Origin of the sequence: Phenylobacterium sp. VNQ135, assembly GCF_049445735.1 — a bacterium.
GTDB lineage: Bacteria > Pseudomonadota > Alphaproteobacteria > Caulobacterales > Caulobacteraceae > Phenylobacterium.
Genome location: NZ_JBMSDS010000004.1, coordinates 57672 through 111825, shown reverse-complemented (window position 1 = coordinate 111825; position 54154 = coordinate 57672). Strand labels below are relative to the sequence as shown.

The 54154-nt window shown below is 69.0% G+C and carries 56 protein-coding genes and 1 riboswitch (1 of these 57 running past the window's edge); of the genes, 17 read left to right on the top strand and 39 right to left on the bottom strand.

The window, feature by feature from the left end; genetic code table 11:
• Window positions 1-219: 219 nt before the first annotated feature.
• Together ACO2Q0_RS15275 and ACO2Q0_RS15270 are read right to left on the bottom strand one after the other, a co-directional pair.
• The gene (locus ACO2Q0_RS15275; RefSeq protein WP_423352378.1) at window positions 220-2229 is read right to left on the bottom strand and encodes an ATP-binding protein; all 2010 of its coding nucleotides are present in this window, start codon (window positions 2227-2229) and stop codon (window positions 220-222) included.
• 58 nt (window positions 2230-2287) lie between these two features.
• Entirely contained in the window at window positions 2288-3049 is a 762-nt protein-coding gene (locus ACO2Q0_RS15270; protein WP_423352377.1) for a TorF family putative porin, read from the bottom strand.
• Window positions 3050-3305: 256 nt separating this feature from the next.
• Here ACO2Q0_RS15270 and ACO2Q0_RS15265 point away from each other — a divergent pair, with 256 nt between their 5' ends.
• The 3 genes from ACO2Q0_RS15265 (at window position 3306) to ACO2Q0_RS15255 (ending at window position 5459) form a co-directional block, all read left to right on the top strand.
• Window positions 3306-4124: a hypothetical protein gene (locus ACO2Q0_RS15265; RefSeq protein ID WP_423352376.1), complete on the top strand. Its 819-nt coding sequence runs from the start codon at window positions 3306-3308 to the stop codon at window positions 4122-4124.
• Between the two features lie 289 nt (window positions 4125-4413).
• Window positions 4414-5031, top strand: coding sequence for a 30S ribosomal protein S4 (gene rpsD / locus ACO2Q0_RS15260; RefSeq protein WP_423352375.1), 618 nt, complete (start codon window positions 4414-4416; stop codon window positions 5029-5031).
• Between the two features lie 71 nt (window positions 5032-5102).
• Window positions 5103-5459, top strand: a complete 357-nt coding sequence (locus ACO2Q0_RS15255; protein WP_423352374.1) for a hypothetical protein — start codon at window positions 5103-5105, stop codon at window positions 5457-5459.
• On the opposite strand, the gene ACO2Q0_RS15250 is transcribed toward ACO2Q0_RS15255, so the two are convergent.
• From ACO2Q0_RS15250 to ACO2Q0_RS15225, 6 genes are all read right to left on the bottom strand, one after another.
• A complete protein-coding gene (locus ACO2Q0_RS15250; protein WP_423352373.1) occupies window positions 5436-6539 on the bottom strand; it encodes a mechanosensitive ion channel family protein in 1104 nt (367 codons plus the stop codon). The genes ACO2Q0_RS15255 and ACO2Q0_RS15250 overlap by 24 nt on opposite strands.
• 59 nt (window positions 6540-6598) lie before the next feature.
• A complete protein-coding gene (locus ACO2Q0_RS15245; RefSeq protein WP_423352372.1) occupies window positions 6599-7018 on the bottom strand; it encodes an acyl-CoA thioesterase in 420 nt (139 codons plus the stop codon).
• Complete coding sequence (gene grxD, locus ACO2Q0_RS15240; protein ID WP_423352371.1) at window positions 7015-7362, bottom strand: Grx4 family monothiol glutaredoxin; 348 nt, start codon at window positions 7360-7362, stop codon at window positions 7015-7017. Before grxD ends, ACO2Q0_RS15245 begins: the two co-directional genes overlap by 4 nt.
• Before the next feature lie 84 nt (window positions 7363-7446).
• Window positions 7447-9075: an ABC-F family ATP-binding cassette domain-containing protein gene (locus ACO2Q0_RS15235; RefSeq protein WP_423352370.1), complete on the bottom strand. Its 1629-nt coding sequence runs from the start codon at window positions 9073-9075 to the stop codon at window positions 7447-7449.
• 129 nt (window positions 9076-9204) lie between these two features.
• Complete coding sequence (locus ACO2Q0_RS15230) at window positions 9205-9438, bottom strand: BolA/IbaG family iron-sulfur metabolism protein (protein ID WP_423352369.1); 234 nt, start codon at window positions 9436-9438, stop codon at window positions 9205-9207.
• Window positions 9439-9466: 28 nt separating this feature from the next.
• On the bottom strand, window positions 9467-10699 hold the full coding sequence (locus ACO2Q0_RS15225) for a serine hydrolase domain-containing protein (RefSeq protein WP_423352368.1): 1233 nt from the start codon (window positions 10697-10699) through the stop codon (window positions 9467-9469).
• 71 nt (window positions 10700-10770) lie between these two features.
• On the opposite strand from ACO2Q0_RS15225, the gene ACO2Q0_RS15220 reads away from it, so the two are divergent.
• On the top strand, window positions 10771-11253 hold the full coding sequence (locus tag ACO2Q0_RS15220) for a CinA family protein (protein WP_423352367.1): 483 nt from the start codon (window positions 10771-10773) through the stop codon (window positions 11251-11253).
• A gap of 102 nt (window positions 11254-11355) precedes the next feature.
• Here ACO2Q0_RS15220 and ACO2Q0_RS15215 read toward each other — a convergent pair whose 3' ends face one another.
• The 7 genes from ACO2Q0_RS15215 to purL form a co-directional block, all read right to left on the bottom strand.
• Window positions 11356-14025: a TonB-dependent receptor gene (locus ACO2Q0_RS15215; protein WP_423352366.1), complete on the bottom strand. Its 2670-nt coding sequence runs from the start codon at window positions 14023-14025 to the stop codon at window positions 11356-11358.
• Between the two features lie 125 nt (window positions 14026-14150).
• The gene (locus tag ACO2Q0_RS15210) at window positions 14151-14384 is read right to left on the bottom strand and encodes a hypothetical protein (RefSeq protein ID WP_423352365.1); all 234 of its coding nucleotides are present in this window, start codon (window positions 14382-14384) and stop codon (window positions 14151-14153) included.
• The gene (locus ACO2Q0_RS15205) at window positions 14381-15064 is read right to left on the bottom strand and encodes a hypothetical protein (RefSeq protein ID WP_423352364.1); all 684 of its coding nucleotides are present in this window, start codon (window positions 15062-15064) and stop codon (window positions 14381-14383) included. Before ACO2Q0_RS15205 ends, ACO2Q0_RS15210 begins: the two co-directional genes overlap by 4 nt.
• Complete coding sequence (locus ACO2Q0_RS15200; RefSeq protein WP_423352363.1) at window positions 15061-15750, bottom strand: HupE/UreJ family protein; 690 nt, start codon at window positions 15748-15750, stop codon at window positions 15061-15063. Before ACO2Q0_RS15200 ends, ACO2Q0_RS15205 begins: the two co-directional genes overlap by 4 nt.
• Complete coding sequence (locus tag ACO2Q0_RS15195) at window positions 15747-16781, bottom strand: NADP-dependent oxidoreductase (RefSeq protein WP_423352362.1); 1035 nt, start codon at window positions 16779-16781, stop codon at window positions 15747-15749. The genes ACO2Q0_RS15200 and ACO2Q0_RS15195 overlap by 4 nt, the downstream gene beginning before the upstream one ends.
• An 11-nt stretch (window positions 16782-16792) precedes the next feature.
• Window positions 16793-17926, bottom strand: a complete 1134-nt coding sequence (locus tag ACO2Q0_RS15190) for a DSD1 family PLP-dependent enzyme (protein ID WP_423352361.1) — start codon at window positions 17924-17926, stop codon at window positions 16793-16795.
• An 8-nt stretch (window positions 17927-17934) separates the two neighbouring features.
• Window positions 17935-20142 (bottom strand): phosphoribosylformylglycinamidine synthase subunit PurL, encoded by a 2208-nt coding sequence (gene purL, locus ACO2Q0_RS15185; RefSeq protein ID WP_423352360.1) that lies wholly within the window; start codon window positions 20140-20142, stop codon window positions 17935-17937.
• 132 nt (window positions 20143-20274) lie between these two features.
• Here purL and ACO2Q0_RS15180 point away from each other — a divergent pair, with 132 nt between their 5' ends.
• Window positions 20275-20439 carry a hypothetical protein gene (locus ACO2Q0_RS15180; RefSeq protein ID WP_423352359.1) on the top strand — a complete coding sequence of 55 codons (165 nt, stop codon included), beginning with the start codon at window positions 20275-20277 and terminating at the stop codon, window positions 20437-20439.
• A 43-nt stretch (window positions 20440-20482) separates the two neighbouring features.
• Here ACO2Q0_RS15180 and ACO2Q0_RS15175 read toward each other — a convergent pair whose 3' ends face one another.
• The 3 genes from ACO2Q0_RS15175 to ACO2Q0_RS15165 form a co-directional block, all read right to left on the bottom strand.
• Window positions 20483-20950 carry a DUF2243 domain-containing protein gene (locus tag ACO2Q0_RS15175; protein WP_423352358.1) on the bottom strand — a complete coding sequence of 156 codons (468 nt, stop codon included), beginning with the start codon at window positions 20948-20950 and terminating at the stop codon, window positions 20483-20485.
• Window positions 20947-21162, bottom strand: a complete 216-nt coding sequence (locus tag ACO2Q0_RS15170; RefSeq protein WP_423352357.1) for a hypothetical protein — start codon at window positions 21160-21162, stop codon at window positions 20947-20949. Before ACO2Q0_RS15170 ends, ACO2Q0_RS15175 begins: the two co-directional genes overlap by 4 nt.
• Before the next feature lie 182 nt (window positions 21163-21344).
• Complete coding sequence (locus tag ACO2Q0_RS15165) at window positions 21345-24260, bottom strand: TonB-dependent receptor plug domain-containing protein (protein WP_423352356.1); 2916 nt, start codon at window positions 24258-24260, stop codon at window positions 21345-21347.
• 293 nt (window positions 24261-24553) lie between these two features.
• On the opposite strand from ACO2Q0_RS15165, the gene ACO2Q0_RS15160 reads away from it, so the two are divergent.
• Together ACO2Q0_RS15160 and ACO2Q0_RS15155 are read left to right on the top strand one after the other, a co-directional pair.
• Window positions 24554-25276 (top strand): 2OG-Fe(II) oxygenase family protein, encoded by a 723-nt coding sequence (locus ACO2Q0_RS15160; RefSeq protein WP_423352355.1) that lies wholly within the window; start codon window positions 24554-24556, stop codon window positions 25274-25276.
• Entirely contained in the window at window positions 25273-26013 is a 741-nt protein-coding gene (locus ACO2Q0_RS15155) for a 2OG-Fe(II) oxygenase (protein WP_423352354.1), read from the top strand. The genes ACO2Q0_RS15160 and ACO2Q0_RS15155 overlap by 4 nt, the downstream gene beginning before the upstream one ends.
• Here ACO2Q0_RS15155 and ACO2Q0_RS15150 read toward each other — a convergent pair.
• Entirely contained in the window at window positions 25958-26509 is a 552-nt protein-coding gene (locus ACO2Q0_RS15150) for a hypothetical protein (protein ID WP_423352353.1), read from the bottom strand. The two genes, ACO2Q0_RS15155 and ACO2Q0_RS15150, sit on opposite strands and share 56 nt — an antisense overlap.
• A 178-nt stretch (window positions 26510-26687) precedes the next feature.
• Between ACO2Q0_RS15150 and ACO2Q0_RS15145 the strand changes: the two genes are divergently transcribed.
• On the top strand, window positions 26688-27212 hold the full coding sequence (locus ACO2Q0_RS15145; protein WP_423352352.1) for a hypothetical protein: 525 nt from the start codon (window positions 26688-26690) through the stop codon (window positions 27210-27212).
• A gap of 1 nt (window position 27213) precedes the next feature.
• Here ACO2Q0_RS15145 and ACO2Q0_RS15140 read toward each other — a convergent pair whose 3' ends face one another.
• Window positions 27214-29121, bottom strand: coding sequence for a CocE/NonD family hydrolase (locus ACO2Q0_RS15140; protein WP_423352351.1), 1908 nt, complete (start codon window positions 29119-29121; stop codon window positions 27214-27216).
• Window positions 29122-29234: 113 nt separating this feature from the next.
• Here ACO2Q0_RS15140 and ACO2Q0_RS15135 point away from each other — a divergent pair, with 113 nt between their 5' ends.
• The gene (locus ACO2Q0_RS15135) at window positions 29235-31022 is read left to right on the top strand and encodes a DUF885 domain-containing protein (RefSeq protein WP_423352350.1); all 1788 of its coding nucleotides are present in this window, start codon (window positions 29235-29237) and stop codon (window positions 31020-31022) included.
• 17 nt (window positions 31023-31039) lie between these two features.
• Here ACO2Q0_RS15135 and purQ read toward each other — a convergent pair whose 3' ends face one another.
• From purQ to purC, 6 genes are read right to left on the bottom strand one after another with little or no spacing between them, the layout of a single operon-like run.
• A complete protein-coding gene (gene purQ, locus ACO2Q0_RS15130; RefSeq protein WP_423352349.1) occupies window positions 31040-31705 on the bottom strand; it encodes a phosphoribosylformylglycinamidine synthase subunit PurQ in 666 nt (221 codons plus the stop codon).
• 20 nt (window positions 31706-31725) lie between these two features.
• A complete protein-coding gene (locus tag ACO2Q0_RS15125; RefSeq protein ID WP_423352348.1) occupies window positions 31726-33561 on the bottom strand; it encodes a hypothetical protein in 1836 nt (611 codons plus the stop codon).
• Window positions 33552-34037, bottom strand: coding sequence for a DUF3291 domain-containing protein (locus ACO2Q0_RS15120; protein WP_423352347.1), 486 nt, complete (start codon window positions 34035-34037; stop codon window positions 33552-33554). Before ACO2Q0_RS15120 ends, ACO2Q0_RS15125 begins: the two co-directional genes overlap by 10 nt.
• Window positions 34034-34405 carry a hypothetical protein gene (locus ACO2Q0_RS15115; protein ID WP_423352346.1) on the bottom strand — a complete coding sequence of 124 codons (372 nt, stop codon included), beginning with the start codon at window positions 34403-34405 and terminating at the stop codon, window positions 34034-34036. The genes ACO2Q0_RS15120 and ACO2Q0_RS15115 overlap by 4 nt, the downstream gene beginning before the upstream one ends.
• On the bottom strand, window positions 34402-34641 hold the full coding sequence (gene purS / locus ACO2Q0_RS15110; RefSeq protein WP_423352345.1) for a phosphoribosylformylglycinamidine synthase subunit PurS: 240 nt from the start codon (window positions 34639-34641) through the stop codon (window positions 34402-34404). Before purS ends, ACO2Q0_RS15115 begins: the two co-directional genes overlap by 4 nt.
• The gene (gene purC, locus ACO2Q0_RS15105) at window positions 34641-35396 is read right to left on the bottom strand and encodes a phosphoribosylaminoimidazolesuccinocarboxamide synthase (RefSeq protein ID WP_423352344.1); all 756 of its coding nucleotides are present in this window, start codon (window positions 35394-35396) and stop codon (window positions 34641-34643) included. The genes purS and purC overlap by 1 nt, the downstream gene beginning before the upstream one ends.
• Before the next feature lie 232 nt (window positions 35397-35628).
• Here purC and ACO2Q0_RS15100 point away from each other — a divergent pair, with 232 nt between their 5' ends.
• The gene (locus ACO2Q0_RS15100; protein ID WP_423352343.1) at window positions 35629-35946 is read left to right on the top strand and encodes a DUF1476 domain-containing protein; all 318 of its coding nucleotides are present in this window, start codon (window positions 35629-35631) and stop codon (window positions 35944-35946) included.
• A 60-nt stretch (window positions 35947-36006) separates the two neighbouring features.
• Here the strand turns inward: ACO2Q0_RS15100 and ACO2Q0_RS15095 are convergent, their stop codons facing one another.
• The 4 genes from ACO2Q0_RS15095 to ACO2Q0_RS15080 are packed head-to-tail and all read right to left on the bottom strand — an operon-like array spanning window position 36007 to window position 40692.
• Entirely contained in the window at window positions 36007-37425 is a 1419-nt protein-coding gene (locus ACO2Q0_RS15095; RefSeq protein ID WP_423352342.1) for a coniferyl aldehyde dehydrogenase, read from the bottom strand.
• A gap of 31 nt (window positions 37426-37456) precedes the next feature.
• Entirely contained in the window at window positions 37457-37768 is a 312-nt protein-coding gene (locus tag ACO2Q0_RS15090) for an MmcQ/YjbR family DNA-binding protein (RefSeq protein WP_423352839.1), read from the bottom strand.
• 52 nt (window positions 37769-37820) lie between these two features.
• Window positions 37821-39125, bottom strand: a complete 1305-nt coding sequence (gene purB, locus ACO2Q0_RS15085; protein ID WP_423352341.1) for an adenylosuccinate lyase — start codon at window positions 39123-39125, stop codon at window positions 37821-37823.
• Window positions 39126-39171: 46 nt separating this feature from the next.
• Complete coding sequence (locus ACO2Q0_RS15080; protein ID WP_423352340.1) at window positions 39172-40692, bottom strand: spinster family MFS transporter; 1521 nt, start codon at window positions 40690-40692, stop codon at window positions 39172-39174.
• Window positions 40693-41124: 432 nt separating this feature from the next.
• Between ACO2Q0_RS15080 and ACO2Q0_RS15075 the strand changes: the two genes are divergently transcribed.
• Both ACO2Q0_RS15075 and ACO2Q0_RS15070 read left to right on the top strand, forming a co-directional pair.
• Complete coding sequence (locus ACO2Q0_RS15075; protein WP_423352339.1) at window positions 41125-41478, top strand: hypothetical protein; 354 nt, start codon at window positions 41125-41127, stop codon at window positions 41476-41478.
• 349 nt (window positions 41479-41827) lie between these two features.
• Window positions 41828-42595: a hypothetical protein gene (locus ACO2Q0_RS15070; protein ID WP_423352338.1), complete on the top strand. Its 768-nt coding sequence runs from the start codon at window positions 41828-41830 to the stop codon at window positions 42593-42595.
• A gap of 78 nt (window positions 42596-42673) precedes the next feature.
• On the opposite strand, the gene ACO2Q0_RS15065 is transcribed toward ACO2Q0_RS15070, so the two are convergent.
• The 5 genes from ACO2Q0_RS15065 to ACO2Q0_RS15045 all read right to left on the bottom strand — a co-directional run bounded on the left by ACO2Q0_RS15065 (window position 42674) and on the right by ACO2Q0_RS15045 (window position 48769).
• Window positions 42674-43612, bottom strand: coding sequence for a cobalamin-binding protein (locus ACO2Q0_RS15065; RefSeq protein ID WP_423352337.1), 939 nt, complete (start codon window positions 43610-43612; stop codon window positions 42674-42676).
• Window positions 43609-44115 carry a hypothetical protein gene (locus ACO2Q0_RS15060; RefSeq protein ID WP_423352336.1) on the bottom strand — a complete coding sequence of 169 codons (507 nt, stop codon included), beginning with the start codon at window positions 44113-44115 and terminating at the stop codon, window positions 43609-43611. The genes ACO2Q0_RS15065 and ACO2Q0_RS15060 overlap by 4 nt, the downstream gene beginning before the upstream one ends.
• Before the next feature lie 10 nt (window positions 44116-44125).
• Window positions 44126-45994 carry a TonB-dependent receptor plug domain-containing protein gene (locus tag ACO2Q0_RS15055; RefSeq protein ID WP_423352335.1) on the bottom strand — a complete coding sequence of 623 codons (1869 nt, stop codon included), beginning with the start codon at window positions 45992-45994 and terminating at the stop codon, window positions 44126-44128.
• A gap of 106 nt (window positions 45995-46100) precedes the next feature.
• Window positions 46101-46315: riboswitch (cobalamin riboswitch) on the bottom strand.
• A 26-nt stretch (window positions 46316-46341) separates the two neighbouring features.
• Entirely contained in the window at window positions 46342-47319 is a 978-nt protein-coding gene (locus ACO2Q0_RS15050; RefSeq protein ID WP_423352334.1) for a hypothetical protein, read from the bottom strand.
• A 70-nt stretch (window positions 47320-47389) separates the two neighbouring features.
• Window positions 47390-48769 carry a spinster family MFS transporter gene (locus ACO2Q0_RS15045; protein WP_423352333.1) on the bottom strand — a complete coding sequence of 460 codons (1380 nt, stop codon included), beginning with the start codon at window positions 48767-48769 and terminating at the stop codon, window positions 47390-47392.
• Window positions 48770-48872: 103 nt separating this feature from the next.
• Here ACO2Q0_RS15045 and ACO2Q0_RS15040 point away from each other — a divergent pair, with 103 nt between their 5' ends.
• Window positions 48873-49520, top strand: a complete 648-nt coding sequence (locus ACO2Q0_RS15040) for a glutathione S-transferase family protein (RefSeq protein WP_423352332.1) — start codon at window positions 48873-48875, stop codon at window positions 49518-49520.
• Window positions 49521-49597: 77 nt separating this feature from the next.
• Here the strand turns inward: ACO2Q0_RS15040 and arsC are convergent, their stop codons facing one another.
• Genes arsC through ACO2Q0_RS15025 form a run of 3 tightly spaced genes read right to left on the bottom strand, consistent with a single transcriptional unit; the run spans window position 49598 to window position 51469 of the window.
• On the bottom strand, window positions 49598-50005 hold the full coding sequence (arsC, locus tag ACO2Q0_RS15035) for an arsenate reductase (glutaredoxin) (RefSeq protein ID WP_423352331.1): 408 nt from the start codon (window positions 50003-50005) through the stop codon (window positions 49598-49600).
• A 4-nt stretch (window positions 50006-50009) separates the two neighbouring features.
• Window positions 50010-51080, bottom strand: coding sequence for an ACR3 family arsenite efflux transporter (arsB, locus tag ACO2Q0_RS15030; RefSeq protein ID WP_423352838.1), 1071 nt, complete (start codon window positions 51078-51080; stop codon window positions 50010-50012).
• A 50-nt stretch (window positions 51081-51130) separates the two neighbouring features.
• Window positions 51131-51469 (bottom strand): ArsR/SmtB family transcription factor, encoded by a 339-nt coding sequence (locus tag ACO2Q0_RS15025; protein WP_423352330.1) that lies wholly within the window; start codon window positions 51467-51469, stop codon window positions 51131-51133.
• Between the two features lie 133 nt (window positions 51470-51602).
• Between ACO2Q0_RS15025 and ACO2Q0_RS15020 the strand changes: the two genes are divergently transcribed.
• The 4 genes from ACO2Q0_RS15020 to ACO2Q0_RS15005 all read left to right on the top strand — a co-directional run bounded on the left by ACO2Q0_RS15020 (window position 51603) and on the right by ACO2Q0_RS15005 (window position 53785).
• Window positions 51603-52073, top strand: a complete 471-nt coding sequence (locus ACO2Q0_RS15020; protein ID WP_423352329.1) for an ArsI/CadI family heavy metal resistance metalloenzyme — start codon at window positions 51603-51605, stop codon at window positions 52071-52073.
• A 169-nt stretch (window positions 52074-52242) separates the two neighbouring features.
• Window positions 52243-52800, top strand: coding sequence for a dihydrofolate reductase family protein (locus tag ACO2Q0_RS15015; RefSeq protein ID WP_423352328.1), 558 nt, complete (start codon window positions 52243-52245; stop codon window positions 52798-52800).
• A gap of 29 nt (window positions 52801-52829) precedes the next feature.
• Window positions 52830-53360, top strand: coding sequence for a DUF1697 domain-containing protein (locus ACO2Q0_RS15010; protein ID WP_423352327.1), 531 nt, complete (start codon window positions 52830-52832; stop codon window positions 53358-53360).
• A gap of 116 nt (window positions 53361-53476) precedes the next feature.
• Window positions 53477-53785: a hypothetical protein gene (locus ACO2Q0_RS15005; protein WP_423352326.1), complete on the top strand. Its 309-nt coding sequence runs from the start codon at window positions 53477-53479 to the stop codon at window positions 53783-53785.
• 66 nt (window positions 53786-53851) lie between these two features.
• On the opposite strand, the gene ACO2Q0_RS15000 is transcribed toward ACO2Q0_RS15005, so the two are convergent.
• Window positions 53852-54154: the 3' portion of a response regulator gene (locus ACO2Q0_RS15000; RefSeq protein ID WP_423352325.1), read on the bottom strand. The gene runs 72 nt beyond the window's last position; only the last 303 of its 375 coding nucleotides appear in the window; its start codon lies beyond the right edge, outside the window; the stop codon is at window positions 53852-53854.

The following is a 54154-nucleotide window of genomic DNA, read 5'->3' as shown; positions in this document are numbered from 1 at the left end:
CTCCCCCGACAAGTCGGGTCGACGCCGCGGCCGGGAAGAACCCGCAGGAACGGGCGCAGGAGCTACCAACCTGCTGCTCTATTTTCCGCAGACCTTACATCGACGTTCTAGGCTGGCCGCGCAAGCCCACAGCGTGTCGAAGCGCTCAAGGAGTGTGGCTATGTCGTCTACCGAACGGGCGGCGGTGATGAGGCGCCGCAGGCCGCTTCGTGCGAGGTGCTAAGCGGCCGCCGGCTCGTCGGTTACATCGGAGAATGTCGCCGTCAGCGCCGCATAGAGAGCCGCCGCATCGAGCGGCTTGGCGAGATGTCCATCCATGCCGGCGGCGGCATAGGTTTCGACTTGGTGAGCCAAGACGTTGGCGGTCAGCGCGAGGATGGGCGTACGGCTCATGCCGCGCGTGGCTTCGATCTCCCGGATTGCACGGGTTGCGTCGAGGCCGTTCATTTCGGGCATCTGCACGTCCATGAGGACGATGTCGAACGCCGCAGCCGCGAAGGCTTCGACGGCTTCGCGGCCGTTGGACGTCAGCGTCAAGTCCGCACCGAGCGGGCCCAGGAGCGCGCGCAGCACCAGCTGATTGGTCGGATTGTCCTCCGCCGCAAGCACCCTCAACGCCTGCCGGCTCGCGCGTCTGTCGGCCGGATCGGCATGCACGTTCGGCTGTGCGGCCGTCCGCCGAAGCGGCAGCGTGACCGAGAAGGTGGAACCTTCCCCGGGGCGGCTGCTCACCTCGATCGCGCCGCCCATCAGAACCACGAGCTCACGGCAGATTGACAAGCCAAGGCCGGTGCCGCCGTACCGGCGGGTCGTGGACGCGTCAGCCTGGGAGAACTTGTCGAACAGCCCTGGAAGCTGATCCTCCGAGAGGCCGATCCCGGTGTCGGCGACCGACAGACGCACCCCAGCCGAACAGGCTTCGACGACGAGCGTGACGGCCCCCTCCGACGTGAACTTCACCGCATTCGAGACCAGGTTCGAGAGCACTTGCCGAATGCGCAAGGCGTCGCCGATCCACAAGCCGGCGATCACGCCCTCCATGCGAACCGCCAGCCCGATGTCCTTCGCCGCCGCGAGTTCGCTGAAGGTGGCGCAGACCTGCTCGGCCAGCTCGTCGAGTCGGAACGGCGCTGCAGCGATCTCCAGCTTGCCCGCCTCGATCTTGGAGAGGTCGAGCACGTCGTTCAGCACGCCAAGCAACGTCGCGCCCGAGTCACGGATGACCTTTACGCATGCCCGTTGCTCCGGCCCAAGATCGTACCCATCGAGCGCCTGGGCCATGCCGAGCACCCCGTTGAGCGGCGTGCGGATTTCGTGGCTCATGTTGGCGATGAAAGCGGCCTTGGCCTGATCGCCGGCTTCGGCCCGGGCTCGCGCTCGCTCCACATCCGCCGCCATCCGTCGAAGCCGGAGGATCAGGAGCGCCACCGCGCCGGTGACTACAAGCCCCAGGACGATGATGGACCACATGGCATCGCGGTAGACGCCGATCCCCGGTCGCTCCGGCTCCCAACCGATCGCGGCCAGCGCTCGCCCATCTGCGCCCAGCAGGATGCTGACCGGGTGAGCCAAGGTGGAGGCCGGCAGAAGGCGCGCACGCTTCAGCCCGAAATCCTTGTCCAACCCTTTGAGGTACGAGGCGTCGATGCCCTTGGCCGAGATCACGATGGGATCCGGGACGGCCAGGAGGGGCTTGGCGTAATCGGGCTCCGGGACCACGGTCGAGGCGCTCGCAAGGAAGACCCGCTCGCCGACCCGCACCGCGGCTTCTGCGGCGCCGACCCGGGCGAACCCGAGCGCCTTGGGATCTGCGGCGATCTTCCGGTTCGCCCGGTTCCGCGCAGACGCGACCAGCGGCCGGATTGCAACGATGAACGGGGCAAGCCTGGCCGGCTGAACCTTCTCCCCAGCTATCGCGGCGTAGATAGGCCGATCGTGGGCGTCGAGGACAACGCTGACGTCGTGGCGCAGGTACTGGGCGAAATAGACGCCATAGTTCACCTGGGCCCAGGCCGGATCGTAGGTGCGGGCCGTGAAGTCGTAGGCATCGGACCACACGGCGACGGATGTGACGTCGTCCTTTAGCCTCGCCAGATTGCGTACGATTGCGCGATCCATCAGTTGGCGTTCGCGGGCTTCGGTGATCCCGTTGACGGCGGCGCTGGCGTAGTAGATCAGGCCCCCGCAGGCGGTGAGCAGGATCAGGGCCACGGCGATCGCCATGGCCATCACCGTATTCGGCGATTGCGAAGCGCGCGTCTCCGGATGGGCTTGGTTCACGGCACCCTCAGAACGTCGCCTTCAGCGAAGCGACGATCCCCGCCGAACTCCCCCGTTCGTCGCTGTCGACGTAGGCGACGCCGGCTGCGAGGGAGCCTAAGGTGCGGCTGACGCCGGCCGACCAGTCCCACTTCCCGCCGGGCGCATAGGCGCCGTCCTCATAGCCCGTGCGCAGCTCGACCTGCACGGGCGCGCCTTGCCACGCGATGGCGACCCAGCCGTAGCGGTTATCCTGGTTTCCGAGGGCCTCCTGCGCCGGCGCATAGGCGCCGCCGAGGGTCCATCGCCACGCCCCCGTCGCGCGTGACAGCGAGATGGGGAGCTCCACATAGTTCACGTCACGACCGGCGGGATAGATATACAGCTGAGCTGAGGCGTCGACGTCGAATCCCGCGACCGATCCCGCCCAACCCAACACGAGGTCCACCTCGACCGTTGCGCCCTTTCCGTCTGCGCCTGCGCCATATTCGGCGATGGTCGACGCCCAGGCGTAGCCGTAGGCGCCGTTTGCGAGCGAGGCGGTGACCCCGCCTTGCAGCGCCGGCTGTTCGTCCGAGAGTGAAAGTCCGCGAAAGCGATAGTCAGACACCGCGCCGAGCTCGACCTCGAACGTGCTCGGCTGGCCTTCATCGGCGGCGAACGCCGGCGCCGCTATGCAGGCGCAACCGAGCAAGGCCGCAAGTGAAGCCAAGACTTTCATCAAATGTGACGAAGCACAGGCGCTGCTAAATATTGATTGACGCAGCGCAACTGCGACATCCCACCGCATTTGCGCTCAGCTCGCGGTGACCTCCGGCGTGCCGTCAGCGAGACTGCGGCTTCACCGCGACCTCACGTCCGCTGGCCGAGGAGCCAGGTTCGGCACGGCACTTGCGCCACATTCCTCAGCCTAGGGGCTGCTTGGCGCCACAAGCGGCCGCCCGCCTCGATGTTCCCATTTTGTTCTTGACATCACCACGCCCCTGAGGCACCTTTAGCGCTGGGCGGCGTGCGGCTGGCGCGCCTGGGAGACGAGCATCGGGAACATGGACGACGGCGCTTGCACGCCGCGCGGGGGCCGTGCGCCCCGGCGCGAACCCGTGCGCTTCACCGAAGGGGTCACGCGGGAGATCCTCGCGCGGGTGAGCGCGGGCGAGAGCCTGAGCTCGATCGAGCGCGATCCGCACATGCCCAGCCGCACCGGGATCTGGGAGTGGCGCCAGGCGCATCCGGACTTCCACCGCGCGCTGTCGCGGGCCCAGCGGCTGGCGAGGCTCGCGCGTCGGCGCATGGACCGGCTGCGCGACGGCGGCACGCTGACGCGGCCCAAGCCCTTCGACTTCCGCCAGAGCACCTACACCCCCGAGCTGGGCGAGCGGATCTGCGAGCGGCTGGCCAACGGCGAGAGCCTGATCGCCATCTGCCACGACCCCGACATGCCGCACGCGGGCACGGTCTATAAGTGGGTGCGGCGCATCCCGGCGTTCCAGGAGATGTACGTCGACGCCCGCCAGTTCCAGGGCGACTACCTGTTCGACGAGGTGCGCGAGATCGCGCTGTGGGCCACGCCGCAAACGGTCTGGGTCGCGCGCGCCCGCATCGACGCCAACAAGTGGCAGACGGCCCGCCTCGCGCCCAACAAGTACTGCGAGCGCATGCTGCCCGAGGAGGCGCTGGCCCGCGAGCAGCCGATGGTCGTGGTGGTGCGCAAGTTCACCGATCACCCCGACCAGACGCCCGAGGAACGCGAGGCGCTCCGGCGCGGCAAGGTGGTGTGGAGCACCGCCCCCGGCATCCAGCCGGGCGACCTGATGGACGAGCACTGTCATCCCGGTTTCGCCGCAGGCGAAGACCGGGACCCATAAACGCCGCGGGAAGGGGGCTCGCGCCGCCGCCGGCCCGCCTCCATCGTCATACGCCCGCACCGATGGGTCGCCGTCCCTGGCTTCGCCAGAACCGGATGGCGCCGGAGAGGGGATGCCGTAAGCGCCCCCGCCAAACTTGACTCGTCCCGCCCCAGTCGGCATATCCGCGCCTCTTCCGCCGCCGGGCCCAGCCTGCGTGGCCGGAAGCCTATGACGGGTTGATGCGAAGCCGCCGTTGAGATCGCGCCGCCATATCGGGGGCGCCGGCTCGGGTCGAAGAGAGTGGAATATGTCCAAGCGCCATAGCGCCAAGTACAAACTCGACCGCCGGATGGGCGAAAACATCTGGGGTCGTCCGAAGTCGCCGATCAACACCCGCGCCTACGGCCCCGGCCAGCACGGCCAGCGCCGCAAGAGCAAGGTGTCGGACTTCGGCCTGCAGCTCCGCGCCAAGCAGAAGCTGAAGGGCTACTACGGCAACATCACCGAGAAGCAGTTCGTCCGCATCTACACCGAGGCGGCGCGCCGCAAGGGCAACACCTCGGAGAACCTGATCTCGCTGCTCGAGTCGCGCCTGGACGCGGTGGTCTACCGCGCCAAGTTCGTCCCGACCCCGTTCGCCGCCCGCCAGTTCGTCAACCACGGCCACGTCCTGGTGAACGGCAAGCGCGTGAACATCCCGTCCTACCGCGTGAAGGCCGGCGACGTGGTCACCGTCCGCGAGCGTTCGCGCAACATGGCCCTGGTGCTGGAAGCCCTGCAGTCGCACGAGCGCGACACGCCGGACTACATCACCGTGGACGTGAAGGGCATGAGCGCCACCTTCGTCCGCGCGCCGGAACTGGCCGAAGTGCCGTACCCGGTGAAGATGGAGCCGAACCTGGTCGTCGAATTCTACGCGTCGTAAGCCGACGCCGAAGTTCGGAAGAGATTGCGAAGGCCCCGGAGCGATCCGGGGCCTTTTGCTATGGTGGCCCGATGAATCGCAGGTGGGTCGTGCTGGGGCTTCTTGGGCTGGCGGGGTGCGCGACCCTGCCGCCGCCCAGGCTGCTGACGCCCGCGGCCGGGACCATGGCCGAGCTCGAGCCGCTGTACCTGGCGTGGCCGACGGCGCAGGGCCTGACCATCCGCGTGGCGTCCAGGGGCTGCACGGCCAAGGCCGACTGGACCTTCTACGTGGAGCGCGACGGCCATACGGCGAGGCTCGCCTTCGCCCGCAAGGGGCTCGACGTCTGCCGCAGCTCTGGCGGCCAGGTCGACCTCGCCTTCACCTGGGCCGAGCTCGGCCTGACCCGCGGCGCGGAGGTGGCGCTACTGAATCCGCTCGTGCGCTGAGGGCTCCTCGCGCTCGGGCGGGTAGAGCTCCAGCCGGTCGCGGGGCAGGGCGTGGGGATATTTGTCCTGCAGGAAGGCGATCAGCTTCTCGCGCACCTCGCAGCGCAGGTCGAAGGCGTCGCCGGCGTTGCGGGCGCCCACCAGGCAGCGGACCTCCATGGTGCGCTCCTTGGCGTCGGTCACCTGCAGGACCACCACCTGCCTGTCCCAGAGCGGCGAGGCCTCGACGATCTCGGTCAGGCGGCGGCGCAGCGGCTCCAGCGGCGTGGAGTAGTCGAGGTAGAGCAGGACGACGCCCAGCAGGTCGGAGGTGGTCCGGGTCCAGTTCTGGAACGGCTTTTCGAGGAAGTACTTCAGCGGCACGATCAGCCGCCGCTTGTCCCAGATGCGGATGACCACATAGGCCGAGGTGATCTCCTCGACCACGCCCCACTCGCCCTCGACGATCAGGGCGTCGTCGATGCGGATCGGCTGGGTCAGCGCGATCTGCACGCCGGCCATGATGTTGGACAGCAGGGGCTGCAGGGCGAAGCCCACGATGATGCCCGCCGCGCCGCCGGCCGCCAGCAGGCTGACGCCGAGCTGCCGCACGCCGGGCACCGTCATCAGGGCGAAGGCGGCGGTGAGCACCACCACCAGCACGGCGCTGGCCTGCCGCAGGATGCGCACCTGGGTGAGGTGCTTGCGGGCCAGAAGGTTGTCGGCCACGTCCACGCGGAAGCGCTTCATGTAGAGCGCCGCGCCGATGTCGAGGGCGGTCAGCGCCATCCAGCCGACCAGCACGATGAAGGCGACCAGCAGGCTGTGCTGGATGAACCGGGTCCAGCGGCCGTCGATGGGCGCGATCTGCACCGACCAGGCGACCGCGAAGATCAGCAGGGCCAGGCGGCTGGGCCCCTTCGTGCGCACGACCAGCGAGCGCGTGAAGTCGCTGCGCCGGCGCAGGCCCCGAGCGACGGCCCGGACCATCAGGTTGTGCAGCCCGATGGCGACGGCGAGGGCGAGCCCGGTCAGGGCCACGCCGACGGCCCAGGGCGGCGCCCAGGGCATGGCTTCGCGGATGTAGGTGTCGATCGGCATCTCGTCCGTGGGTTCGGGAGCCCTCCCGCGGACTCGAACCCCTCAGACGCCGGTCGGGTTCACGTGAAGAGCTCGACCATCCACGGCGGCACGCGCCGCGGCCGTCCGGTCGCCTGCTCGATCAGCACCCAGGTCGTGCGGACCTGGGCGCACATCTGGCCGTCGGGCCCGTCGATGCGGATGAAGCGGTCGAACCTCGGTCCCTCGGCCACGTCCGAGACCCAGGTGCGGCCCTGCGCGGTCTCGCCCGGCATCAGGGCGCGGCGGTAGTCGATCTCGTGGCGGAGCGCGATCCACGCCCAGGTCGCCTGGGCCTCGGCGGGCGCGAGCGAGCGCCAGTGGGCCGTGCCCATGTCCTGGGCCCAGCGCAGATAGACCACGTTGTTGACGTGGCCGTTCTCGTCGATGTCGGCGGGCGTGGGCTCGAACGTCAGCCGGAAGACCTGCCGGCCCTCCGGCGGCTCGAGCAGCTTCGTCACGCCTCCAGCAGGCCCTGCTCGGCGAAGAGGCTCTTCAGCTCGCCCGACTGGAACATCTCGCGCACGATGTCGCTGCCGCCGACGAACTCGCCCTTCACGTAGAGCTGCGGGATGGTCGGCCAGTCCGAGAAGCTCTTGATGCCCTCGCGCAGCTGCTCGTTCTGCAGCACGTCGACGCCGGTGAAGTCGACGCCCAGGTGGTCGAGGATCTGCACCACCACGGCCGAGAAGCCGCAGCGGGGCTGTTCCGGCACGCCCTTCATGAACAGGATCACGGGGTGGTCGGCCACCGCCTTGGCGATCCACTCGTGCAAGGCGGGGTTGGCGGTTGCGGCGTCGGTCATCGGGTCGCCCTTTCGGCGGAAATCGTCAGGCCCAGAGCTAGGGAGCGGGGAGCCTGGGGTCAAGCGGGTGAGGCGCGGACGCCGCTACCCGCCGGGATGCAGCCCCGGCGCTTCCTGACCCGTGCGGGCGACGTATTCCGTATAGCCGCCGCCGTACTGATGCACGCCCTCCGGGGTCAGCTCCAGCACCCGATTTGACAGGGCGGCCAGGAAATGGCGGTCGTGGGAGACGAACAGCATGGTGCCGTCGAAGTCCGCGAGGGCCGCCACCAGCATCTCCTTGGTCGCCATGTCGAGGTGGTTGGTCGGCTCGTCCAGGACCAGCAGATTTGGTGGATCGAACAGCATCTTGGCCATGATCAGGCGCGCCTTCTCGCCGCCCGACAAAACCCGGCAGGGCTTTTCCACGTCGTCTCCCGAGAAGCCGAAGCAGCCTGCAAGAGTGCGGAGCGCGCCTTGGCCCGCTTGCGGGAAGGAGCCGTCCAGCGACTCGAAGATCGTCTCCTCGCCGTCCAGGAGATCCATGGAGTGCTGGGCGAAGTAGCCCATCTTTACGCTGGCCCCGATGTTGACCACGCCCTGGTCCGGCGCGATGGCGCCGGCCGCCAGCTTCAACAGCGTCGACTTGCCGGCGCCGTTGGCTCCCAGGACGCACCACCGTTCCTTTCGGCGCACGAGGAAGTCGAGGCCTTGGTAGATCGGCTGGGCGCCATAGCCCTTGTGGACGTTGCGTAGGCTGATGACGTCGTCGCCCGACCGCGGCGGGCTCTTGAATTCGAACTGGACCGATTGCCGCCGGCGGGGCGCCTCGACGCGCTCGATCTTGTCCAGCTTCTTCACCCGGCTCTGCACCTGGGCGGCGTGGCTGGCGCGCGCCTTGAAGCGCTCGATGAACTTGATCTCCTTGGCCAGCATCGCCTGCTGACGCTCGTACTGCGCCTGCCGCTGCTGTTCCGAGAGCGCCCGCTGCTGATCGTAGAAGTCGAGGTCGCCCGAGTAGGTGATCAGCGAGCCCGCATCGATCTCGACAACCTTGCCGATGATGCGGTTCATGAAGGCGCGGTCGTGCGATGTCATCAACAGCGCGCCGTCGTACGCCTTGAGGAAGGCCTCCAGCCAGATCAGGCTTTCCAGGTCGAGGTGGTTGCTGGGCTCGTCCAGCAGCATGGCGTCGGGCCGCATCAGCAGGATGCGGGCGAGCGCCACCCGCATCTTCCAGCCGCCGGACAGGAGGCCGACGTCGGCGTCCATCCGCTCCTGGCTGAAGCTGAGGCCGGCCAGCACCTCGCGCGCGCGGGCTTCCAGCGCATAGCCGTCCAGTTCTTGGAACCGTTCCTGCACCTCGCCGTAGCGCTCGATCACCGCGTCTAGGCGGTCCGCCTGGTCTGGATCGACCATGGCCGCCTCGAGCTCGGCCATCTCCGCCGCCAGCGCGCTGATCGGCCCCACGCCGTCCATCACCGCCGCGACCGCGCTCTGGCCCGACATCTCGCCGACGTCCTGGCTGAAGTAGCCGATGGTCATGCCGGGATCGATCACCACCAGCCCATCGTCCGGCTGCTCCTGGCCGGTAATCATGCGGAACAGGGTGGTCTTGCCGGCGCCGTTGGGGCCGACGAGCCCGACCTTCTCCCCCTTCTGGACGCCCATCGAAGCTTCGATGAACAGGATCTGGTGGCCGTTCTGCTTGGAGATGTTGTCGAGGCGGATCATCGGGCGGTCTGCTAGCCCGGCGACGAGGAGAACACCAGCGGCGCCCCCTGGACGTTTCGTCCCACGCGCGCCGGGTGGAGTTCGTCTTTCACCCGCGGGACCAAGCAGGGGATCGGCGGATGGTGACGATCAGGTGGGCGCGGAGGTCTCGAGCGCGAGGGCGTGCAGCTCGCCGCCCATCTTACCCTTCAGGACGGCGTAGACGAGCTGGTGCTGGCGGACGCGGGGGAGGCCTGCGAAGGCCTTGGAGACGATCTTCGCGCGATAATGGTCGCCGTCGCCGGCCAGATCCTGGATTTGGATGTCGGCGCCGGGGAAGCCTTCCTTCAAGGCGGCTTCCAGGTCTTCGAGGGCCATGGGCATGAGCGCGGTTCTAACCCCGCGCCGCCCGTCAGTCGATGATTGACGAATAGATGATGTTCTTGAGCTGGCCGCGGAAGTTGAAGGTGGCCGACGGCATGAGCTGGGTCATGAAGACGACGCTGAGGTCCTCCTTCGGGTCGACCCAGAAGATCGTCGAGGCCGCACCGCCCCAGTAGTAGTCGCCCTGGCCGTAGCCGCCGCTCTCCACCTGGCCCAGCGTCGAGGCGAAGCCCAGGCCGAAGCCGACGCCGTCATAGGCCGTCTCGGAAAAAGCGCCGATGGCGAGCTCGGTCAGCGCCCTGCCGCCGGGCAGATGATTCATGTGCATGAGCTCGAGGGTGCGGGGGCCGAGCACGCGATGGCCGTCGAGCTCGCCGCCGCGGCGCAGCATCTCGCAGAAACGGAGGTAGTCGGCGCTGGTGCCGGTGAGCCCGCCGCCGCCCGAGTAGAAGCCCGGCGGCTGGGTGAATTGGGACGTCTCGGGGTCGTCGATCAGCCTGAGCTGCTTGTCCTCGGTCCGCTGGTAGTTGGCGGCGAAGCGATCGTTCTTCTCGGGCGCCACCTGGAAGGCGGTGTCCTTCATGCCCAGCGGCTCGAAGATCACCTCGCGCAGATACTGTTCGAGAGGCTTGCCGGAGATCACCTCCACGAGGGCGCCAACCACGTCGGTCGCCAGTGAGTACATCCAGGCGGTGCCCGGCTGATAGCGCAGCGGCACCTGACCCATCTTGTGCAGGAAGGTCTCCATCGAATCCTGCCCGCCGATGGAGCGGATCTTCAGCGCCCGGTAGGCCTTGTCGATCGGGTGCTGCAGGCCGACGCCTGGCAGGCCGCCGCCGTAGGTGAAGCCCGCGGTGTGGGAGAGCACGTCGCGGAAGCTGACCGGACGCTGGGGCGCCTCGGTGACCATGTCGTCGCCCTCGCCCGAAACCCAGACGCGGTGGTACCGCCACGACGGGGCATAGCGATGGACGGGGTCGTTGAGCTGGAAGTGGCCCTGCTCGTAGAGGGTCATCAGCGCGACCGAGGCGATCGGCTTGGTCATGGAATAGATGCGGTAGATGGTGTCGTCGCGGGTGGGCTTGTTCCGCTCACGGTCCATCAGGCCGAACGACTTGAAGTAGGCCAGGTGGCCGTGACGGGCGACGCTGACCTGGCAACCGGTGATCTTGCCGGGATCGACGTAGTTGCGCTGCAGATGCTCGGTGATCCGCTCCAGGCGGCCGGCGTCCAAACCTGTCCACTGCGAATGAGCGTCCATCGAAATCCTCCCGCCAATATCGTTCTGGCTCTAATGGTCTGCATCATGGGCGCTGATGCGGGAGAGGGGCAATGACGGACTTGAACGCTCTGGCGGGCGAGATCGGGGAACAGCTCAAGGAGCTTGGCCATACGGTGGCCGTGGCGGAGAGCTCGTCGGGCGGCCTGATGTCGGCGGCGCTGCTCGCCGTGCCGGGCGCCTCAAAGTACTACCTGGGCGGCGCCGTGGTCTACACGCCCAAGGCCAGGGTGCTGTTCATGGACATCCCCACGGAGGCGCTAGGGGGCATGCGCTCGGCGAGCGAGCCCTACGCCCTGCTGCTGGCCAGGACGGCGCGCGAGCGATTCGGCGCCACCTGGGCGGTCTCGGAGACTGGCGCCGCCGGCCCCACAGGAAACCACTACGGCGATGCCCCCGGGCACACGTGCGTGGCCGTCGCGGGCCCGGTGGAAGCCGTCGTCACCATCGAGACCGGCGAAAGCGACCGGGCCGCCAACATGCAGGCCTTCGCCGCCGCCGCGCTGGAGCTGCTGAAGCGAGCGGTTAACGCGTAGCAACCCAACCAAAGATCGGACCCAGAGCGAGTGGCAGAGCGGCCGCGCCTGGGTCCCGGATAGCCGCTGGCGCGGCTTCCGGGATGACGGTGTGGGTGTGGCTTAGAACTGCACGTTCGCGCCGACGAACACAGTCCGCCCGCTGGACGTCTCGTTCCACAGGCGCTTGGCCTGGGCGCCGTTGTACTGGATCTCGCGCTCGTCGGTCAGGTTCACGCCGTCCACCGTCAGGCGGATCTTGTCCGTCAGCTGGTAGAAGGCCGCGGCGTCCACATAGGTGGTGGACCGGAAGCCGCCTTGGTCGATCGGATAGTCCGAGCGGTAGTTCGAAGACGCCCGCACGCCCCATTTCGACGTCTCGTAGTACAGCGTTACGTTGTGAGTTAGATCGCTCATGCCCCAGATCGGGCCCGTCTGGCCGTTGGGGTAGGTGGTCTTGCTGTCGATGAACGTGACATTGGCCACCACGCCCATGTCGGCAAGGAAGCTCGGCAGGAAGAAAAAGTCTGTCTGCAGGCTGAGCTCGACGCCGGTCAGCTCGGCGTCGTTCAGGTTCACCGGCCGGGTGAACTCGTTGACATTGGTCGAGCCCACAACGCCGGCGATCAGGTTGTCGGGCAGCCCGGTCGACGAGTAGGGAACGTTGGTCACCCGCTCGCTCACCACGAAACCGTCGATCTTCTTGTGGAAGACGCCGGCGGCCAGCATGCCGACGCCGCCGAAGTACCACTCGGCCGCCGCGTCGAACTCGTCCGAGGTGTAGGGGTCGAGCTCGGGATTGCCGACGTTGACGGTGACGAAGCCCGAGTTGGAGTCGCGGCTCACCGTCCCATTCATGGCGTACGAGGTCAGCGATGGCCGGTTGATGTTCTGCGCCGCCGAGACGCGCACCTGGACGCTCGGCGTCACCTCCAAGACGGCGTTGAAGGCCGGCAGGACGCCTGAATAGGTGTTGCTGACCGTCACCGGGCCGGCGCTCACCACACCTGAGGAGGTGAGCTCCGTCTCATAGGCCCGGGCGCCGAGGTTGCCGCGCAGCGTCATCCCGCCCACCTCGGTTCTCCAGTCGAGCTGCGCGTAGCCCGCGGTGGTGTCCTCCTCGACGGAGTAGATGGAGCGCGGCGCGCCCAGCGTGCGGGTGACGCCGTACTTGGCGAGCGCCTTGTCCCAGTCGACCGTGACCCAGGACTGGTCGTCGTGCTTGTCGAAGACCGTGTAGTAGCCGTTCACCCGGTCATCGAGGGCGCCGGTCTCCCAGGGTGTCCGCAGCAGGTCGTCAGTCGCCTGCGAATAGCCTGAGTTACGGAAGCCGCGGAAGGAGCCGCCGGCCTTCAGCGTCAGCGCGTCGCTGAACTCGTAAGCCAGGTTCAGCTCGGCGTTGTCCAGGCGGGTCTTCTGATAGGTGGCCGAGAAGTCGATCTCGTGGGCGCGGAAATTGTTCGGGTCGGTGGTGTCCCACTTGTAGGTGTTGCGTGCGTCGCGGCCGTCGGCGCTGTAGTCGGTGACGAGGCCGCCGAAGGCCTCGGTGTAGAACTTGTCCGAGACCGGGATGTCGTAGTCGGACTGCTCATGACCCAGGTGGCCGTCGATCTGCAGGCGATCGAGCGTCCAGTCGCCGGTCAGCACCACCTGCTGGAATTTGTTCTCGGTCTGCTGGCGCCGGGTCTCGGTGGCGAACACCGTATTGTCGACGTCGGCGTAGAGCACCGAATTGAATTCATCCCAACGCACGGCGTTGAGACGCGGCGGCGGTGTGGTGATCCCGGAGTGCCGCACGGCGCCGCCCAGCACCGTCGAATTCTGCGAGGCGCGCGTCGCCAAATGCCGCTCGTCTCGATCGTTGGTGAACTCGCCATAGAGAGCGTCGAAGGTGAAGGTCAGGGTGTCGATCGGCCGCCACTGGACCGCCGCTGTCAGGCCCAGACGCTCCTGGTCCGAGCCCCACACCGACAGGCGGTTGCCGCGCTGGAACACCAGGGTGCCGGACTGCACCTTGGCCCGCTCGGCGGCCGGCAACGGCGACAGGTCCGTGGCGCCCGGTCCGACGGGGCTGGCCGCATAGGTGTTATAGCCCTGCTCCTCCGTCTCCCGCTTCGACCACGCCGCCGACACCAAAATGCCGAACCGGTCATCCCAGTTGTGGCTTAGCATGCCGGCCAAGCGCGGCTGGAAATCCTCGGTGGCGGAGTTGGTGCCACCCTGGATCGACAGCGCCGCGCGCGTGCCGTCGTAGTTGAACGGCTTGGCGGTGAAGAGGCCGACCGTGCCGGCCATGCCGCCTTCGTCCTGCTCGGCGGAGAACGACTTGCGCACCTCCACCTTGGTGAAGAGCTCAGAGGCGAAGACGTTGAAGTCGAACGCGCGGTCGCGCGAGGTCTGGCCGCGGCTATCCATGGGGCTGTCGACGTTGCCCAGCACTTCCATGCCGTTGAGCTGCACGCGGGTGAAGTCGGGACCGAGGCCCCGCAGGCTGACGCGCCGGCCTTCGCCGCCCTCGCGGTTGATGGCCACGCCCGGCAGGCGCTGCAGTGACTCGGCGAGGTTCAGGTCGGGGAACTTCGCCATGTCCTCGGCGACGATCACGTCTGATGCGATCTCGGCCTCGCGCTTAGCCTCCCGGGCTGCGACCAGCGAACCGCGGAAGCCGGTGACGACCAGCTCGTCCACGGCGGCCGGCTCCTGGGTCTGCGCCTGGGCAGCGCCAGCCGTGACGGTGGTGGCGAGAACGGCGGCGGCGACGCTCGCGAGTAGCGCCTTCCGATGATGATGCATGCTGTCAGCTCTCCAGCCCGCCGTGAATCCCCTTCGGTCCGGCGGTTGGAGGCGCGGTTAAGCGGGCCCTGTGACGACCGCTTGATGGTTATGGCAAGGCTTCGTGACCCGCTAGCCGATGGCGCCTAACCGTCCCGCAGGTCGGCGCGGATCTTCGACAGGATCAGGCTGACGTGGTCGTCCACCTCGGCGACAAAGGCCTGGAAGGCTTCGTCGGGCCGGACGGCCGTCTCGTAGGGGCCGGCAAGGCGGTCGATGGTGCCGGGTAGCTCGACCTCCAGCTCGCCGATCAGCCGGCGCAGCAGGATCTCGTGGGCGGCGAGCCGGACGCGCAGCTCGCGGTCGGGGTCGGCGGTCATGGAGCGTTCCTAAGCGCCTCGGGCGCGTTGGGCCTGGCTTGGGCGGCCGGCACGTTGGCGACCACGCCGGCCTCGTTGCCGGGCTGGCCGGCGGGCACGAGTTCGTAGAACCCGGCGAGGCGAAGGCGGACGATGACGGGACCGTCCCCGGCGTTTGAGAACTGCCAGCCCTGGATGCCGTCGAACGGCGCGGTGAGCGCGCCCTGTTGCCGGTGGCCCGCGCCTTGGCGCAAGGTCACTACCTGCATCGCCTCGCCGGCCGTCGGCGTCGTGTGGCCGTGCTGGTCGAAGCGGAAGTCACGCGGATCGCCGCCGCCCGTCACCTCCCATGCGTAGGTGAGCGTCGCGCCCTTCTTCATGCGCACCTTGTACTCGAGTTCCGAGGCGGCGGCGCCCGACAGGAAGCCGCCCAGCGGGATCTCCACCACGTCGCTGCGGAAGCCGTGCGGATATTCCCTCGCCAGCGGTCCGGAGCTGCTCCGCGCGTCGATCTCGACGTCGTCGGGGGCCCAAAGCCGGGCCACGCCACTCAGCCGGCCAATGCCCAGAGGATCGACGCCATACTCGGCCGGCAGCACGAAGCCGGCGACCACGAGAGCCGCGAGGGCCAGCGCGGCTGCACTCGCCGCGAGCAGACGGCGGCGGGAGAGCGGCGGCGGGAGGTCGGCGGACGGGTTCATGTGACTGGACCGCCGTAGGCGTAGCCTGCAAGCTGCACGCCGGCCAGCAGGAAGCCCGCGAACAGCAGCAGGATGTTGGCCGCCGTAGCGGTTGGGACGAATGCTGGCGTGCGCCGCCCCAGCGTCATGGCGGCCAGGATCACCGACAGCGCCAGCAACTGGCCGATCTCGACGCCCACGTTGAAGGCCACCAGGTTGGTGAGCAGGCCGCGGGGCTGCAGGTCCAGCGCCTGGAGCTTGGTGGCGAGCCCGAAGCCGTGGACGAGCCCGAAGCCGAGCACCGCGGCGCGAGGATCGGGCTGGACGCCGAACACCGTCCGGAAGCCGCCAAGGTTGTCGAAGGCCTTGTAGGCGACGGATAGGCCGATCACCGCATCCACCAGCCGCGGATCGAAATGGATGTTCCAGAACACGCCGGCCAGGAGGGTCAGAGAATGGCCCAGCGAGAAGAGGCTCACGTAGAGCGCGACTTGGCGAAGGCGGAACAGGAAGAAGACTACGCCCAGCAGGAACAGCAGGTGGTCGTAGCCGGTGACCATATGCTTGGCGCCCAGGTAGGCGAAGGGGAATGGGTCAGGCCCTGCGGATGCCCCTACGAAGGCCGCATCGGAGCCGCCGATGTTGTGGGCCAGTGCGGGCGTGGCCGCGCAGGAGAGGGCCAGCGCGCCCCAGGCGGCGCGCGTCACTCCGCGGCCGCCAGGGTCGGGTCATCCGACACGCGGACCAGGGTCTTGCCGAAGTTCTCGCCGCGCAGCATGTCCGCGAAGGCGGCCGGGATCGCCTCGAAGCCTTCGCGGATGTCCTCGCGGTAGCGCACCTCGCCTGTCGCGACGAGGGGGGCGACTTCGGCCAGGAAGGCGTCGTGGTGGCTCTCCACGAAATCGCCGACGAACAGGTTGTGGACGGTGACGCCGCGGGCCTCGGCTCGGGAGCGCTCCGCGGCCCCGGCGTCCCCGCCCGCGTCACCGTAGTGCGCGATCAACCCGCAGATCGTCATCCGCGCGCCAGGGTTGAAGAGTGGCAGGACGGCGTCGAACACCCGGCCGCCGACGTTCTCGAAATAGACATCGACGCCGGCCGGGCAGGCGGCTGCAAGATCCTCGGTGAAGGTCGGCGACAGATGCGAGACGCACGCGTCGAAGCCGAGCTCGTCGCGCACGTAGGCGACCTTGCGGCGGGCGCCGGCGATACCGACTACGCGGGCGCCCCGCTGACGGGCGAGCTGGCCGGCGATCTGACCCACCCCGCCCGACGCCGCCGAGACGACCACGGTCTCCCCGGACCTCGGCTGACACTGCAGGGTCATGCCGGCATAGGCGGTGAGCCCCAGCATTCCCAGAACGCCGACAGCCAGCGAGATGCGGCCCTGCGAGGGGTCCAGCCTGCGGGGGACCATGTAGCCGGGCCGAGGCACGCCCTCGCCCATCAGGCCGTACTCGGCCCAGCCGTTGGTGTTGAAGACGAAGTCGCCAGGGGCGAGGCCGTCGATCCGGCTCTCCACCACCTGGGAGATTGTCCGTGCATGGCAGGGCGAGCCCTTGGGCTCCACGCCTCGGCGCTTGTATCCCCACTGGTAGGGGTCCAGCGAGACGTAGATCGTCCGGGTCAGCGCTTGGCCGGGCCCCGGCGTCGGCGTCGGTTCCTCGCGCAGCTCGAAGGTGTCGGGCTGCGGCCAGGCGGGCACGGGGCGGTCGGCGAGGGTCCAGAAGCGGTTCATCGCCGCTCAGCCTACTGCGAGGCGCCGCGAGCTTCGATAGGAACGATGGCTTCCAGCACGTCGCCCCGGACCAGGTGCAAGACGTTGTAGCGGTCCAGGGTGGGATCTATGTGGCCGGGAGCGAAATCCACACGATCGCCGCGTCTCACGTTGCGAGCCGGGCGGCTCAGGCGGCCATGCTCGTCGCCGAAGAACCGGTAGCCGCAGCCCTCGAAGCCGGGGGTCAGCGGCTGCGGCAGCGGGCCGTCGGTCGAGAACGCCTTGAGGCCGGCGTCGACGGTCACCCAGTCGGGATGGTTGGCGCTGATCACCGTGGCGGCGACGGTCAGGCTCTGGGCGAACGCGCCCTCGGGGTCGCCCTCGAGCGCCTCTCGGTATTCGCGATCCATGAAGGCGTAGGAGCCGGGCTGCACTTCGGTGAGGACGCCCAAGGCCGCATCGCTCCAGAAGGTGCCGGTGCCGCCGCCGGTGACGACCTCGATGTCGAAGCCGCTCTCGCGCAGGGCGGCATGGACGGCACGCAGGCGCTCCATGCCCTCGGCGACGGCTGCGGCGCGAGCCCCAGCCCCCTTCATGTGCTGCCAGTGGCCGCCATAGCCCTGAAGGCCGATCAGCCGCAGATTCGGCTGGGCGGCGATCGCCTGGGCCACTACCCGGCCCTGGGCGACGTCGCGGACGCCGGTGCGGCCGAGCCCCACGTCCACGTCGATCAGCACGGGGATGGGAGTCTGAGCCGCCGCGCCCAGTTCGGCCGCCGCGTCGGGATGGTCCAGCACGATCCGGAAGTCGGTCAGGCGGGCGGCCAGCGTCGCGGCGCGGGCGGCGGGCCCGGCGCCTGCGATCGGCGAGGTGACAAGGATCGATCCCACGCCGGCCGCGGCCAGGGCCTCGGCTTCGGCCAACTTGGCGCAGCAGACGCCCACCGCCCCGGCCGCAATCTGGCGCTGGGCCACCCACGCGCACTTGTGGGACTTGGCGTGCGGCCGCAGGGCCAGCCCCGCGGTCCGCGCGCGCTCTGCCATCAGGGCGACGTTCGCCTCGAAGGCGTCGAGGTCCAGCACCGCGGCCGGCGTGGCGATGGCGTCGCGCGAGCCGGGCCGGCCCAGAACCGCAAGCGCCTGTATGAGGTGCGGGCGGTTCTCCATCGCGCGGTCTAGGCCGTCTCGCCCATGTACGCCGGCAGCCAACCTTCGTTGGCCTTGCGCAGCTCACTGAGGGGGATGTCGAACAGGCCCGGGCACGTGAAGGCGTCGCCGCCGGTCACGGCGACGATGTCGGCCAGGACGCCGGCCTTGCGGGCCGCGGCCATGACGTCGTCCGGATCCTCGATGGCGACCAAGTACCGGGCCTGATCCTCGCCGAACAGCAGGGCGTGGGCGCGCGGGCCGGGATCGATGTTCAGGCGGACGCCGACGTTGGACGCCAGCGCGATCTCGGCCGCCGCAGCGACGAGCCCGCCATCCGAAAGGTCGTGGACAGTGGTCACCACGCCGGACTGGATCAGGCCGCGGACCAGGTCGCCAATCCGCTTCTCGGCGGCCAGGTCGACCGGCGGCGGCGCGCCGTCCTCGCGGCCCACGCACTCGCGCAGGTACATCGAGGCGCCGAGCTCGCCGAGCGTGACGCCCAGCAGGATCAGGCTCTCGCCCGGCTTGAGGTTCGCGAAGTCGGCGCGATGGGCGTAGTCGGCGATCAGGCCGACGCCGCCGACGGTCGGCGTGGGCGGAATGGCCTGGCCGTTGGTCTCGTTGTAGAGGCTGACGTTGCCGCTCACGACGGGGAAGTCGAGGACCCGGCAGGCCTCGGCCATGCCGTCGATCGCGCCCACGATCTGGCCCATGATCTCGGGGCGCTCGGGATTGCCGAAGTTCAGGTTGTCGGTGATGGCGATGGGCTCGGCGCCAACCGCGGTCAGGTTGCGCCAGGCCTCGGCGACGGCCTGCTTGCCGCCCTCGTAGGGATCGTTCTGCACGTAGCGCGGGGTGACGTCGGAGGTGACGGCCAGCGCCTTCTTCGTCCCGTGCACGCGGACGATGCCGGCGTCGGCGCCGGTGGCGCTGTCCTCCAGGGTGTCGGCCATAACGTGGCGGTCGTACTGCTCCCAGATCCAGCGCTTGGAGGCCATGTCCGGCGCGCTCAGCAGCTTGAGGACCGCGGCCGTCCAGTCGGTGGGCGCGGGCACGTCGGCGGGATCGAGCCGCGGCTGCGGCGCGGGCGCGACGTGGGGCCGGTCGTACAGCGGCGCGTCGTCGGAGAGGGGCGCGAGCGGCACGTCGCAGACCACCTCGCCCTTGTGCTTCAGCACGATGCGCCCGGTGTCGGTGGTGCGGCCGATGACGGCGGCGTCGAGGCCCCACTTCTCGAAGATGGCGTGGCCGTCGCGCTCGCGGCCGGGCTTCAGGATGGCCAGCATCCGCTCCTGGCTTTCCGAGAGCATCATCTCGTAGGCCGTCATGCCCTCCTCGCGCTGGGGCACCATGTCGAGGTCGAGCTCGATGCCGACGCCGCCCTTGCCGGCCATCTCGACCGACGAGGAGGTGAGGCCGGCCGCGCCCATGTCCTGGATGGCGGCCACCGCGCCGGTGGCCATCAGCTCCAGCGTCGCCTCGATCAGCAGCTTCTCCGCGAACGGGTCGCCGACCTGGACGGTCGGACGCTTCTCCTCGGAGGCGTCGTCGAACTCCGCCGAGGCCATTGTCGCGCCGTGGATGCCGTCGCGGCCGGTCTTGGAGCCGAAGTAGACCACGGGGAGGTCGGCGGCGGGGGCGGCCGAGTAGAAGATCTTGTCGGCGTCGGCCAGGCCCACGCACATCGCGTTGACCAGGATGTTGCCGTCGTAGCCGCGGTGGAAGTTGGTTTCGCCGCCGACGGTGGGCACGCCCACGCAGTTGCCGTAGCCGCCGATGCCGGCGACGACGCCGGAGAGCAGGCGCTTGGTCTTCGGGTGGCTGGGATCGCCGAAGCGCAGGGCGTTCAGCAGAGCCACCGGCCGGGCGCCCATCGTGAAGACGTCGCGCATGATGCCGCCCACGCCGGTCGCCGCGCCCTGGTAGGGCTCGATGTAGGACGGGTGGTTGTGGCTCTCCATCTTGAAGACGCAGGCCTGGCCGTCGCCGATATCGATGACGCCGGCGTTCTCGCCCGGACCCTGGATGACCTTCGGGCCCTTGGTGGGAAACTTCACCAGGTGCTTGCGCGAGCTCTTATACGAACAGTGCTCGGACCACATCACCGAGAAGACGCCCAGCTCGACGTCGTTCGGTTCCCGGTTCAGCCGCTTGACGATGAGGTCGTATTCCTCGGGCTTGAGGCCGTATTCCGCGGCCTTCTCGGCCATGGTCTTCGCAGGGGTCGCGCTCATGGGGCGCCTAATAGCGGGACTCTGACGACAGCGCGATAGGGGGCCTGGACCTTAGGAACATCCGGCGGCGGCGAACGGTTGGTCCGGCGCAAACCGGCGTCCTTCACGACGTCGCCGCACAAGGAGCAATCCATGGCGAACCAGGGCATGAACCAGAACAGCAACAACCGTCAGCAGCAGGCTGGCGGCCGCAGCGATGACGCCATGAACAAGGGTCAGAAGGGCCAGGGCCAAGGCGGCCAGTCCGGCAAGACTCAGAACGGCCAGAACTCGCAACAGCGGGACGGCCGCCACTAGCGGGAGAGCAGGCCGCGGCGACCAGGCCGCGGCCGTTCCCGGTTCAGCTGGGGCCCCGGCGCACCAGCGCCCAGCCGGCGAGTATCATCGCCGCGCCCCACGCCAGGAAGGCCGCATCCCAGACCGACGGGCCGAGACGCTCCATCACGTGGTGGACGCCCAGCAGGTGGTGGTCGATCAGGCCCTCGACCACGTTGAACAGGCCCCATCCGAGCAGGAAGCCGCCGACGAGGTAGCGGCCGTCGAAGACGACGTCGCCGCGGCGCGCTGCACGCCATAGCAGGGCGACCCCCGCGAGGGTGATCAGCCACACCGCGGCGTGGAAGAGGCCGTCCCACACCATGTTGGCCTTGGCGCTGACGAGGTCGGTGACCGGCAGCCAGCCGGACATCATATTGTGGACCTGAAGGATCTGGTGGAACACGATCCCGTCGAAGAAGCCGCCGAGCCCTATGCCCAGGGCGAGCGCCGCCGCGATGGCCGGTCTCGCTGTGCGTGCGGCCGCGCTCATTGCGTGGCGCCCGGCCCGCGGGCGGCGAATAGGATCGCGGCCGCCAGGATCGGGATCGGGGCGCCGAGTGCGGCGGCGTTCCGCCAGAAGTCATGCTCCAGCAACAGATGCCGCACGCCGAGCGCCGTCGGCGAATGGCAGAGCGTGCAGGCGTACGCCGGCGAGGCCGCGAACGTCGCGGCCGAAGCGGCAAGGCTGGTCCACCCTCTCATGCGCGCCGAACGGCTCGCCCGCCCCCGCGTTCCGCAAGCGCTCATTTGAGCGGCTGATCCCGTCCGGACGACGGCGCCAAGCTGGGGGACAGGCAAAGAAAAAGGGCGCTGCCAGGAACACAGCGCCCTTTCCCCCCCAAAGACGGCCGGCGGTTGTGGGCCCGCCGGCCGGCTCCCCAGCCCTAGTAGCGCAGGGTGAAGTTCGCGAAGAACACGCGACCCAGAACGTCGTAGGTGTTCGGGTAGCCGCTGTTCGACGGCGAGGCGTTGCCGCCCAGGATCGGGTAGGACTCCTGGGTCAGGTTGCGCACGCCGGCGGTGAACGACACGTTCTCGGTCGCTTCCCAGTCCGCGGACAGGTTGATGTAGTTCTTGGCGCCGATCTTCTCGACGGTGAAGTTCGTGGCCGGGTTGTCGTCGGTCACGTCGTCGAGGTGGTTCCAGACCAGGTTGACGCCGTAGTTCTTGTACTTCCACACGATCGAGGTGTTGACCTTGTGGCGCGGCGTGATCCCCGTGCCGCCGCCGTTGCAGTTCGGGCCGAACTTGTCGGCGCACTTCAGCGGCGCCGAGATCTCGTCCGGCGTGAAGGTCAGGTCCCAGGTGTTCGTGTAGAGGCTGCGAACCGCCAGCGAACCCCAGTCCGGCAGGCCCATGTCGGCCAGATCGAACTGATAGGAGACCTGGACGTCAACGCCTTCGGTCGTCTGCTTCGCGACGTTCTGCAGCTGCAGGGACACGTAGTCGATCGAGCCGTTGGCGAGGCGACGGATCGCCGAGCAGTACGGCGAGGCGGGGTTACCGTTCACCGTGGCGTTGCGGTAGCAGACGCTCAGGACGTTGGCCGTGCTGCCGCCGAACGAGGCGATGTAATCGTCGATCTTGATGTTGAAGTAGTCGACGGTCACCGAGAGGCCCGGGACGTAGGACGGAGTCCAGACGAGGCCGGCGGTGTAGGTGTCGGCCACTTCCGGCTCGAGGTTCGGGTTGCCGCCGCTGAGCGTCTGGGTCTGCTGGTTCGCCTGGATGACGCCCACCAGATTGGCGGCGACGCCCGAGTTGATGCAGGCCTGGCGCACCGCCGCGTTCGGATTGCCCTGTTGCGAGCAGGGGTCCGTGGCGGTCGGGAAGCCGTTGCCGATCGGGCCGAACAGTTCACCCACCGACGGGGCGCGGACGGCGCGGTTGTAGGAGGCGCGCGCCCGCAGGTCTTCGGTGATCGCCCAGTCGCCGGCCACCTTGTAGGTCTTGGTGATCTTGTCCTGCGACGAGTAGTCGGACAGACGGCCAGCCAGTTCCAGCGCCAGTTCCTGCACGAACGGCAGGTCCTTCAGCAGCGGGATGCGGGTTTCGCCGTAGAGCTCGTACACGTCGATGTAGCCGGAGACCGGCGGCGAGGCGTTGAAGCCCGTCAGGTTGCCGACGGCCAGGTCCTGGCTGGGGCGGAAGGCGAACTCGTCCGAGCGGTACTCGGCGCCGATGGCGAAGCCGATCGGGCCCGCCGGCAGGCTGAAGAAGTTCTCGGTGTCACCCGAGATGAACGCCTGGGCGATGATCTCCTCGAAGTCCTGCGTCGAGTTGATGCGGGTCGAGATGAACTGGGCCGCCGCGGGGCTGATCCGGCCTTCGCCGAACAGGTTGAGCGGGACGCAGCCGTTGGACGGATCCAGGCAGCCGGTGCCGGCGGCGTTGAGCAGCAGGCCCTGCTGGATGCGGGCCAGGCTGGTGTCGCCGAGCAGCGAGTTCGAGCCGTGGGTGTTGCCGTACTGCAGGCCGAGTTCCCAGGCGCCGTTGATCGCCGGGATCTTGCCGTTCAGGCCGCCCTGCATCTGGAAGCCATAGAAGTTGAAGGTCGAGATCCGCGGACCAACCTCCGTCAGGCGGCGGTTGAACGAGCCCGTGACGGTGTCGAAGATGCCGTCGCCGTCGGTGTCGACGTCGGTGAACGTGCCCGCGGTCCAGGAGGACGAGGACGGGATCGTGTAGGCGGTGGTGGAACCCAGGCTGTTCAGCGCCTGCTTCGCCGCGGGCGTGAGGAACGGATTGTTGTCGAGCGTGAAGCGGAACACGCGGTTGCCGATCGGCGTCGGGGCCAGCTGGGTGGTGATCCGGCTGTTGACGAAGTTGCCCTTCAGGTTGGCTTCGATCGAGTCCGTGAGCTCATAGCGGCCGATGGCGGTGACCGAATAGCGCTCCTGCGGGGTCTGCTCGTAGTTGACCGGCGCGAAGTTGTAGGTGTCCGGCGAGCCGCGGTAGAGGCGCACGTTGCCGTCCGGCAGGAACAGCGCGGAGTTGGCGGCGAGGTTCGCCACGCCCGGCAGGGTGACGAAGCGGCCGGCGACGAACGGGTTCACGCGGCCGTTCGGCTCCGAGCCCGAACCCGAGAAGATGAGGGTGCCGGCTTGTGCGCCGCCCGTGGGCTCGCCCAGCGAGACCAGCAGCTTGTCCTGCGGGCTGTCGCCCTGGAAGAAGGGCTCGCGCTTGTTGTAGCCCAGGCTCACCATGACGTTGCCGCGATCGAAGCCCACGCCCGCCGTGGCCGAGGCGTCGTAGATCTTGGCGTCGCCTTCGTCCGTGGACGAGAAGCCGCCGCGGAACTCGAAGCCTTCGAAGTCACGCTTCAGGATAAAGTTCACGACGCCCGAGATGGCGTCCGAGCCGTAAACGGCCGAGGCGCCGCCGGTCATGACCTCGATGCGATCGATCATCGCCGGCGGGATCAGGTTGATGTCGACGGTGCCCGTCGACGTGGTCGGGATCTGGCGCTTGCCGTCGACCAGCACCAGGGTGCGGACCGAGCCCAGGCCGCGCAGGTTGACGGTCGAGACGCCGCCGTTGCCGTTGTTGACGGTGCCCGTCACGCCGGGAGCGGCCTGCGGCAGAGTGGCCAGCAGGTTCTCGGTGTTGACGACGCCCTGCGCCTTCATTTCGGCTTCGCCGACGGTGGCGACAGGGCTGACCGAAGTCAGGTCCTGACGCGCGATGCGCGAGCCGGTGACGACCAGCTCTTCGACTTCCTGGGCCAGCGCCGGCGAGGCGACCAGCACAGCGCCGAAGACCGTCGACGCCATAAGGCGCGCACGGTTGGACGATCTCATCATTCTGGAATGCTCCAAACGTAGCTCGCAAGGCGGCGCCCGCGCTGCCGCGGCGCCAGCCATGCCCCCCTCGCCAACCCCTTTGGCGAGCTCTGTCATCCGGGTGTGGCCAAGCTCGGTCACGGTCAAGGTACACTTGGTCGCATGTGGTCGTAGAACGCCGATTTTTCGTCACAACAGGTAGCTGTGTTACATTTTGGTCACTTTAACGGGCGCCGCTGAGCGCCACAGGGCGCCGCTTCGGCTTGGCCTGCTAAGCTGCCGACCTGCAACCGCCCGGGAGCGATTCCGCGTTGAGCCTGCCGCCCATCCGCATCCGTGAAGGACTTGCACCCGACAGGTTTGCCGACATGTACCGCGACGCCGGGATCGTGCAGGCGACCGACTTCCTCGAATCCGCGGCGGCCCAGGCGATCGGCGACCTGCTATCGGGGCTGCCCTATGCCATCGTCGCGCCGGACGAGACGGGACAGACCCTCGTGATCAATGACGAGGTGCTCCGCCGCTTCGGCGAGCAGCAGGTGCGCGCCTTCCTCGCCGAGACGATCAAGCGGGCGTCCAAGGGATTCGCTTTCATCCACCGCAGCTACGCGCTGCAGGACGAGTACGGCCGTGCGCCGAACCAGCCGATCGCGAAGGTGACCGAGTTCCTGCAGAGCCGCGCTTTCCTCGACTTCGCGGCAGGCATTGTGGGCGAGCCAGTGGACGCGGTGCGGGTGCAGGCGAGCCACTATCGGCGTGGCGACTTCCTGACGCTGCACGACGATAGCCATTCGAATGACGACCGCATCGCCGCCTTCACGCTGGGCTTCACGCGAGGCTGGCGGCCAGACTGGGGCGGGCAGCTCCTCTTCCACGACGAGGCGGGCGACGTGGTCGGCGGGTTCGCGCCGCGATTCAATGTGCTCACTGTTTTCCAAGTGCCGCGGGCGCATTCGGTGGCGCCGGTGGCGGCTTACGCCGAGGCGCCACGGCTGTCGCTGACTGGCTGGTTCATCCGGGAGAGGCGAGCGTGAGCGGCTGGCTGAACCCGGCGCTGCAGCCCGAAGCCTTCCGGAGCGCCTACGAGCGGGATGGGTGGGTGCAGGTGGATGACCTCTTCACGCCCGAGGTCGCCGACCTCCTGGCCGAGGCGATGGAGCGGGCGACGCCGTGGCGGCTGGTCCATTCCGGGCCGTCGGGCGAGCCGCTCTACGTGGATCCGGCGACCCTCACGCCAGAGGGGAGGCAGGCGCTGCAGGCCCGCTTGGCGGAGACGGGCAAGCGCGCCGCTGGCGGGTTCGCCTATCTCTACTACGTCTACCCGATGATCGAGGCCTATGTGGCGGGCAGCGACCCGGGCCTCCCGCTGCATTCCGTCACCGAGTTCCTCAACAGCCCGGAGTTCATGGGCTTCGCCCGCGCGGTGACCGGAGAACCGGTCCTGAAGGTCGACGCCCAGGCGAGCCACTATCGTCCGGGCCATTACCTCACCCTGCACGACGACCGCGGCGGCGGGGAGCGGCGCGCGGCCTACACCATCGGCCTGACCCGCGGCTGGCGTCCGGATTGGGGCGGACAACTGCTGTTCCATGATCCGGCGGGGGACGTGACCCGCGGCTTCGCGCCGAAGTTCAACGTGCTGACGCTGTTCAAGACGCCCCAGTGGCACTCAGTGGCGCCGGTGGCGCCTTATGCTGCGCGGTCGCGGTTCTCGATCACCGGCTGGCTACGGGATGATCCGCCACATACCCCGGCCGCGGCCCACGGATGAGGTCGCAGATAGCCGAGAGCTCGGCGCGGGCGGTCGCGTCGCCGGCTTCGGCGAGCTCCAGCAGCTTCCGGACGGCAGCGTAGGCGGGGGTCGGACGGGCCATGGGGCGACCGCCGCGTCCGCCCGCCAACAGGGCGGCGCGGGCTCGAGTGACCTCGCGCAGGCTGACGCGCCGGACGGCGATCTCCAGCGCGGCGAGCATATCGGACGAGCGCAAGCGGGCGACCTCTTCGAGGAAGCGTCCATCGGCCAAGCCGAACTGGAGGATGGCCCGGCCTTCGGAGACGGCCTTCTTCAGGCCGCTCGGGCTGAGGCCAAAACGTATTCCATAGGCACGCGCGGCGCAGGCCAACGCGGCTTCCCGGCTTAGCGGACTACGCATCGCCTGGAGATAGAGCGCAACTGCGGCGATGCGCTTGGCCGCGGGCAGCCCAGCGAATGCTACAAGCGCGGTCGACGCGGTCTCGTCGTCCGCGAATGCGGCCGAGGCGTTCATCGGCCCAGATCCGTCCACGTCCACCCCTCCGACGTAACAGCGCTGTTGTTGTCTGGCTATGGACGTAACATTGATACGCGGAGGGTTGGAAGAGTCGCAGGGAAGCTGCGCCTTAACGCCGCGCTCGACGGAGCGGGGATCGACGTCGGATAGTCGGCGGGAGTTCGGGGAACAGGTTATGTTTGCGAGACGAGCGGCCGCAGCAGCGGCAGTCATCGGGATGCTGGCGGCGGCGCATCCGGCGCTCGCCCAACCGGCCGACGCGGCGCTGAAGGGACTGGCCGACTGCGCGGCGCTTGCGGACCCCGCAGGCAAGGCGGCCTGCTACGACGCCGCTTACCAGGCGCTGAACCATCAGGTGCGATCGGGGGAACTCAGTATCATCCGCCGCAAGGAGGCCCAGGCGGCCCAGCGCGGTGCCTTCGGCCTCGACCTGCCGTCTCTGTCTCTGTTCGACCGGGCGGCGGGAAGCGACGGGCCGCTGCAGAGCGTCACGGACGAGCTGGCGCGAGCCTACCAGGACGGGAGCGGTCGCTGGGTGTTCGAGCTTAAGGGCGGGGCGACCTGGCGACAGATCGACAACGGGACGGTTTCGCCGAAGCCCAAGGCGGGCGCCGCGGTGGAGATCCGCAAGGCCGCCCTGGGCAGCTTCTTCCTCAAGGTGGGCGAGGCGCGCGGGGTGCGCGCCAAGCGCAGCGAGTAGGTCAGTCCATCGGGACCACGGGCAGCTCGATCGCCGAGGCGGTCGCGCCGGTGTGGAACACCCGCTGCGTCGCCTTCCGATAGTCGGAGGGCTTGGCCTTGAAGATGTTCTCCACATAGGTCTGCGGGTTGCGATCGTAGAGCGGGAACCAGCTCGACTGCACCTGCACCATGATGCGATGGCCCGGCAGGAACACGTGGTTCGTGGTCGGCATCTCGAACCGGTACTTCTGGACCTTGCCCGCGGGGATCGGCGATGGCTTCTCGTAGCTGTCGCGGTAGCGTCCGCGGAAGATCTCCATGGCGATGGGGAGTTGGTAGCCGCTGAGGTCGAGATCCGACGGCACGAAGTCAGGCTGCACGTCGATCAGCTTCACCACCCAGTCGCTGTCGGTGCCGCTGGTCGAGGCGAAGAGGTTCACCACCGGCTCGCCGGCGATCTTCAAGGGCTCCTTCAGGGGCTCGGACACATAGACCAGCACGTCCGGACGGCTGGCGGCGTGGCGCTGGTCGGAGGCCAGCCAGTATCGCCACTGGTCGGCGTCGTCGGCGCGTACCGGACGCGGCACGAACGGCGCAGGCTTGGCGGGATCGGAGACATACTCGTCGTAGGCCGCCCCCGCCGGCCGGTCGAAGCCGAGCTTCAGGCCAGGCTGCAGGTAGAGCGACTTCATCGCCCGGGCCTGGGGCCAGCGGTCGTAGCGCTTCCATTGAAGGGTGCCGGTCTCGAACATGGTGACGGGGGCGATGTCGGCCTTCCTGCCGCCCGTCTTCAGGTACTGGTCGAAGAACGGCTTCATGACCTTGAGCCGGAACTCGGTGGCGGTGTCGCCGGGCATCTTCACCGGCCCCAGCTGCCGCTGCTCGTAGTTCACGCCCGAGTGGCGCCACGCCCCCAGCGCCAGGAAGTTCATGTCGTTGTTCGTGTCCTTGGCCTCGGTAGCCTGGTAGGCGTGCACCGCGCCGTAGATGTCCTCCTGGTCGTACAGCGAGCCGACCCACAGCGTCGGCACCTTCAGCGGCCGCTTCGCGAGTTGCTTGTCCAGCGCCTGCTCCTGCCAGAAGGCGTCGTACGCCGGGTGCTCGACGATCTTCCGGAAGGCGGGAATCTGGTCGAGGCCTGCGGCCTTGCCGAACTCCCAGACGTTCCCCGCGCGGAGGAAGTTGTCGTAGTCGTCGAGCGATTCCCGCGGCAGGTCGGGCCCAGAGCCCTTCTCGGTCATCTGGTTCATGAACCAGTCGAGCATGGTCTGGCGGAAGGCGCCGTTCTGGAACCAATCGTCGCCCATCCAGCCGTCGATCATGGGGCTCTGCGGCACGGCGGCCTTGAGCGCCGGGTGCGGATCGATCAGCGCCATGGCGGCGGTGAAGCCGGGGTAGGACGAACCGGTGACCCCGACGCGGCCGTTGCTCTGCGGCAGGTTCTTCACCAGCCAGTCGATGGTGTCGTAGGCATCGGTGGAGTGGTCGACCTGGGTGTCGTTCAGCGGGCCGCGGAGCGGCCGGGTCAGGACGTAGTCGCCCTCCGACCCGTACTTGCCGCGGACATCCTGGTAGACGCGGATGTAGCCGTCGGCGAGGAAGGCCTCGTCGACCTGGGCGCCGGTCGCGCTGGCGTAGGGCGAGTTGAAACGCTTGCTGGGGGTCTTGGCGTTGTAGGGGGTGCGCGTCAGCAGGATCGGCGCATCCTTGGCCCCCTTCGGGATGATGATGACGGTGAACAGCTTCGCCCCGTCGCGCATCGGGACCATCACCTCGCGCCGTTCGTAGTCGTAGCCGAGGTTGGGGGCGGTGAACTTGGCCGGGATATCCGGCGTCATGGGCGGGGTCGAGCCGGCCTGCGACTGGGCCGAAGCCGGGATGACGACGAGGAGGGCGGCTGCGGCCGCGAGCAGGGCGTGCTTGAGCATGGGCAGGGACCCTAGCGCGGCCGTGCGCGCGCGCAAGCGAAGCCGATCCGGTCTTGTCTTGAGCGGCGGCCTGCTGTCGTGTCTTCCGTTGTGGACTCGGCAGGGGACAGCGAATGGGCGTGAAGAGTGTGGCGAGCGCCGTTCTGGCGAGCCTGGTGCTGGCGGTCGGGGTGGCGGCGGCGGAGCCGGCCCCCGCCAGTTCGGCGGATGCCCGGTTCGAGGCGCTCTACACGCGGGAATGGGCGTGGCGACAGAAGGAGCTGGCCCGCGCCGACGACCCCGAGAGCAAACGGCTCGCGCCCTATCTCCCAAAGGTGGATGCGGCCAGCCAATCGCGGCGGCTCGCCTACTGGCAGGAGGTGCGGAAGCAGCTCGACGCCATTCCGCGCGATCAGCTCTCGGGCGAGGCCCAGGTCAGCTACGACGTCTATCGCGACCAGATCGACGTGCGCATCGCGCAGCAGCGGTTCCGGGAATACGAGAAGCCGTTCAATTCCGACTCCTCGTTCTGGTCGAGCTTCAACTATACGGCGCGAAGGCCGTTCCTGGACGCCCGCGACTACCGGGACTTCATCGCGCAGATGAAGGACATCCCGCGATACTTCGCCGAGCAGACGCAGAACATGCGCGCCGGGCTGAAGCGCGGCTTCACGCCGCCGCGCTCGACCCTGGTCGGGCGCGAGGTCTCGGTGTCAGCGACCGTGGACGCCAAGGGGGCCGAGAACACGCTATTCTGGCAGCCGTTCGCCAGTATGCCGGCGTCCATCCCGGCGGCCGAGCAGGCGGCGCTTCGGGCCGAGGCCAAGCAGGTGATCGAGGGGCAGGTGCAGCCCGCCTACGGCCGGCTGCTGACCTTCCTACGCCAGGAGTACATACCCGGGACGACCGAGACGCTGGCGGCCGAGGCTCTGCCCGACGGGCCGGCCTACTACCGCGCCCAGATCAAGGAGTTCTCGACGCTCGACCTTGAGCCCGAGGCGATCCACCAGATCGGTCTCACCGAGGTCGCGAAGATCCGGGCGCAGATGGAGCAGGTCATGAAGGAGACCGGCTTCGAGGGCGACTTTCCGGCCTTCCTGACCTACCTGCGCACGGATCCGAAATTCTACGCCAAGACGCCCGAGGAGCTGCTCGCCCGGGGCGCGTGGATCGCCAAGCGGGTGGACGGCAAGCTGTCGTCCTACTTCGGCTGGCTGCCGCGAAGCCGCTTCACGATCGAGCCGGTGCCCGCGGACATGGCCCCGTTCTACACCAGCGCCCGCGGCGGCGCGCGAAGCTATCTGATCAACACCTACGACCTGCCGTCACGGCCGCTGTTCAACCTGACCGCGCTGACGCTGCATGAATCCGCGCCGGGCCATTCGCTGCAGGGCGCCCTGGCGGAGGAGCAGGAGGGGCTGCCGGAGTTCCGCCGCTACGTCTACATCTCGGCCTACGGCGAGGGCTGGGCGCTCTATTGCGAGAGGCTGGGCCTGGAGATGGGCCTCTACGACACGCCCTACGACCGCTTCGGGATGCTGACCTTCCAGATGTGGCGCGCCGCCCGTCTCGTCGTCGACACGGGCATCCACCACAAGGGCTGGACGCGCGAGCAGGCGATCGCCTTCCTGCACGACAACACCGCTCTGTCGGACCACGACATCCGGATCGAGGTCGACCGCTACATCTCCTGGCCGGGTCAGGCGGTGAGCTACTACCTGGGCATGATGGCGATAATCGACATGCGGGCGAGAGCCGAGAAGGCGTTGGGGCCGAAGTTCGACATCCGCGCCTTCCACGACACGGTGCTGTCGACAGGTTCGACGCCGCTGCCGGTGCTGGAGGCGCGCATCGACCGCTTCATCGCCGAAGGCGGCCGCGATCCGATGCCGGTGAAGTTCCAGGGGGCCACCGCGCCCTAGGGCGCGTCGGCTCCGCCTCAGGCGCTGGCGAGAGCGCTCTGGAAGAGGATCGCGCCGTCGGCGGAGCCCAACTCGGCTTCGAAGGCCCGGTCGGGGTGGGGCATCATGCCGAGCACGTTGCCGCGCTCGTTGACGATGCCGGCGATATTCCGCAGCGAGCCGTTGGGGTTTTCGAGATAGCGGAACACCACCTGACCCTCGCCCTCGAGCCGGTCGAGAGTCGCTTCGTCGGCGAAGAAGTTGCCCTCACCGTTGCCGACGGTCATCGAGACCTGGCGGCGGCCCTTGTAGCCGGCGGTGAAGCGAGTCTGGGCGTTGGTGACCTCGAGCTCGATCGGCTTGCAGACGTACTTCAGCTTCTCGTTGCGGAGTAGGGCGCCCGGCAGCAGGCCCGCCTCGCATAGGATCTGGAAGCCATTGCAGATGCCGACGGTGGCGACGCCGCGCTCGGCGGCCGCCTTCACCTCGGACATGATCGGCGACAGCGAGGCCATCGCCCCGCAGCGCAGGTAGTCTCCGTAGGAGAAGCCGCCCGGCAGGACGACGAGGTCCACGCCCGACGGCAGCTCGGTGTCGCCATGCCAGACCATCTCCACCGTGGCGCCCGTGGAGCGCTCGACGGCGACCTTGCAGTCGCGGTCGCAGTTGGATCCGGGAAAGACGATGACGGCGGCTTTGGTCATGGGCGGGCGCTTAGCACTGTTCACGGCTGAGGGGGAGGCGGGGACTTAGGAAGGCGGCCGTCGGCGCGCAACTCGGCCTTGGCGTAGGCGAGGACGCCAACGCGCGTCATGACGCCGCCGAAGGCGTCGCTGTAGTTCGGCTCCAGCGCCAGCCCGCGGGCGGCGGTGTCGAGCGCGAACCGGAACAGGGCCCGGGCCGAGGTCAGGTCGCCGAGGGAGGCTGGAAGATTGAGCGCCGTGAGGGCGGAATCGGCGTCGACGAAGAACTGCACGGGGCGGGTGGCGGCCTCGCGCTCGACCTCCATGCAGATCAGCAATTCGCGCCAGAGCAGCGCTTGCTGGGTCTCGTGCTCGCATGTGCCGAGGAGGCTGCTGCGCAGGTGGGGCTCCTGGATTCCGGCCAGATAGATTCTCAGCCGCGAGACGCCGCGGCCCCGCCGGATGTCGGCGCGGAGCAACTCGTCCGCGCCGATCGGGGCCAGAGCCTGCGCCTCGGCGGGACGGTCGAGCGCCAGCAGCCGGAACGCGGCGAGGCGGCGATGCCGGACCGAGCCGGACCGCAGCCGGGCGATGAGCGCCTCCACCCGATCCGTGCGGCCCAGCGCGAGCCAGCCGTCTGCGACGGCTTCAACCCGAATCGACATCTGGTCATCGCCGCCGCGGGAGAGCTGCTTTTCCTGCGCGTCGAGCCACGGCGCGGCGAGATCAGGCGCGGCCGCCGTCGCGGCCTCGATATGGGCCGCCAGAGCATCGGACACCTTGGGCGGCGGCGACTCACGGAACAGCCGTTCAGCCACCGGACGGGCGGCGGTAGGCCGGCCGGCCTTGCCGGCGGCGCTGAACAGGCCGCGCCAGAGGGCGCTCAGCCGGTCGTCGATTTCGCCCTCGACCAGATCTGGAGGCAGGGGTGGAGCGCCTTCGGACGCCATCACCCCCCGCATCTTCTCCAACTGCCGGGCGGCCTTCTCGTCGCCGCCACTGCGGGCCTCGGCGATCATGCGGGCCAGCTCGCCCTTCATGTGCCGGTCCGTGGCGCTGGCGGCGGCCGCCTGCCGGGCCTGAAGCCGTTCGATCTCGGCGCGGACGGAGGGCTCGAGGTCGCGCCGCTCGAGCCTGGCCGCGGCGACAGCGGCGTCTTCGATCCGCCCAAGCTCAGCCAGGATGAGGGCCCGCTTGTCGGGACGGGGCTCCAGGGCGACGGCGCGCGTCGCGCCGCCGGCGTCGCCCACGGCGGCGTAGGCAGTGGCCAGGGTCCCCGGGTCGGTGAGCATGTCGGCGAGCCCACCGCGGGCGGCGAGCTCGGCCTCCCACGCCGCCAGGGCGGCTCGGTGCAGCGCCGGCGATGGCTTGAGGTCGGGGATCTCGCCGCGGGCGGCGCGGTCGACCGCCTGCAGCCCGAGCAAGCGGATGGAGGCGGTCTGCGAGTCCGCGAAGAACAGCGGCAGCTCGGGCGCGCCGCTGGGCAGGGCCATGATCGCGCCCAGGGCCAAGTCAGCCGACGCCCCCTCGCGCTCGCGGGCGATGGCCCGCCGCAGCGCCGCCTGGGCGTCGTCGCTCGGACCGAAGAAGAGGCGGGCCGTGTCGGACCCGGCCGCCTGCTGCGCCGCCTCGACCTTCACGCCGGCGGCCGCCAGCAGGGCGGGTCTCGCCTGAAGCGCGTCGTCGCGCCAGAGCATCTCGCCGGAGTCCTTGGCGGCGAGCACCTTGAGGATGCAGAGCGGCACATCCGCAGCGTTCCCGCAGGGCTGAAGCTGGACCGACAGCGGCGCTTTAGGGTTGTCGGGCTGGGCCGCGGCCGGGCTCGCCCCCAGAGAGACGCCGCCCAGGGTGGCGAGGAGGGCCGTCCTCAGGCGCACTTGTCGAGCACCGGCGCGACCGGCGTCGCATCCGGCGCGGGAAAGGGATCGCGGAAGGTGAAGGCCTCGGCCGTTGGCCCCAGGCGGTCCAGAACGTCCAGCCGCCGCAGGGCCTCGTCGATCGTAGGCACGTGACCGACAGGGACCCACCAGAGGGCCATGTAGGTCTCCATCGCCTCGAACCATTCGCGCCTCCGGCGCATGACGTCGCGATGGGCGGTGCGGTAGACGAAGCCAGCGAGGGCGTCGAGACCCGTCCAAACCGACATGTTGATGGCGGACAGCGGATCGTTCGGCCGCGGCTGGATGTCGGTGGCGTTGTTGCCTTCGCCCACCAGGCGCCAGACGAATCCGGGCGTCTCATCGGCCAGGGCGTTGATGCGGTCGAGGTTGGCGACGAAATCGGCGATCCGCGGATCGTCGACCGGAGCCAGGAAGCGTCCGACGTTGATCTGGGCGAGGTGATAGCCGGTCACTTGCGCCTCCAGTGCTTCAGCCCGTCGAGATAGGCGTGGAGCTGGTCGTAGCCCGCCTTGTCGCCATAGGGGCAGCCGGTGGTGACGACGTCGGAGCCGCTGGCCTGCTGCATCATGATTGCGGGATGGCCCGGCGCGGCCGCCTCGGTGATCAGGTAGGACGTGCGGCCGTCGTTGCTCGAATAGAACCGGTAGGGCTCGGCCGGGTCCTTCGGCGCGGGCACCAGGTGCGGCTGGGCGACGAGGGCGGCGGCCTGAGTCTCGAACGGCTGGGCGCAGTCGAGGGCCCTGTAGGCGACCGGAGCCTCGGCGGCGTCAGCGCATGCGCCCAGCGTGAGAAGGGCGGGAAGGACCGCCCAGCGGCTCACGCCAGCTCCACCCGGTAGCTTTCGATGACGGTGTTCGCCAGCAGCTTCTCGCACATGGCCTTGACCTCGGCCTCGGCGGAGGCGGCGTCGGCGCTCTTGAGGTCGAACTCGATGGTGCGGCCGACGCGGACGTGCTCGACGCCGCCCCAGCCCAGGCCGTGCAGCGCCTGTTCGACGGCCTTGCCCTGCACGTCGAGGACGCCGGGCTTCAGGAACACGTGGACTTTCGCGCGCACTAGTGCAGGCCCCCTTGGATGACGGTCGGCATCTCTTTCATGATGCCGAGACGGCGAGCCACCTCGGTGTAGCTCTCGATGACGTTGCCCAGGTCGCGGCGGAAGCGATCCTTGTCCAGCTTCTCGTTGGTCTGGCTGTCCCAGAGCCGGCAGCTGTCGGGGCTGATCTCGTCGGCCAGGATGATCCGGGAGAAGTCGTTCTCCCAGATGCGGCCGAACTCGATCTTGAAGTCGACGAGCGTGATGCCGACGCCGCCGAAAAGGCCGGTCAGGAAATCGTTCACCCTGAGGGTGATCGCCATCATGTCGTCGATCTCCTGGGTGGTGGCCCAGTTGAACGCGGTGATGTGCTCCTCGGCGACCATGGGATCGTGGAGCTTGTCGTCCTTCAGGTAGAACTCGATGATCGAGCGGGGCAGCGGCTGCCCCTCGGGCAAGCCGTATCGCGTGGACAGCGAGCCGGCCGCCACGTTGCGGCACACCACCTCCAGAGGGATGATCTCGACCTCGCGGATCAACTGCTCGCGGAGGTTCAGGCGTTTGATGAAGTGGTTCTGAACCCCGATCGAGTTCAGCTTCGTCATGATGTATTCGGAGATCCGGTTGTTGATGACGCCCTTGCCCTCGAGCACGGCCTTCTTCGTCGCGTCGAAGGCCGTGGTGTCATCCTTGAAATACTGGATGAGCGTGCCGGGCTCCGGACCTTCGTAGAGAATCTTGGCCTTGCCCTCGTAGATCTTCTTACGCCGGGTCATCGAACAGCCTTCTCCATGGCGAGGGTTGGCTGGTCGGCAGAACGAAAAACGCGCGCGGCTGAATTCACGCGCGCGGCTGCGACTCAGGGGTCTCGCCCAATCCAGGCGGCGCGAAATTAGCGGATGCGGCGAGCCCACGCAAACGTGGCGGAAGGGCTGCGCTTTCGATTGCGGGGCGCGCTGCCGCGGGCTATGGGAACGCCCGCTTCGAGATACGGACCTTCAGACCCAAATGACGACCTTCGACGACCGCGAGCAGGGCTTCGAGAAGAAGTTCGCCCTGGACGAAGAGCAGGAGTTCAAGGCTCACGCGCGGCGGAACAAGGCGCTGGGCCAGTGGGCGGCCGGTCTGATGGGCCTGCAGAACGTCGACGAGTACGTGAAGGCGGTCGTGAAGTCGGACCTGGAGCTGCCCGGCGACGAGGACGTGTTCCGCAAGGTCTTCGAAGACCTTAAGGGCGCCGGCGTCGCCGCCACCGAGGGCGAAGTCCGCATGAAGATGGCCGAGCTGCTGGCTCAGGCCCGCGAGAGCGTTAAGGCCGGGAACTAGGCCATTACGGCCCGGCGAGATTGCGAAGGGGCGCGCCGCGAGGCGCGCCCCTTCGTCGTTTCAGGCCTTCATCTGGCCCTCGAGGTACTTGCGGATGGCCGGGCCGTAGGGCGGCCGCATCGCCTGCAGCGGGCCGATGTCCTTCCGGATCTGCGTGTAGATGGCCTTCCGGTGGCTGAACTCGCGGAAGCCGTCGAGGCCGTGGTAGCTCCCCATGCCCGAGGGGCCGACCCCGCCGAACGGCAGCTCCTCCTGAGCCACGTGGAAGATGACGTCGTTGATGGTCACGCCGCCCGAGGTGGTGGTGGCGAGCACCTTCTCCCGCTCGGCCTCGTCCGAGCCGAAATAGTAGAGCCCGAGCGGCCGATCCCCCTTGTTCACATAGGCGATGGCGTCGTCCACGCTGCGGTAGGTCTTCACAGGCAGGACGGGGCCGAAGATCTCCTCCTGCATCACCTTCATGTCGTCGGTGGGTTCGAGGATCAGAGTGGGCGCGATCTTGCGGTGCTCCTGCTGGCTCAGGTCCTCGCCCTCCGGCTTCAGCTCCACGACCCGGGCGCCCTTCGCGCGGGCGTCCTCGACATAGTCCATGATCCGCTCGTAGTGCCGCTGGGCGACAATCGAGGTGTAGTCGGGGTTGTCCTTGATGGTCGGGAACATCTTCGACACCGACTTGCGTGCGCTGTCGACGAAGCCCTCCAGCTTGTCGGCCGGCGTTAACACGTAGTCGGGGGCGAGGCAGATCTGTCCGGCGTTGAGCGTCTTTCCGTTCATGATCCGCGCGGCGGCGACCTCGACGTCGGCGTCCTTGCCGAGGATTACGGGGCTCTTGCCGCCCAGCTCAAGCGTCAGCGGCACAAGGTTCTCGGCGGCGGCCCGCATGACGTGGCGTGCAATGCCGGTGGCCCCGGTGAAGATCAGATGGTCGAAGGGCAGTCGGGCGAAGGCCTCTCCCACCTCGGGGCCGCCGGTGACGACGGCGATCTCCTCCTCGGAGAAGGCCGAGCCGAACATGGTCTTCATCAGATCGGACGTGGCCGGGGTATATTCGGACGGCTTGATCATCGCCCGGTTGCCCGCGGCCAGGATGCCGGCAAGGGGCGCGAAGGTGAGGTTCACCGGGAAGTTCCAGGGACTGATCACGCCGACCACGCCTTTCGGCTGGTAGCGGACCTCGGCTTTGGCGCCGAACAGGCCAAGGATGGCGGGCGTCGTCTTCCGCTTCTCCGGCTTCATCCAGCTCTTCAGATGGGCCTTGGCGTGCTTCAGCGGTCCGATCGAGCCCGCGACGTCGGTGAACGCGGTGGCCTCGCGGGAGCGCGAGCCGAAGTCGGCGTTGAGCGCGTCCTCGATCGCCCTGCGGTTGTCGATCAGCAGCCGGATGCAGCGGTCGATGCGGTTGATCCGCTCTTCGGCCGAGGGCGCGCCGTCGCGCAGATGGGCGGCCTTCTGGCGCGCCAGAGCAGCTTGCAGGTCCATGTTCGCGTCCTCCCGTGGCGGGAAGAGGCGACTAGCTGACGCGACGGCGGTCAAGCGCCTCGAAATAGGCGCGGCTGACCTTCTTCGGCACGATGCCCGCCCAGGCCTCGCGGACGAGATCGGCGAGCTCAACCTCCTCCAGGTGCGAGAGCGCGACATAGGCCCAGTGGACGGTGGCCACCGGACACTTCTGGAAGGTTTCGGGACGGATCTCGAATAGCAGTTCCTGGTGGCCGCGTTCCAGCCTGAGGATGGCGCGCTCGTCCGACATCAAGGCGAAGGTCTTCTTGCCCACGTTGAACCAGGGCTGGCCCTTGTAGGTCACCTCGTGGGCGCCGGGCAGCTCAAGGCTCAGGCGGCGGAGATCCTCGACGCTGGCTATGCCTGCGGCCTCCCTAGGCGCCTTCCCCGAACACGCGGGCGAAGACCACGTCCACGTTCTTGAAATGGTAGCCCAGGTCGAAGAGCTGTTCGAGTTCCTCGTCCGTGAGGGTGATCTCGGGGTCGGCCTTCAGGAAGTCGAGGAAGGCGCCCTCGCCGCGCCACACCTTCATGGCGTTGCGCTGGACGGCGGCGTAGCTCGCCTCGCGGCTGAGGCCCTTCTGGGTCAGGCCCAGCAGCACGCGCTGGGAGTGCACCAGGCCACCGAGGCGGTCGAGGTTCTTCGCCATGTTCTCGGGGTAGATCACCAACCGCTCGACGACGCCGGCCAGGCGGCGCAGCGCGAAGTCGAGGTGCACCGTGGCGTCCGGGCAGATGCCGCGCTCGACCGAGGAGTGGCTGATGTCGCGCTCGTGCCAGAGGGCCACGTTCTCCATGGCCGGGACGACCGCCGAGCGAACCAGGCGGGCCAGGCCCGTCAGATTCTCGGTCAGGATCGGGTTGCGCTTGTGCGGCATGGCGCTCGAGCCCTTCTGGCCCGGATCGAACGGCTCCTCGGCCTCCAGCACCTCGGTGCGTTGCAGGTGGCGGATCTCGACAGCCAGACGCTCGATCGAGGACGCCACCACAGCCAGAGCCGCGAAGTAGGCCGCGTGCCGGTCGCGCGGGATCACCTGGGTCGAGACCGGCTCCACCGCCAGACCCATCTGTTCGGCGACATAGGCCTCCACCTCGGGCGCCACGTTCGCAAACGTGCCGACCGCGCCCGAGATCGCGCAGGTGGCGATCTCGAACTTGGCCATGGCCAGCCGCTCCTTGGCCCGCTGGAACTCGGCGTAGTGGCCGGCGAGCTTCAGGCCGAAGGTGGTGGGCTCGGCGTGGATGCCGTGGCTGCGCCCGACCGTGGGCGTCAGCTTGTGCTCGAAGGCCCGCCGCTTGAGGGCGGCGAGCACCATGTCCACGTCCTCGATCAGGAGGTCGGTCGCCCGCACCAGCTGCACCGCCAGCGTCGTGTCGTTGACGTCCGAGCTCGTCATCCCTTGGTGCAGGAAGCGCGCCTCGGGTCCGACGATCTCGGTGACGTGCGTCAGGAAGGCGATGACGTCGTGCTTCACCTCGCGCTCGATCTCGTCGATGCGCTCGGCGTTCCAGACCGCGTCCCGGCCCTTCTCCCAGATGACCCGGGCGGCCTCCTTCGGGATCACCCCCAGCTCCGCCATCTTGTCGGCGGCGTGGGCTTCGATCTCGAACATGATCTTGAAGCGCGTCTGCGGCTCCCAGATCTGGGCGGCTTCCTTGCGGGCGTAGCGAGGGATCATGGCCGGGGGAATGCTTGCCCCCCGGCCAGAAGTCAAATCCCCATCGTCACCCTTGCGCGGCGCGCGCCCGGGCCATGTCGCGCGGCAGGGTGATGGCGGCCAGGATGTAGTGCAGCCCGGCCCAGGCGTAGATCAGCGTCGTGCCCAGCAGCCCCAGCCGCGTGCCGGTCGCCGTCGCCGCCTTGCAGGCCGCATCCACCGCCGCGCTCGCCCCCGCCGGCCCGATGCCGCCCGGGCAGGCCACGTCCAGCGCCCCGGCGCCCCCGCTCGTCAGCCACGCGTTCTGGGCGAACTGGTCGATCAGCCAGCCGGTGAAGGGCGGGCCGAAGCCCAGCGCGATCAGGTTCAGCACGAAGAACAGCAGGGCCACGGCGGTCGCGCGCATCCGCACGTCCATGGTGTTCTGCACCACCCCGAACGTGGGGCCGAGGTAGGTGTAGTGCAGCACGCCCCCCACCATCCAGAACGCCACGCCGGCCTGCCAGGTGTCGCGCGTGAAGGTCCACAGATAGAGGGGCGTCGCGATCAGCAGGCCGATGGCCGGCACCAGCGCATACCAGCGGGCGCTGCGCTTGCTCGCCCAGTCCGTCAGGAAGCCGCCCAGCAGGGTGCCGGCGCCGTTGGCGACGCCCGCCACCAGGCCGAACAGGAGGCCGGCGGTCGCCAGATCCATGCCGTACTGGCGGATGAGGTACGGCGGCACGTACTGGCCGGCGCCATAGCCGGCGAAGCTCGCCAGCGTGATGCCGGCCGCCATGTGGAACATGCCCCACGAGCCGAACAGCCGCCGGGCCACCGCCAGCATCGAGGGCGGCTTCGCAGCCATGATGTCCGCCGAAGACAGCGGCGGGTTCGGCGCCCCGGCCTCGGACGCCTCGCGGCCCAGCGCCCCCGGCGTCTCTGACTCGATCGCGAGCTGGCGGTCGGACCAGCCCCGCGGCGGCTCCTTGATCACCAGCTTGATCAGCAGCGCGATCGCGATGCCCGGCAGGCCCACCAGCATGAAGGCCGCCTGCCAGCTGACGTTCTGGGCGATCCAGCCGCCGGCGACGGCGCCGAACATGGTGCCCAGCGGAATGCCGAAGGCGTAGATCGAAAGCGCCGAGGCCCGCTTCTTGGGCTCGAAATAGTCCGAGATCAGCGAATGGGCCGGCGGCGACAGGCCCGCCTCGCCGACGCCCACGCCCACCCGGAACAGCAGCAGCTGGACGTAGCTGGTCGCCAGCCCGCACAGCGCCGTGAACGCCGACCAGACGACGATGGCGATGGCGATGATGTTCACGCGGCTCTTGCGTTCGGCCAGCCGCGCGATCGGGATGCCCAGCGCCGTGTAGAGCAGGGCGAACGACAGGCCGCCCAGCCAGCCCAGCTGCTCGTCGGTGAGCTTCAGGTCCTCTTTGATCGCCTGGCCGATCGTCGAGATGATCGTCCGGTCGATGAAGTTGAACGTGTAGGCCACCACCAGCAGCCACAGGACGGCGGTCTTGTAGCCGGAGGAATAGGCGGGGTGGCCGGAGGCGGCGGCGCCGGGCGGACCGGGCGGGGCGTGAACCTTGGTGGTCGCCATGGACGGTGCGTTCCTTCCCCGGTGGTGTCGCCTCGAACGGGCGTTTGGATGGGGGAGAGGTTAGGCAGGGAAGCGGAGGGAGGGGAAGGGGGGAGTGCTACGAGAGCAGGCGTTCGCCGCTGCCTGGAAGTGGAACTTCAACGGAGTACTGGCGGCCGGCCGTCACGCATCCATCCAACAGCTTCACTCAAAAGCATGGCTTGGCTGCTGGAGCTCTACGGCACCTATTAAACTATCCTCGACTGAGGGGCTGTTCTCGTGCGGACCATCGACCGCTGCTGCGCTCCAGGCCGGTTTCCGTCTTCACGTCGCGCCATGGCTCATAGATGATCCAATGCCTTCGCGGCGTGCATCGCCGAGGGGCGGCTAGTGAGCGGTTGCTTTCCCGCCAGCGGATCGATGCGACTTCTTTGATTGATGCGACAGCGACAAATGATCGATGGACTAAGACAGACTGACTTCATTGGCGCCTACCATTTCGCCGACGTCATCGCCAACGTTTTAGAGGACCCGCTGGATTACATGGCCGGTGGACTGGAAGCGTTCTGCGATGGGGAGCTTGCGCATTCGTTTCTCCCTCCCTTCCCCCGCGTCAGCGCGTTGCATCGCTTTGCCGCCTTCATCATCGACACGCTCTTCTACGAGGCTGATGTAGATGGCTTTAGTGTGCCTGACGAAAGTACGCTGGAGCGCCGCAGCCTCCTCGTTGAGATGGGACTCGGATGCGACGACAGCCTCTGGGTTGAAAGGGCTCTGCGACGCCACGGCATTCCGAGCGTCAGCTAAGAGTTCAGAAGCGGACGATCGAGACGCTCTAGTGTTTCCATTTTGTTCTTGACAAGTGCGCGCGTTTTTCGTAGGGTTTCGGCAGCGTCGCTGAGTGCGGCTGGAGGGGCGGGGACGCCCCTTTTTGGTTTTTCGGCTGGGCTCTGAGGGGCTTCGCCGGAGGGTTTTCGGACAGTTTGGGAGCGCCCCCTCCGGCGCTTCGCGCCACCTCCCCCGCTTGCGGGGGAGGAGCGGGGCGGTGCGCTCCGCAGATGGGGTTTGCCCCCTCCACCCGGCTTCGCCCTGCGGGCTTCGCAGGGTTCCCCCTCCCGGCGCTTCGCGGGGGAGGCAAGACACCAGGACATCTGACATGACGGACGACGAGGAACTGGACGCCGCGTTCGCGGCGGGGGCGGGCGTGCGCGCGCTGGCGGGAGACCGGAGCGGGCGGACGATGAACCGGTGGCCGGCGGGGACCGCCTGGCGGATCATCCGGCGGACGCGGGCGGGGGAGACCCTGACCTCGATCTGCGCCTCGCCCTCGATGCCGGCCGTGCCGACGGTGGCGACCTGGATGCGGACGCGGCCGAAGTTCGCCGAGCGGATGCGGCAGGCGCGGGCGGCGGCGGGCCGGGCGCTGAACGGCCAGCGATCGACCTATTGCGAGGCGACCGCCGAGGCGGTGTTCGAGCGGCTGTGCGCCGGGGCGACGATGCACGAGATCGGCGCCGATCCGATCATGCCGTCGGTGATCACCCTCTATCGCTGGCTGGCCCGGCATGAGGAATTTCAGGCCGCGGTGGTCCTGGCGCGGCAGATCCATGCCGATGGCCTGGCCGGAGAAGCCTGGCGCCTGGCGCAGGCGGCGACGCCGAAGACGGCGTACCTGACGGAGGTGCGGCTGCGGCACCTGCGCTGGTGGGCGGCCAGGCTGTGGCCGCGGAAGTACGGGGCCGTGAAGGCGCTGGACCTGAGCGCACTGGAGGGCGAGGCGGCGGCCGGCGGCGGCGGCGGCTTCACCGTGATCGTGCGGAAGTTCACCGAGCCGCCGGAGAGCCTGGAGGCGCTGACGATGCCGGCGGCGGCGCCTGGCGTAGAGGCGGAGGCGGCGGAGGAGGCGGAGGGGCGGTGGACTTGAGGGTTTAGGGAGCTGAGCCCCCTCCGTCGGCTTCGCCGCTGCCTCCCCCAGGAGGGGGAGGAGGGGGAGGCGCGGTGTCTAGGGCGCGGGGAGGCGGACCCAGGCCCGGCCTTCCCAGCCGAAGTCGCAGGCTTGCGGGTGGAGGATCTCGGCCGTGATCTCGGCGCTCTCGACGAGGCGGGGGCCGGGGCGGTTGAAGTAGTGGTGGCCGTCGATGGCGTAGACGCGCGCCTCGCGGACGGCCTTGAGGCCGGGCCAGAGCGGGTGGCGCTGGAGGGCCGGGAGGTCGGCCAGGCTCTCCTCCAGGCGGAAGCCGCAGGGCAGCAGCAGGATGACGTCGGGGTCGGCGGCGGCGAGGTCTTCCCAGCTGAGCCAGGGGCTGTGCTGGCCGGCCTGGGCGAAGAGGGGGCGGCCGCCGGCGGCCTCGATCAGCTCGGGCATCCAGTTGCCGCCGGCCATCAGGGGCTCGAACCATTCCAGGGCGGCGACGGTGGGGCGGGGGCGGCCGGCGACCTGGGCCGAAAGGGCGGCGAGGCGGGCCTGGAGGCCGGCGATGGCGGCCTCGCCGGCGGCCTGGGCGTTCAGCGCCGCGGCCACCTTGCGGATGTCGCCCCAGACGTCGGCGAGGTCGTTGGGCTCGAGGCTGACGAGGGCGGGCGCGAGGCCCGAATCCCCCCTTGGCCAGGAGCAGAGCGCGGCCTCCAGGTCGGCGGGGGTGACGGCGCAGATGGCGCACTGGGTCTGGGTGAGGATGACGTTGGGCTTCAGGGCCTTCAGGGTCTCGGTGTCGACGTCGTAGACGCTGACCGCCGAGCGCAGGATCTCGTTCACCTGGGCGTCGATCTCGGCCGAGGTGCGGTCGGTGCGGATCTTGGTGGAGCTGAGGGCGGGGAGGCGGGCGACGCCTGCGGGGAAGTCGCACTGGTGGCTGCGGCCGACGAGGCGGTGGGCGAGCCCCAGCGCCGCCACGATCTCGGTGGCGCTGGGGAGCAGGCTGACGATCCGCTGGGCGGTCATGCCGGGCGCGGGGCGGGAAGCCGCCGGGCCAGGGCGTCGAGGGCCAGGAGGACGGCCAGCCAGCCGGCGTTGATCAGGCCGATGGCGGTGACGACGCCAGGCACGATCTCGCACGAGCCCATGACCACGAGCTCGACCGCCAGCGCGCAGAGCTGGTTGGCGACGAAGGCCGGGACGAAGGCTGCAGCCGCGCGGAACCAGGCCGGCCATGCCCGGGGCAGGCGCGGCAGCACGAGGGCGGCGGTGAGCAGGCTGGCCAGGGCCATGACGCCCAGGCCGAGGCCCCAGCCGAGCGTCTGCGCATCGACCGGGAAGCCGCGCAGGCCGAAGCCGATCGCCTGGCCGGTGAGCCAGACGGCGGCGGTGAGCGCCAGCGCCGCCGGAAGCTTCAGGCGGCTGGCGGCCAGGACGGCCACGGCGACCAGGGGCTCCAGGCAGGCCAGCGCCAGGCAGCCGGTGACGACGAGGCCGTAGAGGCCGAGGGACCAGGCGGTGCGGGTCATGGCGGGCTCCTCAGTCGAAGTTGACGCGGACGCCGGCGAAGGCGCCGCGGCCGGGGCGTTCGAAGCCGACGGGGTTCTCGTATCGCTCGTCCGTCAGGTTCTCGATCCGGCCGAAGACGGTGAGGCGCTCGGAGAGCCGGTACTGGGCGGCGAGGTGGGCGACCGTGTAGTCGGGCGCCTTCAGGCGCGGGACCGTGAAGCTGCGGTCGCCGTCGATCCAGGAGCCCACGTGGATCACCGTGGCCGAGACGGTGAGCGCATCGGTGACGGCCCAGTCGGCGGCGGCGGTGGCGCGGTGCTTGGGCCGGCGCAGGAGGGTGAGGCCCGTGTCGCGGTCCTCGGCGTCGACATAGGTGTAGTCGATCCGCGCGGTGAGGCCGGGCGCGAGCTCGGCGGCGGCGAAGGCCTCGACGCCGGAGGCCCGGGCGCGGCCGATGTTGGCGTAGCTGTCGAAGGTGGCGTTGGTGGTGATCAGGTTCCGGATGGTCTGGCGGAAGTAGGTGGCGCCGACGCGGGCGCGCTCGCCCAGCGGCTGCTCGAAGCCCAGGTCGAAGCCGCGGCTCTCCTCGGGCTCCAGGTCCGGATTGGCGAAGAAGCCGAAGTCCGGGAAGCTGACGAAGAGCTGGGTGAGGGTCGGCGCCTTGAAGCCCGTGCCGTAGCTGGCGCGCAGGATCGTGCCCGTCGGCTGCAGCGTGTGGGCGGCGGCGAGGCGGAAGGTGGCCTTCCCGCCGAAGCGCTCGTTGTCGTCCAGGCGGGCGCTGGCGGTCAGGCTGACCGGGGCGCCCGGCCGGGTCTGGGCCTCGGCGAAGACGGCGAGGGTCTCGTTGTCGTAGCGGACGGGCTGGTCGGTGAGGCGCTCGCGCTCGGCCTCCAGGCCGGCGACGAGGGTGTGGCCGGCGGGCAGCGTATAGTCCAAGCGCAGGTCGCCCTTCAGCGCGTCGCCCTCGTTGTAGGACGCGAAGCCGCCCGGCGAGGTGATCTTGGTCCTGTAGTCGGTGACGTTCACGCCGGCGCGGGCGGAGAGGCGGTCGGTGACGGCGAGGCGCGCCTCGCCGCGGGCCACGAGGCCGCGGGCGTCCTGGCGCGAGCGTTCCGCCGCCGGCGCCGACGGGAAGCCCTCGTCGGAGACGAAGAAGAGCTTGCTGTCGGCGTAGCGGGCGGTCCCGTTCAGCTCGAGCCGGTCGGAAGCCTGGGCGCGGAGGCGCACCGTGGCGGTGGCGTTCTCGTACGCGTCGGTGAGCACCGGGCGGCCGTCGGGGATCAGGGCGAGCGGGGTGGTGCTGCTCTCGCCGGTGCGGGCGTGCGTGAGGTTGAGCGCATAGCCGAGGGGGCCGGCTTCGCCCGCGGCGCCGATCGCCTGGTCGAAGGTCTCGAAGCTGCCGGCTTCCAGGCGGCCGCGGAGGCGATTGGGCCCGCCGGGCGGGGCGGTGACGATGTTGACCACGCCGCCGATGGCGTCCGAGCCGTAGAGGCCGGACTGCGGGCCGCGCAGGACCTCCACGCGCGCGATGTCGTCGGTGAGGATGGCGCCGAAGTCGAAGACGCCCCCCTGGCTCGGGTCGTTGGCGTCGATCCCGTCGATCAGCACCTTGGTGTGGTTGGCGTTGGCGCCGCGGATGAAGACCGAGGTGCGGCCGCCCGCGCCGCCGGTCTGGACGACGTTGAGGCCCGGCGAGAGCTGGAGGACGTCGGGCAGGGCGCGCTGCTGGCGCCTTGCGATGTCGTCGGCGGTGAAGACGCTGACCGAGGAGCCGACCTCTTCGGCGGCGGTCGGGCGGCGGCTGGCGGTGACGACGACGGTGTCGACTTCGGCCTCGGCGGCGATGGCGGGGCTCGCAATCAGCCCGAGGGCGATGAGGGAGACGGAAGAACGGAACATGAGGCCTCGCGGCGGACGTGGAGACGTCACCGCGAAGAGACGGCTCACGCGGAGATTGCTCTCCGGCGGTCCATCCACATCGGCGCACCCCGTCCGACGCGATCGCGCGTGACCACGGCTTGTGGCAGGTCTCCTGGCTCGCGGGTCACGGCTTCCGTCCGGCCTTCCCGGGGCGCGAGCCCCAGTGGCTTAGATCGGGGGAAGCTCGCCGCTTACAGTTGCGGGGGCAGCCGCGGCTTTGGACCCGTCCTTCCGAAGAGGGGAGATCCGCACCGCATTCCCTATTGAGCCCTTTCGGGCGCCACGCCCCGCCTTAAGGGCCAAGCCGGACGTCGCGTCAAGCTGCCTCAGGGGCAGGCTTCGCCGTCCCAGTAGGCCAGCACGCCGTAGCGGTTCAGCCGGCTCATCATGCGCATCAGGTTGACGTTGTTATCGTGGAAGAGGCGCTGGGCCTCGGGCCGGACCGCGGCGTCGATCGAGAACACCATGCCCGAGGGCCCGGAGCGGCAGTAGCCGCGCGCCTCCAGGTCCATGAGCCTGCGGCGCACGGTCTCTGACGGCAGGCCGAGACTGCGGGCGAGTTCGCTGCGGCGGGCGGGGGTGCGGAACGACTCCGGCAACGGAGAGGGGGTCGCGCGCTGCTCGGGCGTCAGGCCGCGGAGGTTCAGGCGGCCGAGGCCCAGGAGGATGATCCCGGTGAGCGGGTCGCCCACGCGACGGCCGAGGAGTTCGAGCGCGCGCAGGTAGTATTCGGACAGCAGGCGGTTCACGAGCCGCACCGGCGGCCCGTCGAAAGTGAGGCGTCCCTCGGGCAGGCCGGGCAGGGTCGGACCGGCGTCGGACGCCATGTCGGTCAGCGCGTCGAGCGCCTTCAGCTCGTGATACAGGCGCTGGACCCGCTCGTAGCGCAGCGTGGAAATGCGGCGGTAATCCTCGGAGGCGAGCCGGGCCGTGGGCACCACAACGCCCTTCGGTCCGATGACGCATTCGCCCCGCGCAGCCAGCGCGTTCAGCCGCCGGCGGGTGGTCTCGAAGGGCTGACCCAGGGACGCGGCGATGGCGTTGATGCTGACGGGCCGGCGCAGCTCGTCGGGCGGCGGCGTGTTGAGGCCGCCGTACTTCTGCTGGAGGACGGGATCCTGGTTGATGGGGGCGACGTTCGCCTCGACCACGGCCGTGAGGTAGAGCGGGTCGAGGATCGGCCCGCCGTCGCGGACGATGTCGGCCACGTCGAGGATCAGCTCGATGCTGAGCCGGACGAGCAGCCAATGTGCGGCGAGGGGCGGAGGCTGGACGTGCTCGCCCCCGCGGAGCATCTCAACCATCCGACCACCCTCCCGTAGAATCACGGGGTGTACAAGCGACCGACGGTCGAAGAACGCGTTATCCGGCGATTCAGGACACTGTGTCGCGGTGCAGGGTCTTCCGGGCCAGCCAGAACAGGCCGAACGGGATCACGCCGAAGAGCGCCGAGATGATCAGCGCCCAGCGCACGCCCTCGGCCGAGCCGAGGCCCATACCGGTGTTCAGCCAGTCGGAGAGCAGGCCCACGGCCACCGGTCCAAGGCCAAGGCCAATGAGGTTGACGAGGAACAGCAGGATGGCCGCGGTGGTGGCGCGCATGTGCGGCGGGACGATCGACTGGGCCGAGCCGTACACCGGGCCGTACCAGGTCGAGGCCACGAGGTAATAGGCGCCGAGGAGCACGATGCCGAGCCCGGCGGAGTCCACCAGCACGGCGGCGCAGTAGATCGGGATGGCGATGAGGGCGCCGATCGCCGGGGTGACCATCTGCAGGCCGGAGTCGCGCCTGGAAACGCGGTCGGCGATCCAGCCGCCCGCATAGACGCCCAAGGCGCCGCCGATGCCCGCGAGGAGCCCCACGGCGAGCCCCAGGAACCCCACCGACTTCAGGCCGAAGTTCGACGCGAGCGCCGCGATCTCGTCGCCGTGGTTGCGCAGGAAGAACGAGGCGGTGAAGGGCGCGTGTCCGTAGCCGATGAAGGCCTTCAGCGCCGCGCCCATCGAGATGTACCAGAAGGTGGGGACGCGGCTGACGTAGCGCAGGGTTTCGCGGAAGCTGGCCGTGGCGGCGCCGACCCGGGCGGCCTGGACCGCCACCAGCCGGCGCGGTTCCTTCAGCGTCGTGAAGACCAGCACCGCGAAGAGGAGGCCGGGCAGGCCCGCCACAAGGAAGGCGGTGCGCCAGCCGTAGGCGTCGGCCACCAGACCGCCGAGCACCAGGCCCAGCAGGCTGCCGAGCGGGGTGCCCATGGAATAGAAGGCCAGCGCCGAGGAGCGCTTCTCCTTGGGCGCCATGTCGGAGATGAGCGAATGGGCGGGCGGGGTGCAGCCGGCTTCGCCGACGCCGACGCCGACCCGGCAGAGCGCGAGCTGGACGAAGTTCTGCGCCTGGCCCGAGAGCGCAGTGAAGCCCGACCACACCGCCACCGAGGCTCCGATGATGTAGGCGCGGTTCTTCCGCTCGGCGAGACGCGCCAGCGGGATGCCCAGCACGGTGTAGAAGAGGGCGAACGCGAGACCGCTCATCAACCCCAGCTCGGTGTCGGAGAGGCGAAGGTCGTTCTTGATCGGCTCGGCCAGGATGTTGATCACCTGCCGGTCGAGGAAGTTGACGATGTAGATGCCGAGCAGAAGGAACATCGCGTAGCGCGTGTACGCCTTGGAGAACGGCGGGACGTGGGCCGCGGCGGCGGCCAGCGGCGGCGGGCCGGGCGGTGCGGCCGCGTTCGTCTCGGGCGTGACGGCGGTCATCGGGCGCTTCCTCGGGCTGTCTTTTTTATGCTTCGAGGTTGACCGGCTGCCGTGGGGCGCGGCAAGCGCTGAAATGTTTCAGCGGCGAGACCCGGAGGGTGAGATGGAACTGGTGATCGGGACGAAGAAGTGGTCGACCTGGTCGCTCCGGCCGTGGCTGGCGATCAAGCGGTCGCGCCTGCCGTTCACCGAGACGCTGATCGAGCTGCGGCAGGAGAACAACCGCACCGAGGCCGAGATCAGGCCGCACTCCCCGTCGGGCCTGGTGCCGGCCCTGAAGACGGAGGGCGTGGTCATCGTCGACAGCCTGGCCATTTGCGAATACCTGGCCGAGAGGGCGCTGGCCGAGACGGGCGTGCGGTTGTGGCCCGCCGATCCGATCCCGCGCGCGCTGGCTCGCGCCGCGGCCGCCGAGATGCATTCCGGCTTCGCCAGCCTCCGCGGCGAGTGCCCGATGGCGCTGGACGCCGAGCCCCGCACCGTCGAGCTCTCGGAGGCGACGCACAAGAACATCCGCCGGATCGTGGAGCTGTGGCTCTACATGCTGGACCGCTCGGGCGGGCCGTTCCTGGCCGGCGACTGGTCGATCGCCGACGCCTTCTACACGCCGGTGGCGACGCGGTTCCGAACCTATGGCGTGAAGCTGACCGACTTCGGCGACGACGGCCGGGCCGGCGCCTATGCGGCGCTGCTGCTGGAGCAGCCGGAGTTCCTGGAGTGGGAAGCGGCGTCGAGGTCGTCGGCGTCCTGACGGGCTGAAGATTGGTTCGCGGCGGCAGCTGACCTTCGGATGCGCGCGCGAAGCAGACCGTCCAGGGGTTGGCCCCCCTAGAGCCGCACCACCTCGCCGTCCTCTTTCGTGAACGTCTCCGGCTTCCGCTCCAAGAGGTCGAGGACGGTCTCAGAAGGGCGCGTCAGCTTCGTGCCCAGCGGCGTGACCACGATGGGTCGGTTCACCAGGACGGGGTGCTCGACCATCGCGTCGAGCAGCGCGTCGTCGCTGATATCCGGCCGCAACAGCCCCAGTTCGGCAGCCGGCGTGCCCTTCTCCCTCAGAAGGTCGCGCGGCTTGACGCCCATCGCCGCCAGCAGTTCGATGAGCTGGGGCCTCGTCCAGCCCACCTGCAAGTACTCGACAACCGTGGGCGCGTAGCCCGCCGCTTCGACCATCGCGACCGTGTTGCGCGACGTGCCGCAGCCGGGATTGTGGAAGATGGTGATCGGGAAGTCGGTCATCGGCCTACCTCGTGATGGGCGACGCGCATCGAGCGGCCACGCGCTGTACGGCCGCGCCTTGCTCGTACCAGCGCTTTGAGCGGTTCACGATGGCGACCACGGTCAGCATGACCGGGACCTCGATCAGCACGCCCACCACGGTGGCGAGCGCGGCGCCGGACGCGAAGCCGAAGAGACTGATCGCCGCGGCCACGGCGAGCTCGAAGAAGTTGCTGGCCCCGATCAATGCGGACGGTCCCGCGACGCAGTGCGCCTCGCCGGTCGCCCGGTTCAGCAGATAGGCGAGGCCCGCATTGAAGTAGACCTGGATCAGGATCGGCACGGCGAGCAGAGCGATGATCGCGGGCTGCGAGAGGATTTGCTCGCCCTGGAAGCCGAAGAGGAGAACGAGGGTGGCGAGCAGCGCAGCGAGCGGCAACGGGCCGATCCGGGTGAGCGCCCGCTGCAGCGCAGGCTCGCCGCCACGCCGGAGCAGCAGGGTGCGAAGGGCCTGGGCCAGCACGACGGGAACGATGATGTAGAGGCCGACCGACAAGAGCAGGGTCTGCCACGGGACGGTGATGGCGGAGAGCCCGAGCAGCAGCCCGACGATGGGTGCGAAGGCCACGATCATGATCGCGTCGTTCACCGCGACCTGGCTGAGCGTGAAGTGCGGCTCGCCTCGGGTCAGGTTGCTCCAGACGAACACCATCGCGGTGCAGGGCGCCGCCGCCAGCAGGATGAGGCCGGCGATGTAGCTGTTGATCTCGCCCGCAGGCAGGTAGGGCCGGAACAGATAGCCGACGAAGAAGGCGCCCAGCGCCGCCATCGAGAAGGGCTTCACGGCCCAGTTGACGAAGAGCGTCACGCCGATCCCTCGCCAATGCTGACCGACCTGGCGCATGGCGCCGAAGTCCACCTTCATGAGCATCGGGATGATCATCAGCCAGATGAGCACCGCGACAGGCAGGTTCACCTTGGCGATTTCAGCTGAGCCGACCGCTTCGAAGGCGGCGGGGAAGAGGTGGCCGAGCGCGACGCCGGCGACGATGCAGAGCCCCACCCAAAGCGTCAGGAAACGCTCGAAGCGGGACATGGCCTTGGCGCCTTCGGCGGGGCTGGGCGGTTCGATGGTCATCGGAGATGTCAGGCCGCGCAGCAGTCGCGCACCACGTCGGCGAGGGGCGCGCAAATCTCCGGCGAACCGGCGCAGCAGTCCTCCATCAGGAAGGCGAGCAGCTCGCGCATAGAGCCGTACTCTGCCGTGTAGATGATGGATCGTCCTTCCCGGCGGGAGTTCACCAAGCCCGCCTGGGACAGAATGTTGAGGCTCGCCGACAGCGTGTTGGGAAGCACATCCATCCGCCGAGCGATTTCGCCAGCCGGAAGTCCCGCGCCGCCCGCCTGGACCAGCAGACGGAAGACGCCCAAGCGACCTTCGTGGGCGAGGGCGGAGAGCGCTGCGACGGCAGGTTTCGTTTCCATATTTCCTGATTACACGAAATATGCGGAGGATTGAAGGCCTAAATGGGGCTCGCCCGCGCTCCGGCGCCGAGGACACCCTTGACGCATCGAGATTTCCAGAATACTCGAATTGTCGAGCACAGGAGGATCATTCATGCAACGTATGCACCTGCACGTCAGCGTTCCGGACCTAGTTCAGTCCATCCGCTTCTACGAGACGCTCTTCGGTGCGCCGCCGAGCGTGGTGAAGGACGACTACGCGAAGTGGATGCTGGACGATCCGCGCGTGAACTTCGCCATTTCGCAACGCGCGGGCGCAGCGGCGGGCGTCGACCACGTCGGAATCCAGACCGACACGCCGGAGGAGCTTCAGGCTCTGTCCTCGCGGTTGAAGGCGGCCGGCGCCGACACCTTCGACCAGGATGCGACGACGTGCTGTTACGCCAAGTCGGACAAGACCTGGGTCAATGATCCGGCAGGGGTTCGCTGGGAGACGTTCTACACCTTCGGCGAGGCGACGACCTACGGCGAGGATCCGTCCGCCGAAGCGCTCGCGCCAGCCGCTGCGGCATGCTGCGGAACCACGGTGCAGCCGAAGCAAGAGGCGGCGGGAGCCTGTTGCTGACCGAACGCGAAACGGCCTCGGGCGCACAGCGGCCGAGGCCTCGATCAGCGGCAGGAGCCGACGATCAGCGGACGTCCCGAGCGTCCGTTATCGGCCCATAGCGGCGGTCGAACTTCAGCCGCGGACAAACGGGCTGCGCGCTTATCCCTGCATCGCTAGGGTTCGCGGCATGGGACTCCTGACCTTCAGCTACAACGTCACCCTCGATGGCTGCGTCGACCACGAGGAGGGGATCGCCGACGACGAGACGCACGCCTTCTTCACCCGCCTCATGGACGAGAGCGGCGCGATGCTGTGGGGGCGGGTCACCTACGAGATGATGGAGAGCTACTGGCCGGCGGTCGCCCGAGGCGAGACCGAGGCGCCGCCGGCGATGCGCGCGTGGGCGGTCAAGCTCGAGGCCAAGCCGAAGTACGTGGTCTCTTCGACACGGACCGACTTCCCCTGGACCAACAGCCACCACATCGCGGGCGACCTTCGAGCGGGCGTGCAAGGGCTGAAGGACTCCATGCCGGCGGGCGTGCTCCTGGGCAGCGGCCAACTGGCCACCGCACTGGACCGGCTGGACCTGATCGACGAGTACAGGTTCCTCGTTCACCCGAGGATCGCCGGCCGCGGCCCGACCCTCTACCAGGCCGGACTGCCCGCGGCGCGCCGGCTGGAACTGGTTTCCGCGACGCCGCTCCGCGCGGGTGCGGTCGCCATGCACTACCGGCGTGCGCCCTAACGCGTGCGGCTCTGGGCGACGGAGGTGAGATGACGGCGAAGCGGGTTGCGGTGATGCTGCGGGCGATCAGCCCGATGAACCTCAAGATGCCGGACCTGAAGCGTGTGCTGGAAGGGCTGGGCCACGGCGAGGTGCAGACGCTGCTGACCAGCGGCAACGCGGTCGTCACGACCGCCGAGGCGCAGGACGCGGCGGAGCGGCGCATCGAGGCGGCGCTGGCGGCGGAGGTGGGGCTGAAGACCGAGGCCTTCGTCCGCGACCTGCGGCAGTTGCAGGCGGCCATGCAGGCGAACCCGTTCGACCGTCAGGCCGAGGAGGACCCAAGCCACCTGCTGGTGATGTTCACGCGCGGCGAGGCCGCGACCGACCTGGCGCCGCTGGCCAAGTATTGTACGGCGGGCGAGGCCGTCGCGCTGGGGCCCGACTGCGCCTACCTCAGCTATCCCGCCGGGATCGGCCGCTCGAAGCTGACGATCAACGCCATCGAGAAGCACCTGGGCGTCCGCGGCACCGGGCGCAACTGGAACACCGTGCGCAGGCTGGCGGAGAGGCTGGGCTAGGAAGCCGTCGCCGCCGGAGGATGTCCGCCGCGTCTCATGGCCAGGCGCCCAGGGACGGAGCGGCTTGGCCGGTGGCGCGTTGAGGGTCCGAACCTGGAAGGGATGAGGACCGCACGATGAAGACTGCTCCGCTCGCGCTCGCCGCCGCCATGACCCTGGGCCTGGGCCTCGCCGCCTGCAGCGACCAGGAGCGCCCGACGGGCAGCGCGCCGCAAGGCTCGGAGGTGGGCGCGGCCATGCCCGACACCTCCACCACCCGAGCGCCCAACGACCACCTGACGGCTCCGGACGCCGGCGCGACGGGCGCGGTGCCCGCCGACGGCTCGGCCCCGACGGTGGCCCCGACCCCGCCCGTGGGCACCGCCGGCGGCTCGGCCGGCGTGCCCGGCGCGAGCGAGCGCCCGGTGGAGCCCGGCAAGCAGTAGGGTCTGCGTAAGCGGCGCGGCGCCTCGACTAGGGCCCGCCGCGCCGTCATGCGTCGTGCGCCGGGGTCAGGCCCGGCGGCGGGCGCGGCCCATGATCATGGTCACCTGGTCGGCCAGTTCGACGGGATCGAAGGGCTTGGGGAACATCAGCGCATCCTCGACGCCGAAGCGGTCGAGGTGGGCGGCATGACCGGTGATGTAGACGACCTTCAGGTCGGGGTTCAGCGCCCGGGCCCGGCGGGCGACGTCGAAGCCGGTGGTGCCGGCGCCAAGGTTGATGTCGGCGACGAGGGTGGTGAAGCTGCGCGCCTCACGCTCCAGCCGCTCGTAGGCGCCCTGGTCGTTGTGAACCACGGCCACGGTCAGGCC

Coding starts and splice junctions, on each gene's coding strand:
- ACO2Q0_RS15275 (WP_423352378.1), bottom strand. CDS start 2,229: ATGGCCATGGCGATCGCCGTGGCCCTGATCCTGCTCACCGCCTGCGGG.
- ACO2Q0_RS15270 (WP_423352377.1), bottom strand. CDS start 3,049: ATGCGGTGGGATGTCGCAGTTGCGCTGCGTCAATCAATATTTAGCAGC.
- ACO2Q0_RS15265 (WP_423352376.1), top strand. CDS start 3,306: ATGGACGACGGCGCTTGCACGCCGCGCGGGGGCCGTGCGCCCCGGCGC.
- rpsD (WP_423352375.1), top strand. CDS start 4,414: ATGTCCAAGCGCCATAGCGCCAAGTACAAACTCGACCGCCGGATGGGC.
- ACO2Q0_RS15255 (WP_423352374.1), top strand. CDS start 5,103: ATGAATCGCAGGTGGGTCGTGCTGGGGCTTCTTGGGCTGGCGGGGTGC.
- ACO2Q0_RS15250 (WP_423352373.1), bottom strand. CDS start 6,539: ATGCCGATCGACACCTACATCCGCGAAGCCATGCCCTGGGCGCCGCCC.
- grxD (WP_423352371.1), bottom strand. CDS start 7,362: ATGACCGACGCCGCAACCGCCAACCCCGCCTTGCACGAGTGGATCGCC.
- ACO2Q0_RS15235 (WP_423352370.1), bottom strand. CDS start 9,075: ATGATCCGCCTCGACAACATCTCCAAGCAGAACGGCCACCAGATCCTG.
- ACO2Q0_RS15230 (WP_423352369.1), bottom strand. CDS start 9,438: ATGCCCATGGCCCTCGAAGACCTGGAAGCCGCCTTGAAGGAAGGCTTC.
- ACO2Q0_RS15225 (WP_423352368.1), bottom strand. CDS start 10,699: ATGGACGCTCATTCGCAGTGGACAGGTTTGGACGCCGGCCGCCTGGAG.
- ACO2Q0_RS15220 (WP_423352367.1), top strand. CDS start 10,771: ATGACGGACTTGAACGCTCTGGCGGGCGAGATCGGGGAACAGCTCAAG.
- ACO2Q0_RS15215 (WP_423352366.1), bottom strand. CDS start 14,025: ATGCATCATCATCGGAAGGCGCTACTCGCGAGCGTCGCCGCCGCCGTT.
- ACO2Q0_RS15210 (WP_423352365.1), bottom strand. CDS start 14,384: ATGACCGCCGACCCCGACCGCGAGCTGCGCGTCCGGCTCGCCGCCCAC.
- ACO2Q0_RS15205 (WP_423352364.1), bottom strand. CDS start 15,064: ATGAACCCGTCCGCCGACCTCCCGCCGCCGCTCTCCCGCCGCCGTCTG.
- ACO2Q0_RS15195 (WP_423352362.1), bottom strand. CDS start 16,781: ATGAACCGCTTCTGGACCCTCGCCGACCGCCCCGTGCCCGCCTGGCCG.
- ACO2Q0_RS15190 (WP_423352361.1), bottom strand. CDS start 17,926: ATGGAGAACCGCCCGCACCTCATACAGGCGCTTGCGGTTCTGGGCCGG.
- purL (WP_423352360.1), bottom strand. CDS start 20,142: ATGAGCGCGACCCCTGCGAAGACCATGGCCGAGAAGGCCGCGGAATAC.
- ACO2Q0_RS15180 (WP_423352359.1), top strand. CDS start 20,275: ATGGCGAACCAGGGCATGAACCAGAACAGCAACAACCGTCAGCAGCAG.
- ACO2Q0_RS15175 (WP_423352358.1), bottom strand. CDS start 20,950: ATGAGCGCGGCCGCACGCACAGCGAGACCGGCCATCGCGGCGGCGCTC.
- ACO2Q0_RS15170 (WP_423352357.1), bottom strand. CDS start 21,162: ATGAGAGGGTGGACCAGCCTTGCCGCTTCGGCCGCGACGTTCGCGGCC.
- ACO2Q0_RS15165 (WP_423352356.1), bottom strand. CDS start 24,260: ATGAGATCGTCCAACCGTGCGCGCCTTATGGCGTCGACGGTCTTCGGC.
- ACO2Q0_RS15150 (WP_423352353.1), bottom strand. CDS start 26,509: ATGAACGCCTCGGCCGCATTCGCGGACGACGAGACCGCGTCGACCGCG.
- ACO2Q0_RS15145 (WP_423352352.1), top strand. CDS start 26,688: ATGTTTGCGAGACGAGCGGCCGCAGCAGCGGCAGTCATCGGGATGCTG.
- ACO2Q0_RS15140 (WP_423352351.1), bottom strand. CDS start 29,121: ATGCTCAAGCACGCCCTGCTCGCGGCCGCAGCCGCCCTCCTCGTCGTC.
- ACO2Q0_RS15135 (WP_423352350.1), top strand. CDS start 29,235: ATGGGCGTGAAGAGTGTGGCGAGCGCCGTTCTGGCGAGCCTGGTGCTG.
- purQ (WP_423352349.1), bottom strand. CDS start 31,705: ATGACCAAAGCCGCCGTCATCGTCTTTCCCGGATCCAACTGCGACCGC.
- purC (WP_423352344.1), bottom strand. CDS start 35,396: ATGACCCGGCGTAAGAAGATCTACGAGGGCAAGGCCAAGATTCTCTAC.
- ACO2Q0_RS15100 (WP_423352343.1), top strand. CDS start 35,629: ATGACGACCTTCGACGACCGCGAGCAGGGCTTCGAGAAGAAGTTCGCC.
- ACO2Q0_RS15095 (WP_423352342.1), bottom strand. CDS start 37,425: ATGGACCTGCAAGCTGCTCTGGCGCGCCAGAAGGCCGCCCATCTGCGC.
- purB (WP_423352341.1), bottom strand. CDS start 39,125: ATGATCCCTCGCTACGCCCGCAAGGAAGCCGCCCAGATCTGGGAGCCG.
- ACO2Q0_RS15080 (WP_423352340.1), bottom strand. CDS start 40,692: ATGGCGACCACCAAGGTTCACGCCCCGCCCGGTCCGCCCGGCGCCGCC.
- ACO2Q0_RS15075 (WP_423352339.1), top strand. CDS start 41,125: ATGATCGATGGACTAAGACAGACTGACTTCATTGGCGCCTACCATTTC.
- ACO2Q0_RS15070 (WP_423352338.1), top strand. CDS start 41,828: ATGACGGACGACGAGGAACTGGACGCCGCGTTCGCGGCGGGGGCGGGC.
- ACO2Q0_RS15065 (WP_423352337.1), bottom strand. CDS start 43,612: ATGACCGCCCAGCGGATCGTCAGCCTGCTCCCCAGCGCCACCGAGATC.
- ACO2Q0_RS15060 (WP_423352336.1), bottom strand. CDS start 44,115: ATGACCCGCACCGCCTGGTCCCTCGGCCTCTACGGCCTCGTCGTCACC.
- ACO2Q0_RS15055 (WP_423352335.1), bottom strand. CDS start 45,994: ATGTTCCGTTCTTCCGTCTCCCTCATCGCCCTCGGGCTGATTGCGAGC.
- ACO2Q0_RS15050 (WP_423352334.1), bottom strand. CDS start 47,319: ATGGTTGAGATGCTCCGCGGGGGCGAGCACGTCCAGCCTCCGCCCCTC.
- ACO2Q0_RS15045 (WP_423352333.1), bottom strand. CDS start 48,769: ATGACCGCCGTCACGCCCGAGACGAACGCGGCCGCACCGCCCGGCCCG.
- ACO2Q0_RS15040 (WP_423352332.1), top strand. CDS start 48,873: ATGGAACTGGTGATCGGGACGAAGAAGTGGTCGACCTGGTCGCTCCGG.
- arsC (WP_423352331.1), bottom strand. CDS start 50,005: ATGACCGACTTCCCGATCACCATCTTCCACAATCCCGGCTGCGGCACG.
- arsB (WP_423352838.1), bottom strand. CDS start 51,080: ATGTCCCGCTTCGAGCGTTTCCTGACGCTTTGGGTGGGGCTCTGCATC.
- ACO2Q0_RS15025 (WP_423352330.1), bottom strand. CDS start 51,469: ATGGAAACGAAACCTGCCGTCGCAGCGCTCTCCGCCCTCGCCCACGAA.
- ACO2Q0_RS15020 (WP_423352329.1), top strand. CDS start 51,603: ATGCAACGTATGCACCTGCACGTCAGCGTTCCGGACCTAGTTCAGTCC.
- ACO2Q0_RS15015 (WP_423352328.1), top strand. CDS start 52,243: ATGGGACTCCTGACCTTCAGCTACAACGTCACCCTCGATGGCTGCGTC.
- ACO2Q0_RS15010 (WP_423352327.1), top strand. CDS start 52,830: ATGACGGCGAAGCGGGTTGCGGTGATGCTGCGGGCGATCAGCCCGATG.
- ACO2Q0_RS15005 (WP_423352326.1), top strand. CDS start 53,477: ATGAAGACTGCTCCGCTCGCGCTCGCCGCCGCCATGACCCTGGGCCTG.